Source organism: Corynebacterium sp. MSK006, assembly GCF_030232385.1.
Taxonomy (GTDB): Bacteria; Actinomycetota; Actinomycetes; order Mycobacteriales; family Mycobacteriaceae; genus Corynebacterium; species Corynebacterium frankenforstense_A.
Genome location: NZ_JASPJZ010000001.1, coordinates 168,643 through 226,313 on the forward strand (window position 1 = coordinate 168,643; position 57,671 = coordinate 226,313).

48 protein-coding genes (1 of these 48 running past the window's edge) are annotated in these 57,671 nt (G+C 69.2%); 35 read left to right on the forward strand and 13 right to left on the reverse strand.

The window, feature by feature from the left end:
- Nucleotides 1–104 precede the first annotated feature (104 nt).
- The 10 genes from QQA02_RS00795 (at nucleotide 105) to QQA02_RS00840 (ending at nucleotide 9,323) form a co-directional block, all read left to right on the forward strand.
- The gene (locus QQA02_RS00795) at nucleotides 105–308 is read left to right on the forward strand and encodes a hypothetical protein (RefSeq protein ID WP_284774098.1); all 204 of its coding nucleotides are present in this window, start codon (nucleotides 105–107) and stop codon (nucleotides 306–308) included.
- 74 nt (nucleotides 309–382) lie between these two features.
- Nucleotides 383–1,186, forward strand: a complete 804-nt coding sequence (locus QQA02_RS00800) for an HTTM domain-containing protein (protein WP_284774100.1) — start codon at nucleotides 383–385, stop codon at nucleotides 1,184–1,186.
- Nucleotides 1,187–1,235: 49 nt separating this feature from the next.
- Complete coding sequence (locus QQA02_RS00805; protein ID WP_284774103.1) at nucleotides 1,236–2,213, forward strand: alpha/beta hydrolase; 978 nt, start codon at nucleotides 1,236–1,238, stop codon at nucleotides 2,211–2,213.
- Nucleotides 2,210–2,806, forward strand: coding sequence for a hypothetical protein (locus QQA02_RS00810; protein WP_284774105.1), 597 nt, complete (start codon nucleotides 2,210–2,212; stop codon nucleotides 2,804–2,806). The genes QQA02_RS00805 and QQA02_RS00810 overlap by 4 nt, the downstream gene beginning before the upstream one ends.
- A gap of 5 nt (nucleotides 2,807–2,811) precedes the next feature.
- Nucleotides 2,812–3,531 carry a class I SAM-dependent methyltransferase gene (locus tag QQA02_RS00815; RefSeq protein ID WP_284774107.1) on the forward strand — a complete coding sequence of 240 codons (720 nt, stop codon included), beginning with the start codon at nucleotides 2,812–2,814 and terminating at the stop codon, nucleotides 3,529–3,531.
- A gap of 120 nt (nucleotides 3,532–3,651) precedes the next feature.
- Nucleotides 3,652–5,247: an ATP-binding cassette domain-containing protein gene (locus tag QQA02_RS00820; RefSeq protein WP_284862981.1), complete on the forward strand. Its 1,596-nt coding sequence runs from the start codon at nucleotides 3,652–3,654 to the stop codon at nucleotides 5,245–5,247.
- Nucleotides 5,248–5,280: 33 nt separating this feature from the next.
- Nucleotides 5,281–6,210, forward strand: a complete 930-nt coding sequence (locus QQA02_RS00825; RefSeq protein ID WP_284774110.1) for an ABC transporter ATP-binding protein — start codon at nucleotides 5,281–5,283, stop codon at nucleotides 6,208–6,210.
- 74 nt (nucleotides 6,211–6,284) lie between these two features.
- A complete protein-coding gene (locus QQA02_RS00830; RefSeq protein WP_284774207.1) occupies nucleotides 6,285–7,094 on the forward strand; it encodes an ABC transporter permease in 810 nt (269 codons plus the stop codon).
- Between the two features lie 294 nt (nucleotides 7,095–7,388).
- Nucleotides 7,389–7,547, forward strand: a complete 159-nt coding sequence (locus QQA02_RS00835; protein ID WP_284774112.1) for a hypothetical protein — start codon at nucleotides 7,389–7,391, stop codon at nucleotides 7,545–7,547.
- Nucleotides 7,548–7,868: 321 nt separating this feature from the next.
- Nucleotides 7,869–9,323, forward strand: coding sequence for a phytoene desaturase family protein (locus QQA02_RS00840; protein WP_284862982.1), 1,455 nt, complete (start codon nucleotides 7,869–7,871; stop codon nucleotides 9,321–9,323).
- A gap of 150 nt (nucleotides 9,324–9,473) precedes the next feature.
- Here QQA02_RS00840 and QQA02_RS00845 read toward each other — a convergent pair whose 3' ends face one another.
- Together QQA02_RS00845 and QQA02_RS00850 are read right to left on the reverse strand one after the other, a co-directional pair.
- Entirely contained in the window at nucleotides 9,474–9,683 is a 210-nt protein-coding gene (locus tag QQA02_RS00845) for a heavy-metal-associated domain-containing protein (protein WP_284774114.1), read from the reverse strand.
- 127 nt (nucleotides 9,684–9,810) lie between these two features.
- On the reverse strand, nucleotides 9,811–10,482 hold the full coding sequence (locus tag QQA02_RS00850; protein WP_284862983.1) for a 3'-5' exonuclease: 672 nt from the start codon (nucleotides 10,480–10,482) through the stop codon (nucleotides 9,811–9,813).
- Here QQA02_RS00850 and ligA point away from each other — a divergent pair.
- Nucleotides 10,457–12,676, forward strand: a complete 2,220-nt coding sequence (ligA, locus tag QQA02_RS00855; RefSeq protein ID WP_423777760.1) for an NAD-dependent DNA ligase LigA — start codon at nucleotides 10,457–10,459, stop codon at nucleotides 12,674–12,676. The two genes, QQA02_RS00850 and ligA, sit on opposite strands and share 26 nt — an antisense overlap.
- Nucleotides 12,677–12,685: 9 nt before the next feature.
- Here ligA and QQA02_RS00860 read toward each other — a convergent pair whose 3' ends face one another.
- Nucleotides 12,686–13,357, reverse strand: coding sequence for an ACT domain-containing protein (locus tag QQA02_RS00860; protein ID WP_284774120.1), 672 nt, complete (start codon nucleotides 13,355–13,357; stop codon nucleotides 12,686–12,688).
- 211 nt (nucleotides 13,358–13,568) lie between these two features.
- Here QQA02_RS00860 and gatC point away from each other — a divergent pair, with 211 nt between their 5' ends.
- The 6 genes from gatC (at nucleotide 13,569) to QQA02_RS00890 (ending at nucleotide 19,961) form a co-directional block, all read left to right on the forward strand.
- Entirely contained in the window at nucleotides 13,569–13,865 is a 297-nt protein-coding gene (gatC, locus tag QQA02_RS00865) for an Asp-tRNA(Asn)/Glu-tRNA(Gln) amidotransferase subunit GatC (RefSeq protein ID WP_075663982.1), read from the forward strand.
- A gap of 4 nt (nucleotides 13,866–13,869) precedes the next feature.
- Nucleotides 13,870–15,345, forward strand: a complete 1,476-nt coding sequence (gene gatA, locus QQA02_RS00870) for an Asp-tRNA(Asn)/Glu-tRNA(Gln) amidotransferase subunit GatA (protein ID WP_284774122.1) — start codon at nucleotides 13,870–13,872, stop codon at nucleotides 15,343–15,345.
- Nucleotides 15,346–15,470: 125 nt separating this feature from the next.
- Nucleotides 15,471–16,250, forward strand: a complete 780-nt coding sequence (locus tag QQA02_RS00875) for a siderophore-interacting protein (RefSeq protein WP_336620413.1) — start codon at nucleotides 15,471–15,473, stop codon at nucleotides 16,248–16,250.
- Nucleotides 16,251–16,260: 10 nt separating this feature from the next.
- Nucleotides 16,261–17,292 (forward strand): 6-phosphofructokinase, encoded by a 1,032-nt coding sequence (locus tag QQA02_RS00880; RefSeq protein WP_284774124.1) that lies wholly within the window; start codon nucleotides 16,261–16,263, stop codon nucleotides 17,290–17,292.
- Between the two features lie 346 nt (nucleotides 17,293–17,638).
- Complete coding sequence (locus tag QQA02_RS00885) at nucleotides 17,639–18,763, forward strand: hypothetical protein (protein ID WP_284862984.1); 1,125 nt, start codon at nucleotides 17,639–17,641, stop codon at nucleotides 18,761–18,763.
- Between the two features lie 196 nt (nucleotides 18,764–18,959).
- Complete coding sequence (locus tag QQA02_RS00890) at nucleotides 18,960–19,961, forward strand: bile acid:sodium symporter family protein (protein ID WP_284862985.1); 1,002 nt, start codon at nucleotides 18,960–18,962, stop codon at nucleotides 19,959–19,961.
- Nucleotides 19,962–20,062: 101 nt separating this feature from the next.
- Here the strand turns inward: QQA02_RS00890 and QQA02_RS00895 are convergent, their stop codons facing one another.
- Nucleotides 20,063–21,022 (reverse strand): SLAC1 family transporter, encoded by a 960-nt coding sequence (locus QQA02_RS00895; protein WP_284862986.1) that lies wholly within the window; start codon nucleotides 21,020–21,022, stop codon nucleotides 20,063–20,065.
- An 88-nt stretch (nucleotides 21,023–21,110) separates the two neighbouring features.
- Between QQA02_RS00895 and QQA02_RS00900 the strand changes: the two genes are divergently transcribed.
- The 4 genes from QQA02_RS00900 (at nucleotide 21,111) to QQA02_RS00915 (ending at nucleotide 26,490) form a co-directional block, all read left to right on the forward strand.
- Entirely contained in the window at nucleotides 21,111–21,998 is an 888-nt protein-coding gene (locus QQA02_RS00900) for a LysR family transcriptional regulator (protein WP_284862987.1), read from the forward strand.
- A 22-nt stretch (nucleotides 21,999–22,020) separates the two neighbouring features.
- On the forward strand, nucleotides 22,021–23,526 hold the full coding sequence (gene gatB, locus QQA02_RS00905; protein ID WP_284862988.1) for an Asp-tRNA(Asn)/Glu-tRNA(Gln) amidotransferase subunit GatB: 1,506 nt from the start codon (nucleotides 22,021–22,023) through the stop codon (nucleotides 23,524–23,526).
- 329 nt (nucleotides 23,527–23,855) lie between these two features.
- Complete coding sequence (locus QQA02_RS00910; RefSeq protein WP_284862989.1) at nucleotides 23,856–25,277, forward strand: YkvI family membrane protein; 1,422 nt, start codon at nucleotides 23,856–23,858, stop codon at nucleotides 25,275–25,277.
- A 139-nt stretch (nucleotides 25,278–25,416) separates the two neighbouring features.
- Nucleotides 25,417–26,490 (forward strand): aldo/keto reductase, encoded by a 1,074-nt coding sequence (locus QQA02_RS00915; RefSeq protein WP_284862990.1) that lies wholly within the window; start codon nucleotides 25,417–25,419, stop codon nucleotides 26,488–26,490.
- Nucleotides 26,491–26,506: 16 nt separating this feature from the next.
- Here the strand turns inward: QQA02_RS00915 and QQA02_RS00920 are convergent, their stop codons facing one another.
- Nucleotides 26,507–27,346 (reverse strand): LysE/ArgO family amino acid transporter, encoded by an 840-nt coding sequence (locus QQA02_RS00920; RefSeq protein ID WP_284862991.1) that lies wholly within the window; start codon nucleotides 27,344–27,346, stop codon nucleotides 26,507–26,509.
- 181 nt (nucleotides 27,347–27,527) lie between these two features.
- On the opposite strand from QQA02_RS00920, the gene QQA02_RS00925 reads away from it, so the two are divergent.
- The gene (locus tag QQA02_RS00925) at nucleotides 27,528–28,397 is read left to right on the forward strand and encodes a LysR family transcriptional regulator ArgP (RefSeq protein ID WP_284774143.1); all 870 of its coding nucleotides are present in this window, start codon (nucleotides 27,528–27,530) and stop codon (nucleotides 28,395–28,397) included.
- Between the two features lie 7 nt (nucleotides 28,398–28,404).
- Here QQA02_RS00925 and QQA02_RS00930 read toward each other — a convergent pair whose 3' ends face one another.
- Complete coding sequence (locus QQA02_RS00930) at nucleotides 28,405–29,478, reverse strand: glutathione S-transferase family protein (protein ID WP_284774145.1); 1,074 nt, start codon at nucleotides 29,476–29,478, stop codon at nucleotides 28,405–28,407.
- 139 nt (nucleotides 29,479–29,617) lie between these two features.
- On the opposite strand from QQA02_RS00930, the gene QQA02_RS00935 reads away from it, so the two are divergent.
- Nucleotides 29,618–30,442, forward strand: a complete 825-nt coding sequence (locus tag QQA02_RS00935; protein WP_284774147.1) for an HNH endonuclease family protein — start codon at nucleotides 29,618–29,620, stop codon at nucleotides 30,440–30,442.
- A gap of 29 nt (nucleotides 30,443–30,471) precedes the next feature.
- The gene (locus QQA02_RS00940) at nucleotides 30,472–31,674 is read left to right on the forward strand and encodes a DoxX family membrane protein (RefSeq protein WP_284862992.1); all 1,203 of its coding nucleotides are present in this window, start codon (nucleotides 30,472–30,474) and stop codon (nucleotides 31,672–31,674) included.
- Nucleotides 31,675–31,824: 150 nt separating this feature from the next.
- Here the strand turns inward: QQA02_RS00940 and QQA02_RS00945 are convergent, their stop codons facing one another.
- The 4 genes from QQA02_RS00945 to QQA02_RS00960 all read right to left on the reverse strand — a co-directional run bounded on the left by QQA02_RS00945 (nucleotide 31,825) and on the right by QQA02_RS00960 (nucleotide 37,597).
- Nucleotides 31,825–33,150 (reverse strand): glycosyltransferase 87 family protein, encoded by a 1,326-nt coding sequence (locus QQA02_RS00945; protein ID WP_284774151.1) that lies wholly within the window; start codon nucleotides 33,148–33,150, stop codon nucleotides 31,825–31,827.
- Nucleotides 33,151–33,258: 108 nt separating this feature from the next.
- Nucleotides 33,259–35,109: a dihydroxy-acid dehydratase gene (gene ilvD, locus QQA02_RS00950; protein ID WP_284862993.1), complete on the reverse strand. Its 1,851-nt coding sequence runs from the start codon at nucleotides 35,107–35,109 to the stop codon at nucleotides 33,259–33,261.
- A gap of 159 nt (nucleotides 35,110–35,268) precedes the next feature.
- Entirely contained in the window at nucleotides 35,269–35,946 is a 678-nt protein-coding gene (locus QQA02_RS00955) for a PH domain-containing protein (RefSeq protein ID WP_284862994.1), read from the reverse strand.
- 10 nt (nucleotides 35,947–35,956) lie between these two features.
- Nucleotides 35,957–37,597 (reverse strand): mechanosensitive ion channel family protein, encoded by a 1,641-nt coding sequence (locus QQA02_RS00960; RefSeq protein WP_284862995.1) that lies wholly within the window; start codon nucleotides 37,595–37,597, stop codon nucleotides 35,957–35,959.
- A gap of 442 nt (nucleotides 37,598–38,039) precedes the next feature.
- On the opposite strand from QQA02_RS00960, the gene QQA02_RS00965 reads away from it, so the two are divergent.
- From QQA02_RS00965 to QQA02_RS01000, 8 genes are all read left to right on the forward strand, one after another.
- The gene (locus tag QQA02_RS00965) at nucleotides 38,040–39,950 is read left to right on the forward strand and encodes an acetolactate synthase large subunit (RefSeq protein WP_284862996.1); all 1,911 of its coding nucleotides are present in this window, start codon (nucleotides 38,040–38,042) and stop codon (nucleotides 39,948–39,950) included.
- 5 nt (nucleotides 39,951–39,955) lie between these two features.
- Nucleotides 39,956–40,501 carry an acetolactate synthase small subunit gene (gene ilvN / locus QQA02_RS00970; protein ID WP_284862997.1) on the forward strand — a complete coding sequence of 182 codons (546 nt, stop codon included), beginning with the start codon at nucleotides 39,956–39,958 and terminating at the stop codon, nucleotides 40,499–40,501.
- Between the two features lie 181 nt (nucleotides 40,502–40,682).
- Nucleotides 40,683–41,696 (forward strand): ketol-acid reductoisomerase, encoded by a 1,014-nt coding sequence (ilvC, locus tag QQA02_RS00975; protein WP_284862998.1) that lies wholly within the window; start codon nucleotides 40,683–40,685, stop codon nucleotides 41,694–41,696.
- Between the two features lie 219 nt (nucleotides 41,697–41,915).
- Complete coding sequence (locus tag QQA02_RS00980; RefSeq protein ID WP_284862999.1) at nucleotides 41,916–42,869, forward strand: cation diffusion facilitator family transporter; 954 nt, start codon at nucleotides 41,916–41,918, stop codon at nucleotides 42,867–42,869.
- A 31-nt stretch (nucleotides 42,870–42,900) separates the two neighbouring features.
- Nucleotides 42,901–44,802: a GmrSD restriction endonuclease domain-containing protein gene (locus QQA02_RS00985; protein ID WP_284863000.1), complete on the forward strand. Its 1,902-nt coding sequence runs from the start codon at nucleotides 42,901–42,903 to the stop codon at nucleotides 44,800–44,802.
- 113 nt (nucleotides 44,803–44,915) lie between these two features.
- Nucleotides 44,916–46,766, forward strand: coding sequence for an MBL fold metallo-hydrolase (locus tag QQA02_RS00990; RefSeq protein ID WP_284863001.1), 1,851 nt, complete (start codon nucleotides 44,916–44,918; stop codon nucleotides 46,764–46,766).
- Between the two features lie 283 nt (nucleotides 46,767–47,049).
- The gene (gene serA, locus QQA02_RS00995; protein WP_284774168.1) at nucleotides 47,050–48,636 is read left to right on the forward strand and encodes a phosphoglycerate dehydrogenase; all 1,587 of its coding nucleotides are present in this window, start codon (nucleotides 47,050–47,052) and stop codon (nucleotides 48,634–48,636) included.
- 174 nt (nucleotides 48,637–48,810) lie between these two features.
- Entirely contained in the window at nucleotides 48,811–49,833 is a 1,023-nt protein-coding gene (locus tag QQA02_RS01000) for a 3-isopropylmalate dehydrogenase (RefSeq protein WP_284774170.1), read from the forward strand.
- A gap of 94 nt (nucleotides 49,834–49,927) precedes the next feature.
- On the opposite strand, the gene QQA02_RS01005 is transcribed toward QQA02_RS01000, so the two are convergent.
- Nucleotides 49,928–51,994: an oxidoreductase gene (locus tag QQA02_RS01005; RefSeq protein ID WP_284863002.1), complete on the reverse strand. Its 2,067-nt coding sequence runs from the start codon at nucleotides 51,992–51,994 to the stop codon at nucleotides 49,928–49,930.
- A 30-nt stretch (nucleotides 51,995–52,024) separates the two neighbouring features.
- On the opposite strand from QQA02_RS01005, the gene QQA02_RS01010 reads away from it, so the two are divergent.
- Nucleotides 52,025–53,863: a DUF294 nucleotidyltransferase-like domain-containing protein gene (locus tag QQA02_RS01010; RefSeq protein ID WP_284774173.1), complete on the forward strand. Its 1,839-nt coding sequence runs from the start codon at nucleotides 52,025–52,027 to the stop codon at nucleotides 53,861–53,863.
- A complete protein-coding gene (locus QQA02_RS01015; protein WP_284774174.1) occupies nucleotides 53,860–54,477 on the forward strand; it encodes a 3'-5' exonuclease in 618 nt (205 codons plus the stop codon). The genes QQA02_RS01010 and QQA02_RS01015 overlap by 4 nt, the downstream gene beginning before the upstream one ends.
- Nucleotides 54,478–54,494: 17 nt before the next feature.
- Here QQA02_RS01015 and QQA02_RS01020 read toward each other — a convergent pair whose 3' ends face one another.
- Entirely contained in the window at nucleotides 54,495–56,030 is a 1,536-nt protein-coding gene (locus QQA02_RS01020) for a cation:proton antiporter (RefSeq protein ID WP_284774176.1), read from the reverse strand.
- Nucleotides 56,031–56,133: 103 nt separating this feature from the next.
- Here QQA02_RS01020 and QQA02_RS01025 point away from each other — a divergent pair, with 103 nt between their 5' ends.
- On the forward strand, nucleotides 56,134–56,931 hold the full coding sequence (locus tag QQA02_RS01025) for a fumarylacetoacetate hydrolase family protein (RefSeq protein ID WP_284774178.1): 798 nt from the start codon (nucleotides 56,134–56,136) through the stop codon (nucleotides 56,929–56,931).
- 51 nt (nucleotides 56,932–56,982) lie between these two features.
- On the opposite strand, the gene QQA02_RS01030 is transcribed toward QQA02_RS01025, so the two are convergent.
- A protein-coding gene (locus QQA02_RS01030) for a hypothetical protein (RefSeq protein WP_284863003.1) crosses the window boundary here: on the reverse strand, nucleotides 56,983–57,671 show its 3' portion. 358 nt of this gene lie beyond the right edge of the window; only the last 689 of its 1,047 coding nucleotides appear in the window; its start codon lies off the right edge, out of view — the gene reads right to left on this strand; its stop codon occupies nucleotides 56,983–56,985.

The window sequence follows — 57,671 nt, forward strand, 5'->3', positions numbered from 1 at the left end:
GGAGCAAAAGAAGCTCCAGTATCACAAAGCTTCTCCAGAATATTCCGTTTCAAAAGTTTCGTGGAGAATCTTAACTGTTCATCGAGACGGAGGAAGTAGAAAACATGTCCAAGCAGTTCAACACCAACATGACCCGCCTCGAAGAGCTGGTCAACGATAGTCTGATCGATCGCAACGAGCTCCACACGCCGATTCTCGCGACCCCCGCCGCCTTCGCCGCTGCTGCTGTCGCGGGCGCCAAGGGTGCCGGCGCCCTCGTGGCGGCCGCCGGTGTCGGTGCCGCGGTCGCTAAGGCGGCCGGGAACTAACAGCAACTAAGGGGAATAAGCGCTCGAGCGGAATTGCGACGATAATGGTAAACATCCTTTCTAAAGCTTCAAACGTGTACGACCGATACCTAAACGCCGACCCGCTAGTTTCGGTGGAGCGTGCGTGCGCGATCACTGAAACTGTGGCATCGGTCGAGTATCTGAGCACCACCGCCAGCAGGAAACACGGAGGCCTAAACGATTGGAAATACCTCAAGTCGCAATTCCCGCCTGGGGTGGCCACCATCTGGAATAAACTTTCAGAAGAACAGGCCGAAACGATCTTCAAGACAATTCAATGCCTGAGGATCGGTCATAACTTGATTCTAGCATCGCCGATCAAGAACAATAAGATCAGAGCTTGGTGCAATGTCTTTGAAGCAGGTACACACCTGTTCCTTCAGCCCAAACTTCTATATGGAACTGACGGCTCGGACCAGCTGTCGTTCCTAGGCAACGCGGCAGCCGCACTAGGACGAGTCGGAGGAAGTGAGACCACCCGAAAAGCCGCGAGCGACTTCTTGGCTCTACAGGTGATCCTGAGCTACATCGTCGCAGGACTCGCAAAGATGCCTGGAAGCAGATGGGCGAACGGCGATGCGCTCGAAAAAATCATGGGTACCCAGACGTACGGCGACAACAAGCTGTACGGCCTGCTCAGGAAATATCCCAAGCTAGGAAAATCCATCACCAGATCAACGGTGATCATCGAAAGCGCAATGCCTCTGGGGCTGGCGACGAAGGGGAGCACGAAGTTGACGTTGCTTCTATTCGGAATGTTCCACTTGGCTAACGCGAAGTTCATGGGATTGGGCCGCTTCGTGCTGCCGTTCATCTCGACGTATCCTGCAATCTGGTCTCTGCGGACACGACGATGAATTCGCGTAAAACATTGGCCATTGAAGAAAAATACGAAGGCGGACGTTTATGAGAAGTGTCACGGAACCAAAGGTCCTTAAAGCTGCAACAACACTCCTTCTTGGGTGCACGGCATTGGGCACGGGATACGCGGCATTCCAAAACAGCCGCCATGCTCGACCGTATAACGGTTACGAGGTCATCGAAACCAGATCGTCGACCGGAAATATCATCCACGACGCGTACCATCCCGCCAAGAGCGCCGGAAGTCCGCTATTTGTCATCATTCCCGGCCTTTCTTCGTCCGTATCGTCGGTAGCTGGCCTGGGAGACGCCTTGGCGAGTCTAGGCGGCGCGGTGCTGCTGCATAACCGGGCGGGCTACGGAGGATCTCAGGTCTTCAACGAAAAGCCGTTCCACATGGGAGAATGTGTCGAGGACCTCAACGCAGTCATCCGTGACATTCGCGAAAGCCACGATACTTCCTGGAGCGGAATTTGTCTCGTGGGGCATTCATACGGAGGCTTCGTCGCCCATGAATTCGCGAGGCAGAACGAGAGCCTAGTCCACAGCGTCGGCTACATCGATCCTCTGCATCCGAAGGAACTCGTGGACTCTGAAGCGCAAAAGCAGGGCAGTGACGCGGTAGCCCTTGCGCTACGCACTATCCCCCCGTTCATCCGGTTCGGTGTAGCTGCTCTCTACCGTAAGCAGGCAATTGAGTATGCCAGGGAATACAAATATTTCTCCCGGATCAGGGCTGATCTGTTCAGCTCCGACGTGTGGACCGCTTCAAAGCGTGAATGGTCCAGCATCCACCCGTTCCTTCTCGAAGGTCATGCCTTGGAGCCCCTACGCGACGGAATCCGTACCAAGCTGTTTGCCGCGCAGGAAACGGTGGACGCCGAATCGTCGCAGGACAATCTCTACCATGAATACAGCAACGATGTCGTCGTGGTGAAAGAAAGTAACCATCAAACGATCCTCACCGGCCGTAAGGCCGCAAAAGAAATCTCTGAAGGACTTTGGGAGCTGGCAACACGATGAAATCCTATTGGAGACGAGCTTTCGATCATCTCGTCGTAGGGACGTTCGGTGCGTGGCTGGTTGCGACGGTACTGAGCCAGCACCCGGATTCGGCGCTCGATCGCGTCCGTCGATGGGACGACGGCGTGGGGAATACGGTCATCCCGAACTGGAGATTCTTCGCGCCGAATCCGGCTGTCGAGGACGTACGCATTATGTATCGATTCGCTAACAAGGAGCGAACAGAGCATAGTGCTTGGAAAGAATTGCAAACGATATCTCCGCGTTCGATTGCGCAAGTACTTTGGTTTCCGGGGCGCCGTGAAGAAAAGGCCGTGTTCGACGCTCACCAGACGATCATGGTCGGTATGGGTACACTAGCGAGCGGAAAAGATGTCGGTGGCCGACTCGAAAAAGCGGTGAACGATTCGATCACTCTTCTCAACGAGTTCGTCTTGCGGAAAGCCGAAGTCCCGACGACGGCTGACTGCCTTCAGGTTATGCTTGTTCGTTTCGCAGGCAACGACCCTGAGGCAAGGCCAATCTGCGATGCCGTGCTCGATTACTTCGAGATTGAAGATGAGGCCGAATACATTTTAAAGGTTAAGGCGTGAGTAGATTGAACAAGCTAAACCAGGATCCATTTTACTGTAATACGACGATGGTCAAGTTGTATGACGAACTAATGGAGACCGTCGACCCCGATGTGGATCATGTGGGATGGCTGCGCGGAGCCGTCGGCTCCGACTGGCCGCGAGAGATATTGGATTACGGTGCTGGCTCCGGCCGGGTTTTGAAGAAGCTGAGGCGGTCCGGCTGTACATCCACTTTCCACGCGGTCGAGCCTGATGAGAGCTTTGCGAAGCTATTATCCGACGACTCTGAAATCGCCCCGGTCCACGTGGAAAACAATCTTTCGGCGATTGACGCTACAAACATCGGCCTCGTGTTTTGTACCTATGGGTCGCTGCAATACGTATCGGGAATCGAGGCGATTGTCGAAGAGTTGACTGATATACACCGAATCGTCGAGTCCGGTAGCGGCGTTTGCGCGCTCGAGTTGTTTTCGAGCGAGGCTTACGACGAAATCGAAGAGCCCATGACCGTGCCGATCTATCTGGCTGACAAGATGTGGCAAATGACGCTAAACGTCGAACACTTCGACGATGGCCTCATGACTTCAACGACGGAACTGCGGGACGGCGAGGAATTCGCGGTGATGAGGGAGACGGTTCTTCCGGTCTCTGTTGAAACGACTCGCGATTTGTTCGCCGAGGCGAATTTCCAAAATATCTCAGTCAAGCGTCATGGTGCATACAATCGGTGCGTTGCATCATAAGCGATCAGGCTTTCTAGGCCCGTCCACGGCTAGCCGTCGCGTCGGGCGGTGGATACGTGATCCACGCTTTGACAGTCAGGTTAAGGTAAAAGGGGTAATATTTTGAAACAAGTTTGGAATTTGGGCATCGAGGGCCGAAGGGGCCTTTTCGCAATACTGCTGCTGTTCGCTGCCGTCGCTGGCGTAGTCACTGCAACGCAGCCGTTCCTCACCGGCAAGGTGCTGGATGTAGTCGCGAGCAACGACCCCTCTCGAACGCGGACGGTGATCGTTCTACTTGTATGCGTCTTTTTGGCTGACGTGTTTCTTCAAGTCGTTTGTACCTTCCTGAAGGCGCAGCTGGGGGGATCGTTCGCGCAGAATCTGAGGCGCGAAAGTTTGAAAAAATTCGGTTCGAGCCAGATTCTGGGCAAAGGTGCGCTGGAGGGTGCGGACGTTCAGAACCGTACGCTCGCGGATACGGCCTTGGTTGCGGCGCCTTCCATCAACATCCTGCCTGACGCTATTCGGAGCCTGGTGCTGGTCCTCGGTTGTGTGGTCGGTATGGTGGTGCTCTTGCCGGGTACCTTCTTCATTTTGCTTGGAGCCATCGCCGTTTGCGCGGCGTGCGCGTTCCTCGTGGGCAAATGGATCAAGGCTACGACCTACGATGTGCGCAAGACGTCGTCAGCCTACGCAGAGACGATCCTCAACTTCATCACCGGCATCAAGGTCCTGAAATCCCGGAACCTGGTGGGCTGGGCGCTCGGTCGGTGTGAATCCGATTCGGAGAAATTGCGCAAGTCGGGCATTAAGGCGGATATCGCCAACGGGATGCTGATGCCAACCTTGAACATCGGTACTCAGTTGGCTTTGGTGCTGTCGATTGCCCTCGTGACTACCGCGATGTTTACCGGTAAGGCTAGTGCCGGTGAAGGCACTGCATTTCTGATGTTCCTGCTCTACGCCATTTCTCCCTTGGTGGAACTGGGGCTGGCCATCGCTAGTTGGAACGCTGCCCAGGCCTCGAGCGGGCGCCTGCAGGAGCTGTGGTCTGTGCAGCAGGAAACTTCCGGGAACGTAGTTCTTGAAGCCGAGGGAGAAGCAAGCCTGGAACTCCGTGATCTGAATTATCGGTTCCCTGAGGCGGAGGGCTACCTTTTTGAAGACTTCAACCTGAAACTTGATCACCCCGGCCTGTATCTGCTGCGCGGCCCGAATGGATCGGGTAAATCGACCCTTCTGGAGATCGCCAACGGTCTGCTTCCCTCCTCGGAGATGGTCTTCGTCGACGGAACGGACAGCGAGGAAATCGACAAGAGCTCCTTGCGCACGAACGTCCTCCTTGTCGACCAATACCGCGAACCTATTAAGGGCACCCTGCGGGACAACATCGGGGCCGGACTTCGAATCTCGGATGAGGAGCGCCTGGAGGCTTTGCGCAAGTCCGGCTTCGCGAATCACTTTTCCGACCTCGATATGCGTGTCGGCGGGGCCGGCGTCCAACTGTCCGGTGGACAGAGATCGCTGTTGGCCTTGGCCGACGCGTTCGCACGGAATCCGAAAATCCTTTTACTCGACGAGGTGATGGCGGGCGTCGACCGGTCTACCGCTGAGGACGTGCGAGACGCGATCGAGGATTTTGCCGCGGACCACATCGTCGTGGCCGTCGCGCACGACGATTCGTTGGATAGGGTGGCTGCGCGATCGATCAGCATGGAAGAATGCAGCCGATAACCGCATGAATCTAAAGGTGTAGGAGGAATCGAAGTGATCGAATTCCAGTCTGTTTGCAAGAATTTCGGCGAGCGCAGGGTGCTGAACGACCTGAGTTTCCGGGTCGATGCCGGTGAAATCGTCTGCCTACTGGCAGCTAACGGCGGCGGGAAAACTACTGCGATGCGGATAGCTATGGGTTTGATAAGTTCAGTCAACGGGAGAGTGATCCTCGGGGAGAAGACCTCTACTCTCGGTCGAGTGCGTGGCATCGGCTACATGCCCGAGGAGCGTGGTCTCTTCGACGAGGAGAAGGTGCGCCCTCAACTCGAGTATTTGGCGGAATTGCACAAGGTTCCGCGCGGGGATATCAGCGAAAGAGTCTCGGCTACGCTGGAGCTTTTAGGCGCCACCGAGTACGCGGAGACGAAAGTCAAAAACCTGTCGCTCGGGAACAAGCAGCGCGTCCAGCTGGCCGCAGCAATCGTCCACGACCCCGACATCCTGATTCTGGACGAGCCGTTTTCCGGTCTCGACCCGATAGGCGTCGACGGGCTGTTGAAGATTTTTGCCATGTTCGCGCAGCGAAAGAAGACGGTGCTCTTTAGCTCACATCAGCTTGACGTGGTTGATCGCGTAGCGGACAAAATCGTTCTGATGCAGCTAGGCGCGATAACTTTCGAGGGCAACGCGGATGAACTTCGAGGCCTTTCTAATTCCAATCGGATTAAGTTGATCGTTGAATTTGAGAACGGTCGAAGCTTTTCGGATGTTGATTTCTCTCGCTGTGCCGGCGTAACCGACGTCGAGATCGTCGGAAACCAGGTGGAGATGAAAACGTCGGTTGCGAGCCTTCCTCTGAAGACCATCCTGGAGTCCGGGCTTCTCGCGTCTGAGATTGTTGATATCGCCAGGGAGAAGGGCTCCCTGTCGAGTTCAGTGGCCGAGATATTCAGCTCGTCCGACAGACGGACAGGCGATTAGATCCTGGAGAAGCATGCAGCGGCTCCGCCCAGAATATTAGATTGAGTTTCGCTGTCGAGAAGGAGTAGTTGACGGTGGGTTTAAATATAGATGGTCAGTCGATCCGTACGGTCGCGTTACGAGAAGCTCGTCTCGCGTTGGCCAGTCCCGCGGTACTGTCGGTACTGGCGTTGATCATTGTCGGCATGATCGGGTTGGTAATTTTCACTGAACGGAAGGTGGGATCGGTCGATAGTGGTGACGCTGCTGATTTGTTTTTGAGTTGTTTTATTTTGGTCGCGACTTCGATCGTGATCATGATGAACACGACCCTCGTCGGTGCCTCGATTTGTGACGAGAAGGATAAGCGGGTAACCGAGATTCTTCTCTCGGCCGTGAATCCGGCAGAACTGTTCCTGGGTAAAGTTCTTGGTGCGGGCTTTGTCGGTATTATTCAAGTCGCCGTCGCGTGGTTGGCGGTGGTGGTTTCACTGGGCGCTTCAGGCCTGGTTGATTTTGCGGACATGAACTGGTCGATAGCGGCTATCCTTCTGCTGTCGATGGGCGTCGCATATTTCGCTTTCACGGGACTTTTCGCCTTCGTAGGCGCGATGGTGTCTAAGAACGACCAGTACACCGCGGCCCAGCTTCCTGTGTTGATTGTCCTCTTCGGGGCTATGGCGGTTCCGTTTGCTCCGATGCTGGGATGGGGATCCTTTGGCGAAGGGTGGGTTCAGAATATTTCCTGGATTCCTCCCCTTTCGATGGCTGGCGGGCCTATGGAGTACTTTTTCGGTGATGGCCGGGTCTGGCTGTTGGTGGTGTCACTCTTGGGGCTGTTCGCGTTCGCCTGTGTGACGCTTAAGGTGGCCGAGGTTCAATATCGGCGGCGGGTGTTGACCTAGTAGCGTCTTTTTGGGGGATTTTTCGCCGGAAACGGGCTTGGTCTCCGAGGGGTACGCCGCCGTCGTCCTCGCAACGGGCCGGGGTCGGATGACTGTGTTCCCCCCCGTGCCGTTCCCCTGAAGAGGCACGATCGCTGCAGGGCAAGCTTTTGTGTCGGCGATTTGTGTACCCCCGTGTGGGGGTGTTCTCTAAATTGCCGTGAAGGTCGGTAAGCCCGATGTTATTCTTCAGTGGCCCTCAATCATCACTTCTGCCGTAGCGATCGGTTTCATCTTTTAGAAAGGATCTTTATCTTGTCTCCTTACTTCAACGCGTGTCTTACTTTCATGGTGGTCCTCATGATCGCCGGTGTGGGTCTCGATGCATTCGATTCGACGAAGGGTATCGTTGGCGTCGTGATCGGCTCTCTCGGTGCCGCGGTTCTGGTTTATTTTCTTTCGAAGAAGGCTTAGGCGAGCACCGCTGGCTTCTCGCGGAGTGCTTTAATTTCTATCCGTAGGCGCGCTCCTCGTTTTGGCGCACGCCGATGGGGCTTTACTTATCGGCGGCCTAGGGCTACCTCGTTCCCGCGTATTTGGGCGGTTCCGGTTAGCTCCTTTGTCTTGTGGAGGGGTAACGGTGTTCGACTCCGGCGGGCCCGCATGATTTTGAGACGCGTCGTGCGGACGGGAAACAGGCCCTCGAGGTTTTGTCAGGTTTGTCGAGAGGTGAGGGTCGTCGAGCCGCGTCACAATTGATTGGTCGGTCTATATCTGCGAGTGGGTGTGTTTTAAGTGACGAGCTCTGCGGTCGTGGTCGGTTCGGGTCCCAACGGGCTCGCTGCCGCGGTGGCCCTCGCCGATGCGGGTGTGCGGGTAACCCTGTTGGAGTCTGCCGAGTCGGTCGGTGGCGGTCTCCGGAGCGGGGACTTCCTCGTCGACGGGGTGACTCACGATATCTGCTCCGCCGCTCATCCGATGTTGCAGGCGAGCCCTTTTTTCCACCGTTATCGCGACCGGCTATCGGGCCTGGGGCTCAGCTTCGCTTCTCCCGACTACGACATGGTCCATGTTCTCGACGACGCAAGATCGGCGACGCTCTTTTCGGATCTCGATCAGATGCACCGGGGGATTCCTGACAGGGGAGACGCAGAGAGATGGCGTAGCGGCTGCGAGCGACTTGCGGCGAACGCGGACGCTGTCGCCGGGGATTTTCTGCGGCCCGTTTTCGGCGTGCCGTCTTCTCCCCGTTCATTCGCGGAATTCGGCCTAAAGGCGGCCCTGCCAGCGTCGTGGACCTGGCGTAGGTACAGCTCCGACGAAGCTCGCGCGTTGTTCGCCGGCATTGCGGCCCACGCGTTCACGCCGCTGTCCTGGCCCGGTTCCTCGGCTCCGGGCTTTCTGATCGCGGTGGTCGGACATCGGTACGGTTGGCCCGTTGCGGTCGGCGGCTCACAATCGATCGCCGATGCCATGCTGCGGTTGTTCTTGAGTTTGGGCGGGGAGTTTGTCCCAGGAACTCTCGTTGAGTCTTACGAGGAGATCCAGGACGCGGACGTCGTCATGCTGGACACCTCGGTGGAAGCCGCGAGGAAGATTCTGGGCCCGCGCCTCCCTTCGCGCGTCGAGCGGGCGTGGTCGCGTTTCAGGCGAGGTCCTGGTGTCGCGAAGGTCGACTACGTGATCGACGGTGATGTGCCGTGGATCAGTGAACCTGCGCGATCCGCCGGTACCGTTCACCTGGGGGGTAGAGCTGAAGAGGTTGCGGCAGCTGAATCGGAGTGTTGGAAGGGGAGGCTGCCGGACAGCCCCTTCACCCTCGTGGGCCAGCAGTATTTGGCGGACCCGTCTCGGTCGTACGTGGGGGGCGGACGGCGTCTGAACCCGTTGTGGTCGTATTCCCATGTGCCGGCAGGCTGGGGCGGCGATGAGAAGGCTTGTTTTGAGCTGGTGACAAGCCAAATCGAGCGGTATGCCCCGGGTTTCAGGGATACCATCGTGGAGTTTAAAGCGAGCCCTCCTTCGAGGGTCGAGGAGTACAACCCGAATAATATCGGCGGGGACATATCCGGCGGTGCCAACGACCTGGTTCAGTTGATAAAGCGCCCCAGGGTTTCCTCGGATCCCTATTTCACCGGGGTACCGGGCGTGTTCTTGTGCTCTTCTTCTACGGCCCCGGGGGCCGGCGTGCACTTCATGTGTGGCGCAAATGCCGCCCGCGGTGCGTTGAAGCATCTGCATCTGGCCTGACAGGAGCGTTCCGTTCGTGATCCGGGCGGTCTAGGGCAGCGACGTCTCTTGGTCGTGTCGCCGACGCGCGGGTGTGAGGTCGTGTCGCAGCGTCGAGGTGCGGTGTCGCGGAGGTGGGTTTGCGCCTCGAGCTCCGAACGCGTCGGTATTTCAGGCCCGCTCGGCGGTGTAGCCGGCCTCCTCGACGGCGGCGAGTACGTCGGCGTCGGCGACCTCGGTGTCGGCGGTAACGGTCAGGTGGCCGTCGGTGCGCGAGACGTCCACGGCGGTCACGCCGGTGAGCTCGCCGACCTCCTCGCGCACGGCGTTCTCGCAGTGCTCGCAGGTCATGCCGGTGACGGTGTAGTTCTGGGTGGCCATGGGGGTCCTTTCCGGGTGAGGGGCCGATTACTTTCTCCACCTGTGGACTATACCCCCTGGGGGTATGTCTCGCCACGGGGAGGGGCGCACCGAGGGGCGCGGCGCGACGTCGGCAATTGAAAGGGCGTCAGCCCTGCATGGGCCAGGAGGTGGTCACCCCGGAGGCGTCGCGCCCGCGGGACTCGAGGTAGGTGCGGAACTCGGTCTGGATCTCGTGGTAGCCCACGGCCTGGAACTCCATGAGCTCCTCGGCGTCCATCTCGACCAGGTCGGGCCAGATACGCACCTGCTTCCAGGCGATGCGCGCGGCGGCCAGCGCGTCCGAGGTCGCCTCGTGGGCGTTGTCGATGCGCACCCCGTAGTGCTCGCACAGGTCGGAGAGCCGACGGCGGCCCTTGCGGTAGCGGTCCTTGATCTTGTCGATGACGAACGGGTCAAAGACCGTGCCGGTGACCGTGAAGTCCCCGGTCAGGTGGCGCAGCACCGTCAGGTCGTAGGTGGCGTTGTAGACGATGAGGTTCAGCCCGTCGCGCCAGCCGTCCTGGATCGTCTCGACGGTCTCGGCGAGCACCTCGTCGTGGGGACGGCCGTGCTCGCGGGCGTACTCGGTGGTGATGCCGTGGACCTTCTGCGCGCCCTCGGGGATCTCGACGCCGGGGTCGGCGAGGATCTCGCTGGGGTGGGCGCCGGAGGAGTCGATGCGCACCATGGCGGAGGTGACGATGCGCGCCTCGTGGGGGTTCGCCGAGGTGGTCTCCAGGTCGAAGGAGAGCATGGCCGCCGGGTCGAAGTTCGTCATGTCGCCCACCCTAGCGGGCGGGTGCGACAGAGCCCGCGGCGCGGCGCAGGGCACGCGTCGGGCGGCGCGGCCCGGTGTGCCCGCGCGGCTAGACTCGGTGCCCGTGACTGAGACAGACACCGACATCCGCGCGACCTGGCAGCGGCTCGCCGACGAGGTGCGCCGGCACCGCGAGCTCTACTACAACGAGCAACCGGAGATCCCGGACGCCGACTTCGACGCGCTGTTCCGCCGCCTGCAGGAGCTCGAGGCCGACCACCCCGAGCTCGCCGTGCCGGACAGTCCGACCATGCAGGTCGGCGCGCCGACGCCCACCGACGGCACCTTCGCCGACGTCGAGCACCCCGAGCAGATGTACTCGCTGGACAACGTCTTCTCCGCCGAGGAGCTCGACGACTGGCTCACCCGCACCCCGGCGGAGACCTACCTGACCGAGTTGAAGATCGACGGGCTGTCGATCGACGTGATCTACCGCGACGGCGTGCTCGAGCGCGCCGCCACCCGCGGCGACGGCCGCGTCGGCGAGGAGATCACCGCCAACGCCCGCGTGATCGAGGACATCCCGCACGAGCTGGCCGCCACCGGGGAGTTCCCGGTGCCGGCGATGGTGGAGATCCGCGGCGAGGTCTTCATCGCCGTCGAGGACTTCGCCGAGATCAACGCCGAGCGTGTCGCCCGGGAGAAGAAGCCCTTCGCCAACCCGCGTAACGCGGCGGCCGGCTCGCTGCGCCAGAAGAACCCGGAGGAGGTGCGCAAGCGCCGCTTGCGCATGATCTGCCACGGCATCGGCGCGCGCGAGGGCTTCGCGCCTGAGTCCCAGCACGAGGCCTACCGGGCGCTCGAGGCCTGGGGGCTGCCCGTCTCGCCGTACACGCGCCCCGTGCACTCGCACGAGGAGGTCCAGGAGCGGGTGGCCTACTGGGCCGACCACCGCCACGACGCCCTGCACGAGATGGACGGCCTGGTGGTCAAGGTCGACTCCTTGGCTGAGCAGCGCTCCTACGGGGCGACCAGCCGCGCGCCGCGATGGGCGATCGCCTACAAGTACCCGCCCGAGGAGGTCACCACCGAGCTGCTCGACGTCCGCGTCGGCGTGGGCCGCACCGGGCGGGTGACCCCCTTCGCCGTGATGAAACCGGTCAAGGTCGCCGGCTCCACGGTCGCGATGGCCACCCTGCACAACCAGACCGAGGTGCGCCGCAAGGGCGTGCTCATCGGCGACACCGTGGTCATCCGCAAGGCCGGCGAGGTCATCCCCGAGGTCCTCGGGCCCGTCGCCGACCGCCGCGACGGCACCGAGCGCGCCTTCGTCTTCCCCACGCTGTGCCCGGCCTGCGGCACGCGCCTGGCCCCGCAGAAGGAGGACGACGCCGACTGGCGCTGCCCGAACACCAGGCACTGCCCGGCGCAGCTCTCCGCGCGCCTGGAGTACCTGGCTGGACGCGGCGCCTTCGACATCGAGGCGCTCGGCGAGCGCGGCGCCCAGGACCTGATCCGCAACGCCGTGATCGCCGACGAGTCCGAGCTCTTCGACCTCGACGAGGAGGCCCTGAAGCGCTCGCAGGTCTACACGAAGAACGACGGCTCGGTGAACGCGCAGGGCGAGAAGCTGCTGAGGAACCTCGCGACCGCGCGCGGGACCGACCTGTGGCGCGTCATCGTCGCGCTGTCCATCCGCCACGTCGGCCCCACCGCCGCGCGCGCCCTGGCTTCGCGCCTGCACTCGCTGACGGCGATTGACGACGCCGCGGTGGAGGCGTTGGCGCAGATCGACGGCGTGGGCGGGGTGATCGCCCAGAGCGTGAAGGACTGGTTCGCCGTCGACTGGCACCGCCGCATCGTCGAGGCGTGGGCCGCGGCCGGGGTCACCGTCGAGGAGGAGCCAGCCGAGACCGCCGAGCAGACCCTCGAGGGCCTGACCGTGGTGGTCACCGGCACCCTGGAGAACTACTCCCGCGACTCCGCCAAGGAGGCCATCATCTCCCGCGGCGGCAAGGCGGCGGGCTCGGTGTCGAAGAAGACCGACTTCGTCGTCGCCGGGCCCGGTGCGGGCTCGAAGGAGACCAAGGCGCGCGAACTGGGCGTGCCGGTCCTCGACGAGGCCGGCTTCGAGAGGCTGCTCGCCGGCGGCGCCGAGGCCGTGGCCGGGGCCGGGGAGGCCGTGGCGGAGGACGCCGAGGCCGGGAGCGAGTAGCCGGGCCGCCTAGTCGGCGGCCGAGAGGATCGCGCCGCAGACCTTGGCCAGGTGGCCGAGCTGGCTGACCTCGCCGGCCAGGTAGTCGGGGCCTGCGGTGCGCGCGACCACGACCACGAAGTCGGTGCCCGGCAGGGGAGCTGCCGCCAGCACGGAGTCGAGCAGTGACCAGGTCTCCGGGATCCAGTCCTCGGTGTCGGGGTTGAGGATGCGCGGCGCGCTGACCGGGATCGACTCGTGTGCCCGCCCGTCGTCGGCGGGCGCCGCCTGCGAGGCGGCCACCCGGGTCACCGGCGCGCTCGCGCGCAGCACCAGCGCCCAGGTCGAGCTCATCGAGCGCGGCAGCACGCCCACGAGCACCTCGAGGGCGCGCCGCGGATTGTCGGCGTGCTCGGCGACCTCGGAAAGCATCACGATCTGCCCGCGGCGGTCCACCCGGCCCGCGAACGGACGGATCGAGTCGACCAGCACCCCCTCGGCGTCCTGCGCGGCGGAGACGATGACGTCGGCCATCACGTCCTTGGGGACCGTCACCACGATGTCGTCCATGACGGTGCCGTCGGGAAGCGTCTCGACGACGTCCACCGAGTTGATGTTGGCGCCGGAGCGGCCGAGCGAGCGGGCGAGCTCGCCGAGGCTGCCGGGCTCGTCGGGGAGGAGCACGCGGATCAGGTAGGACATGGGGTCGACCTTTCGGTCTGTCCCGGGCGCGGGCGCGCCGGGACGCACAGATAAGAGGAATCGTTCGGCCCCCGATCATAACGGAGCGCCCGGCGCCCCGGCGGGATTTGTCCACGGCCTGTCCCGGCACCGGCGGCGGGGTGCATTAGGATGGCCAGGGTCAGAAAGGGACCGGCGCGGCCGGTCAGTCGAGCGAAGGATGGGATTGCACGTGCCTGACATTTCCCGCGAGGAGGTCGCCCACCTGGCGAAGCTCTCGCAGCTGGCGCTGAGTGACGAGGAGATCGAGCACTTCGCCACCCAGATCGACCAGATCGTCGAGACCGTCTCCAAGGTGCGCCAGGTCGACACCGAGGGCGTGGAGCCGATGAGCCACCCCCAGTCGATCACCACCGCGATGCGCCCCGACGAGGTCAAGCCCTCGTTGACGGCCGAGCAGGCCGTCGACCAGGCGCCCAACGCCGAGGACGAGCAGTTCGTCGTCCCGCAGATCCTGGGGGAGGAGTAGTCAGATGAGCGAAGCGACCAACCTGACCGCCATGACCGCCGCCGAGCTGGCGGAGAAGATCCACAACCGCGAGGTCTCCTCGCGTGAGGTCACCCAGGCCCACCTCGACCGCATCGCCGAGGTCGACGGGGACATCCACGCCTTCCTGCACGTCGGCTCCGAGGCCGCCCTGGCCGCCGCCGACGCGGTGGACAAGGCCCTGGACGCCGGCCAGAAGCCGGCCTCCCCGCTGGCCGGTGTGCCGCTGGCCCTCAAGGACAACCTGGTGACCACGGACGCGCCGACCACGGCCGGCTCGAAGATGCTCGACGGCTACCTGAGCCCCTACGACGCCACCGTGACCGCGCGCCTGCGCGCCGCGGGCATCCCGATCCTGGGCAAGACCAACATGGACGAGTTCGCCATGGGCTCGTCGACGGAGAACTCGGCCTACGGCCCGACGAAGAACCCGCAGGACACCACCCGTACCCCGGGCGGCTCCGGCGGCGGCACCGCGGCGGCCCTGGCCGCCAACGAGGCTCCGATCGGCATCGGCTCGGACACCGGCGGCTCGGTGCGCCAGCCGGCGGCCCTGACCGAGACCGTGGGCGTCAAGCCCACCTACGGCCAGGTCTCCCGCTACGGCCTGATCGCCTGCGCCTCCTCGCTGGACCAGGTCGGCCCGGCCGCGCGCTCGGTGCTCGACGCCGCGCTGCTGCACGAGGTCATCGCCGGCCACGACCCGATGGACGCCACCAGCGTCGACCGTGCGGTCCCGGACGTCGTCGCCGCGGCCCACCAGGGCGCGAACGGCGACCTGAAGGGCGTCAAGGTCGGTGTGGTCGCCCAGCTCAACGGCGGCGAGGGCTTCCAGCCCGGCGTGGTGGAGAGCTACCGCGCCGCGCTCAAGCAGCTCGAGGGCCAGGGCGCCGAGCTCATCGAGGTCGACTGCCCGCGCTTCGCGGACGCGCTCAACGCCTACTACCTGATCATGCCGTGCGAGGTCTCCTCGAACCTGGCGCGCTTCGACGGCATGCGCTACGGCCACCGCGGCGGCGACGACGGGCGCCACTCGGCGGCCGAGGTCATGGCCATCTCGCGTGCCGAGGGCTTCGGCCCCGAGGTCAAGCGCCGCATCATGCTGGGCACCTACGCGCTGTCGGTGGGCTACTACGACGCCTACTACCTGCAGGCCCAGCGCGTGCGCACCCTGGTCGCCCGGGACTTCGCCCGCGCCTACGGGCAGGTCGACGTCCTGGCCACCCCGACCACCCCGACCACCGCCTTCAAGCTGGGCGAGAAGGTCGAGGACCCGCTGGAGATGTACGCCTTCGACCTGTGCACCCTGCCGCTGAACCTCGCCGGCCAGGCGGGCATGTCGCTGCCGGGCGACCGTGCCTCCGACACCGGCCTGCCGGTCGGCCTGCAGCTGATGACCCCGGCCTTCGCCGACGACCGCCTCTACCGCGTCGGCGCCGCCTTCGAGGCCGGCCGCAAGTAAGAGATTGCCGACGTCGCGCGTGACCCCGGGGAGCACACCCCGGGGTCGTCGCGTACCCGGCGTGTGTGCGGCGCGTCCGGCGGCCGGCCGGGCCCCACGGGCGCTTTCTAATTTGTGAGGGTAGGGTGGCCTTCCAATCGAAAGGAGGCTCCCGTGAGCGAGACCCAGTCCCAGGCGAGGGCCCAGGCGCCGCGGCCGGGCGGTGCCGGCCGGAGAAGGAAGAGCAGGCGCGCGACACCGGCGACGGTGACCGGGCGCGAGCGCCTCTCGCCGGAGATGATCCGGCTGAGCTGCGCACCTACACGCTGCGCAAGATCGACACCGACAACGGTGCCTTCGACATCGACTTCGTCGTCCACGGCGCGGACGGGGTGGCCGGGCCCTGGGCCGAGCGCGCCGAGATCGGTGAGGTCATCCCCTTCGCAGGCCCCGGAGGGACCTGGGCGCCGCGCCCCGGCGCGGCGCGTCATGTCTTCGTCGGGGACGAATCCGCACTGCCGGCGGTGGCGGCGGGCGTCGGAAATCTCTCCGACGAAGACGTGGCGGATGTCTTCCTGGAGGTCTCCGGTGAAGACACCCACGTTGCCCTGCCGGTGAGAGAATCTGTGCGCGTGCACTGGGTGCACCGCGGCGACGCCACGCCCGGCACCCGCCTGGTCGAGGCCGTGCGCGCCGCCGGCGCCGACGCGGGCGAGGACTGCGAGTGGTTCGTGCACGGGGTCGCCGAAATGGTGCGTGAAATGCGCAGATTCCTCTTCGTCGACGCCGGCGTGCCGCGCGGGCGGGTGAGCATTTCCGGCTACTGGCGCCTCGGCATGGTCGAGGACGAGTGGCAGGCCTCCAAGCGCGAGTTCACCGCCGCGGCCGAGGCCGCCGAGGCGGCGGGCGTGCCGGGCAACCGTTAGACTGTGAGCCATGCGTATTGCCACTCTCACCTCCGGCGGTGACTGCCCCGGACTCAACGCCGTCATCCGCGGAATCGTGCGTACGGCCAACTCCGAGTTCGGGTCCACGGTCGTCGGCTACGAGGACGGCTGGGTCGGCCTGCTCGAGGACCGGCGCGTCCAGCTCTACGACGACGAGTTCATCGACCGCCTCCTGCTGCGTGGGGGCACCATCCTGGGCACCGGCCGTCTGCACCCGGACAAGTTCAAGGCCGGCATCGACCAGATCAAGGCGAACCTCGCGGACGCCGGCATCGACGCGCTGATCCCGATCGGCGGCGAGGGCACGCTCAAGGGCGCGCAGTGGCTCGCCCAGAACGGTATCCCCGTCGTCGGCGTGCCGAAGACGATCGACAACGACGTCAACGGCACCGACTTCACCTTCGGCTTCGACACCGCCGTGGCCGTGGCCACCGACGCCGTCGACCGCCTGCACACCACGGCCGAGTCGCACAACCGCGTGATGATCGTCGAGGTCATGGGCCGTCACGTCGGCTGGATCGCGCTGCACGCCGGCATGGCCGGCGGCGCGCACTACACGATCATCCCCGAGGTGCCCTTCGACATCGCGGACGTGTGCAAGGCCATGGAGCGTCGCTTCCAGCTCGGCGAGAAGTACGGCATCATCGTCGTGGCCGAGGGCGCGCTGCCCGCCGAGGGCACCATGGAGCTGCGCGAGGGCGAGATCGACCAGTTCGGCCACAAGACCTTCACAGGCATCGGCCAGCAGGTCGCCGACGAGATCCACAAGCGCCTCGGCCACGACGTGCGCACCACCGTGCTGGGCCACATCCAGCGCGGCGGCACCCCGACCGCCTTCGACCGCGTGCTGGCGACCCGCTACGGCGTCGGCGCGGTTCGTGCGGTCGAGGCCGGGCAGTTCGGCAAAACCGTCGCTCTGCACGGCGAGAACATCGAGCTGGTCGACCTCGAGGAGGCCGTCGGCCACCTGAAGAAGGTGCCCGAGGAGCGCTACCGCACCGCCCAGGCGATGTTCGGCTGAGTGGCTGAGCTGATTGGCTGATCCGGATCAGCGGCCGGCGGAGCAGGACCCGAAGACGCCGGAAGAAGGGGCCTCGGGTAGAGGTGACTCAGGGCGTGCCCGCTCGCGCAGGCGTGGCCGCGGCCGCCGGGGGAGACGCGGTCGTGGGCGCGGCCGGGCTTCGGTGACTCCGGAGAACGGGGGTCGCGGGTGGCCCGGGGCGCGGAAGTCGGATTCGCGCACGTCTGATCCGCAGCGCTCCGGGCGTCGGAAGCCCGAGCGGGCCCGGGGATCCGGGGATAAGCCCCAGGCCGGCGAGCTGCACGGCGGCTCGCGCGGGCGCGGGGGAGTCAAGAGACGCACCCCCGTGCCGGAGGCCACCAGCGGCGTGCCCGAGGAGGCCCTGCCCGTCGCGCTCACCGGAGGGCCCGCCGAGGGCCCGGAGGGCACCGTCTACTCCGTCTCCGCCGGCTTTGCGGTGGGCCGTAACCGCCGCGGCAAGGTCGAGATGCGCTTTAGCGCCGTCACGCTGATCGACGGCGACGAGTGGTGGTGGTCCACCCGGCGCGTGTGCGACCCCTCGCCCTACCGCTTCCGGCGCGGGCGCCGGCTCAACGTGCTGCGCATCGACGAGTGGCGCAGTTCGCGCAAGCGCCGCCGCGACGGCGAGCCGATCTGGGCGAGCCTGACGTCGATCCTGGCCGAGTGGACCCGGGCGTGCCACCAGCTGCGCGCCATGGGGCTGCGCGTCCACCAGATCGTGGGCAACCTGCTCTACGGCTACACCATCGCCACCCCGGGCGCACTCGAGCGCGGCCGGGCCGCCGCACCGGCCCTCGCGCTGGCGGTTGCCCGCATGCCCGAGCAGGACCGGAGCCTGAGCGCCCTGAGCGGAGGGCGACGCCCGCGCGGGGCGGCCGGCAAGGTCACCTACGACGAGTGGGGCTACCCCGTGGGCGTGACCGGCCTGGAGGAGCGCTACGAGGGCCGCGTGGTCGCCGCCGTGGACGCATCGCTGCTCGACGAGGGCAGCCCGCAGGCCATCTTCGGCGCGGTGGTCAACTCCGAGGGCTGGTGCCGGGTCAAGCAGTTCCCGCACGCGCGCACCAGCAACCGCGCCGAGAAGGAGGCGCTCAGCTGGGCGCTGACCGTCATGCGGCGCCGCTCCGGCACACCCGCCCCGCTGCTGCTGGCCGACAGCGCGGACACGGTGGCCACCACCGCCCCGCCCAAGGGCACCCGCGGCAAGGCCGTCGTTCGCTGGGTGCCCGGGCACCTGGGCCACCCGCTCAACGAGGGCGCCCACCACCTCGCCTTCGGGGCCAACCGGGCGTTCCTGCTCGGCCGCCTCGACGAGTTCCACCGCGAGATCCGCCCCCTGATCGCCGCCGAGGCCAAGCGCCAGTGGCGCCGCTACCGTCAGGGCCAGCCGGTCTCGGTGACGCCCTACCGGAAAATCCTGGAGCGCGCGGGCCTGGTCGAGAAGAACTGAGACCCGCGGGCGCCGGACAGCGGCCTGCCCGACCGGGCATCGCCCGCACCGCAGCGGGGGCGGCCCACCCCCGCTGTACCTTGGGCCGGCAAAATTGTTTTAGACCAGGGGAAACGGCCGCGTGTTGAACAATGACCGCCCAGGTCACCGGGGTCGAAAATTCCGGAAACGCACAGCGCGGAATTAACATCGGCACATGGCTACTCGGAACAGACCAAGCGAGGATCGCGCGGCCTACGTCGCCGCGCTCGGCTTTCCCGTCCTCGTCATTATCGGGGGTCTGGTCGGCTTCGCCTTCCCCGAGGCCGCCCGCACCCTGGCTCCGGCGACGAACTACCTGCTCGGCATGATCATGTTCGGCATGGGGCTGACCATGCGCGGCGTGGACTTCATCCTCGTCGCCCGCCGCCCCCTCCCGGTGCTCATCGGCGTGGTGGCGCAGTTCGTCATCATGCCCGCCGTCGCCGTGATCGTCGTCCACCTGCTTGGTCTGCCCGCTGAGATCGCCGCCGGCGTCATCCTCGTCGGATGCGCCCCCGGCGGCACCTCCTCCAACGTCGTCAGCTACCTCTCCCGCGGCGACGTCGCCCTCTCGGTGACCATGACCAGTGTGTCTACGCTGCTCGCCCCGGTCTTCACCCCGCTTCTGACCCTGTGGCTGGCCGGTCAGTACATGCCGGTCGACGCCGGCAAGATGGCCTGGTCCATCGTCCAGGTCGTCCTCGTGCCCGTCGTGCTCGGCCTGGTCGTGCGCAAGCTCGCCGGCGGACTCGTCGAGCGCGTCCTGCCCGCGATGCCGTGGGTCTCCGTCGCCGCGATCTCGACCATCGTCGCCATCGTGGTGGCCGGTTCGCGCGACGCGATCACCACCGCCGGGCTGACCGTGCTCCTCGCCGTCGTGCTGCACAACGGCCTGGGCTACCTGCTCGGCTGGGCCACCGGCCGTCTCACCGGCCAGCCCGAGCGCGCCCGGAGAACCATGGCCATCGAGGTCGGCATGCAGAACTCCGGTCTGGCCGCCGGCCTGGCCGCGCAGTACATGAGCCCGCTCTCCGCACTGCCCGCCGCCGTCTTCTCCGTCTGGCACAACCTGTCCGGCGCGCTCGTGGCCGCACTGTGCCGCCGCGTCGACCACGACCACGCCGCGCACACCCCGGCGGAGACCGAGGCGCAGCCCGCGCCCGTCGTCGCCGACTGACCCGTTGAATTTCCGACGCCGCGCCTGCCTCGGGCGCGGCGTTTTCCTTGCGCGCCTGCCCTGCCTGCGGCGGGCGCGGGGTGCGGGGGCGGGGTACCGCCTCAGCCCAGGTTACGCAGGGCCCGGCCGGTGGCCCCGGCCGCGAAGAGCCAGTTGGCCGCCAGCAGCACCAGGGCGATCACGGAGTAGATCTCCCAGCCGGCCGCGCCGGTGACCTGGGTCAGTTGGTGGCTGCCCATCACGCAGGTGCCCACCGGGAAGGTCAGCCCCCACCAGTTGGGGTGGAAGCCGATCCTGTGGCGCAGCCCCCGGGCCACGGTCACGTACGCGTAAGTCCCCAGGACGACGGCGAGGGTGAGCATCACGGTGCCCCAGACCAGCGCCGGGCCGTGCCAGGCGTCGTGGACGGCCGAGATGTGCTGGGCGGCGAAGGTGGACTGCCCGCAGACACCCAGGGGTATGAACGCGGTGCACGAGGCGCCCACCGGCGGAAAGCCCGGCAGCGTGCGCGCGTAGACCACCGCGAACAGCGGTAGGGCCACGCCCGCGGCCACGATGAAGCAGATCACCGCGACCACGCCCATGAAGGCGGGGAAGACGGTGTGCTCGGCCAGCCCCGCCGCCGCGGCCGCGGAGACCATCGGGGTCACCGGCACCAGGCCGTGGGCGAAGACCGGCGGCTGCATTCTCCGGAAGTTGATCGCGATGAGCGCCAGGAAGCCGAAGCCGACCGCCGTGCCCCCGACCCAGCAGGCGAAGTCGACCCACCAAGCCCAGCGGTGGTCGATGATCAGCCCGGTGGCCTGGCCGAGCGCCATGACGCCCATGCCGAGCATCCCCCAGGAGGACAGCGCGGCCGGGGCGAGGTCCTCGGCCAGCTCGTGCGGGCGGCGGGCCAGCCGCCAGCCGAACCCGCCGAGGAGCACCACGGCCACGACCCAGGCGAGCACGAGCACCGGCCAGGCCACGGCCGGAAGCCCGTGGGCGTAGGTGGCGGAGGCGAGGATCGAGGTGCCCATGAGCATGCCGAACCATGCGGGGCCTACGGCGGGAAGGTGCATGCCGACCAGTATCTGCACGTGGCGCAGGAATTGGAACGAATGAAATTTTGGGCACCCACAAGCACCCCTTGTGGCTAGACTGCCTGGCATGCTTGACGCCATCCCGGACCTGCGCTCGCTGGCCGTGCTCGTCGCCGTGGCCGACGAGGGTTCCTTCGGCGCCGCCGCGCGCCGGCTGGACACCAGCCAGCAGGCCGTCTCCGAGCGGGTGCGCCGCGCCGAGGCGGCCTGCCGGCTCACCCTCTTCCACCGCACGCCCACCGGCGCGTACCCCACCCCGGCGGGCGCGGACATCATCCGCCAGGCCCGCCGGGTCCTCGAGTCCGCCCGTGAGCTCGCCGAGGTCACCGAGGCCCAGCGCGACCCCGACCACGCCATCGCGCACGTCGCCGCCTCGCAGACCGTGCTCGACCACTACATCCCACGCTGGCTCGCCGCCGCGGGGTCCGGCCACCCCGGGCTGCGCTTCCGGGTCGACGGCGGTAACTCGCGCGCGGTGGCCGAGGCCGTCGCCCGCGGCGAGACCACGCTCGGCTTCATCGAGTCGCTCAGCGTGCCGGCCTCGGCCGCCGGCGAGCTGACCGTCGCCGTGGTCACCGTCGACGAGCTGGTGCTCGCCGTGCCCGCCGGGCACCCCTGGGCCGGGGGAGAGGTGGACCGCGAGACGGTGCGGGCCACCCCGCTGATCGTGCGCGAGACCGGCTCCGGCAGCCGCGAGGTCGCCGAGACCCGCCTGGGGCCCCTGGTGCCGCCGCGCGCGGAGCTGGCCGAGCAGGCCGCGCTGCCCGCGGCCGTGCGCGCGTTGGGTAGCCCGGGCATCGTGCCGGCCGCCGCGCTGTCCGGGGCGGCTGACCTGCGGGCCGTGCGCGTCGACGGGGTGGCCATGACCCGTCCGATCCGTGCGGTGTGGCGCCGGGGCGGGCGCCCGCGCGGCGCGGTGGCGCTGCTTCTCGACGCCGCGCGCACCGTGCGGTGAGCGGGCGCTAGACTGTGTGACCATGACTGCCGCGATGTATGACCTGATGGACTTCGACGAGGTCCTGGAGACCTTCGATCCCGTGATGGGCCTGGAGGTCCACGTCGAGCTGGCCACCGAGACCAAGATGTTCTCGGCCTCGTCCGCCCACTTCGGCGCCGCGCCGAACACCCACGTCGACCCGACCTCCCTGGGCCTGCCCGGCGCCCTGCCGGTGGTCAACGCCACGGGCGTGGAATGGGCCATCAAGATCGGTCTCGCGCTCAACTGCGAGATCGCCGAGTCCTCGCGCTTCGCCCGGAAGAACTACTACTACCCGGACCAGCCGAAGAACTACCAGATCTCCCAGTACGACGAGCCGATCGCCCACGACGGCTACCTCGACGTCGTCCTCGACGACGGCACCGAGTGGCGCGTGGAGATCGAGCGCGCCCACATGGAGGAGGACACCGGCAAGCTGACCCACATCGGCGGCGAGGGCGGCCGTATCCGCGGCGCCACGAAGTCGCTGGTGGACTGCAACCGTGCCGGCGTGCCGCTCATCGAGATCGTCACCAAGCCCATCGAGGGCGCCGGCGAGCGCGCCCCCGAGGTCGCCCGCTGCTACGTCGCCGCCCTGCGCGACCTGGTCAAGGCCCTCGGCGTCTCCGACGCCCGCATGGACCAGGGCTCGATGCGCTGCGACGCCAACCTCTCCCTGCGCCCGATCGGCCAGGAGGAGTTCGGCACCCGCACCGAGACCAAGAACATCAACTCGCTGAAGTCCGTCGAGCAGGCCATCCGCTTCGAGATGCAGCGCCAGGCCGCCGCTATCCAGAACGGCGAGGAGATCGTCCAGGAGACCCGCCACTACCAGGAGGCCGACGGCTCGACCGCCAAGGGCCGCCCGAAGGAGACCAGCGAGGACTACCGCTACTTCAACGACCCGGACCTGCCGCCGGTCATCGCCCCGCGCGAGTGGGTCGAGGAGATCCGCGCCGGCCTGCCGGAGCTGCCCTGGGTGCGCCGCGCGCGCATCCAGGAGGAGTGGAAGCTCTCCGACGAGGAGATGCGCGACCTGGTCAACACCGGCGCGCTCGACCTCGTCGTCGAGACCGTCGAGGCCGGCGCCAGCGCCGATGAGGCCCGCTCCTGGTGGGGCTCCTACCTGACCGGCAAGGCCAACGAGGCCGGCGTCGAGCTGGCCGCCGTCGGCATGGAGCCGAAGCAGGTCGCGCGCGTGGCCGAGCTGGTCCGCGAGGGCAAGCTGACCACCAAGCTGGCCCGCCAGGCCGTCGACGGCGTCATCGCCGGCGAGGGTGACGTCGACGAGGTCGTCGCCGCCCGCGGCCTCGAGGTCGTCCGCGACGACGGCGCGATCGAGAAGGCCGTCGACGACGCCCTTGCCGCCAACCCGGACATCGTGGAGAAGTACCGCGCCGGCAACAAGAAGGTCACCGGCGCCATCGTCGGCGCCGTCATGAAGGCCACCCGCGGCAAGGCCGACCCGAAGCATGTCAACCAGCTCATCGCCAAGAAGCTGAGCTAGGCCCGAATAGCCGCCCGCCCGGCGGCCCCGGCACCGCGCGGGGGCGCCGGATTCCCGCGTATCAGGGCGCTTTTATATGGTCTCCGCGCGCCCGCCCGGGAGCGGCGCGTTATCAAATTGTTACAAAATTCAATATGAGTGTCGGTGTCACTGGTCACAACGGTGGATAGGCCTACCAAACCTACTCAAATCCGTGGTGTTAACTGGGTGTTTCATGGGGGCCTCGCTATGGTTAGCCAGGTTGCGCGGGAGCCCGCCGCGCCGACGACGCCTGTTTCTGTTCCCTATAGCGACCCGCGGGCGGGGTCGTACGAGGACTCTTCACCCCAGTGAACGTCAGACGCACAATCTCCATCGCACTCGCCTTCGTCGGCCTGCTGGTCGGCGCCGGCTTCGCCACCGGGGCGGAGGTGATCCAGTACTTCCTCTCGCACGGCTCCGCCGGGCTCTGGGGCGCGCTGATGGCCGGTGTTATCATGTCCGTCGCCGGTGCCGTCATCCTGCAGCTGGGCAGCTACTTCCTGGCCGACCAGCACAACCGCGTCTTCCGTAACGTCGCCCACCCGGTCGTGTCGAAGTTCCTCGACATCTCCGTGATGGTCACCCTCTTCGCCTTCGGCTTCGTCATGCTCGCCGGCGCCGGCTCCAACGTGGAGCAGCAGTTCGGCATCCCGGCCTGGCTCGGCTCGGGCATCATGACCGCCCTGGTGATCTTCGTCGGCATGTTCGACGTCGACAAGGTCAGCGAGGTCATCTCCGCGATCACCCCGGCGATCATCGTCGCCGTGGTCGTCGTCTTCGTCTACACCATGTTCAACCTGCCCGGTGACTTCTCCCTCCTCAACGAGGTCGCCCTGCAGCAGGACTCGCCGATCTCGCCCTGGTGGCTCTCGGCCCTGAACTACTGCGGCCTCGCCCTGATCCTGGGCGTGTCGATGTGCCTGGTCATCGGCGGCAACTACGCCTCCCCGAAGGAGGCCGGCGTCGGCGGGCTGTCCGGCGGCATCCTCTACATGGTCCTGATGCTCATGGCCGCGTCCTCGCTGTACCTGAACATGGCCGCCGTCGGCGACTCCGACGTGCCCATGCTCGCGATGTTCGAGAACATGCACCCGATCGCCGGCTTCCTGATGTCGCTGGTCATCTTCGCGATGATCTTCAACACCTGCATCGGCATGTTCTACGCGCTGGGCAAGCGCATCACCGTCGGCCAGGAGAACCGCTACCGGCCGTACTACATCGTGCTCTGCCTGATCGGCTACGTGGTCAGCTTCGTCGGCTTCGACTCTCTGATGAGCTCCGTCTACCCGATCATCGGCTGGCTGGGCATGGCGCTCGTCGTCGTCCTGGTCGCCTGGTGGATCAAGAACCGCAAGCGCATCTACGAGGAGATCACCCGCCGCGAGCGCATCTACGAGCTCGCCTACAACCGCGAGCACCCCGACGAGGAGTTCAGCCGCGCCGACGCCAGGGAGCTCGACGAGGCACTGGACGATTCCTCGGTCACGTCCGACTCCCTGCGCGAGACCATCGTCGTCGAGGTCGCGGACGACCTGCTCAACGACGACGAGGTCGACTACGAGCCGGAGGGCAAGGTCGCCCAACTGCTCGACGAGTCCGAGAAGTCCGACTTCTCGCTCGAGGACTCCGGGAAGGCCGACGCTGAGGCAGACGCTGACACCACGGCAGAGACCACCACCGACGGCGCGGGGACCGGCGATGCCGGCTCGCACGCCGTCGGCAATAAGTAGCGCAACCTCGCGCCGGGCAGTCACCGGCACGCAGACGGTGACGCCGCGGGCGTCGGGAATCGATCGGATTTCCGGCGCCCGTTTCCGCTTTCCGACGCCGCGCGTGGAGACGTCGACAGGAAGTGCGCAGACGGGGACAATGGGTCCCATGACCTATCAACCGAGAAGTGACCGCTACGACGACATGCCCTACCGCCGGGTGGGCCGCTCCGGGCTGAAGCTGCCCGCGGTCTCGCTGGGCTTCTGGCACAACTTCGGCGACGACAAGCCGCTGTACCGCCAGGCCGCCATCATGCACCGCGCCTTCGACCGCGGGGTGACCCACTTCGACCTGGCCAACAACTACGGCCCGCCCAACGGCTCGGCCGAGGAGAACGTCGGGCGCATCCTCGCCCGCGACTTCGCCGGGCACCGCGACGAGCTGATCATCTCCTCGAAGGCCGGCTGGGTGATGAATGACAGCCCCTACGGCTTCGGTGGCTCGCGCAAGTACCTGGTCAGCTCGCTGGACGCCTCGCTCAAGCGCCTCGGGCTCGACTACGTCGACATCTTCTACCACCACCGCCCGGACCCGGAGACCCCGCTGGAGGAGACCATGCGCGCGCTGCGCGACATCGTCGCCCAGGGCAAGGCGCTCTACGTGGGCATCTCCTCCTACGGGCCCGAGCTGACCCGCGAGGCCGTGGAGATCATGGAGCGCGAGGGCTGCCCGCTGACCATCCACCAGCCCAGCTACTCGATCCTGAACCGCTGGGTCGAGCAGCCCGGCGAGGCCGGCGAGAACCTGCTCGACGCGGCGGCCGGCTCCGGGCTCGGGGTCATCGCCTTCTCGCCGCTGGCACAGGGCCTGCTCACCGACCGCTACCTCGACGGGGTGCCCGCCGACTCGCGCGCGGCGGCCGGCAAGTCGCTCAGCTCCGAGATGCTCAGCGAGGACAATCTGGCGATGGTGCGCCGCCTCAACGGGATCGCGGAGAAGCGCGGGCAGACGCTGGCCCAGATGGCGATCGCCTGGATCCTGCGCGACCAGGGCGAGGCCACGGTGACCTCCGCGCTGGTGGGCGCGTCCTCGGTGAAACAGCTCGACGCGAACATCGACGCGCTGGGCAACCTCGAGTTCAGCGAGGAGGAGCTCGCCGAGATCGACGCCGCCGCCCACGACGCCGGCATCAACATCTGGGCCGGTGCGACGGCCTCGCGCACCCACCGCTGAGTCAGCGGCGGGGCCGTCACATGGTGACCAGGCGCCAGACCAGGAAGACGAGGATGACGCCGAAGGCACCGTTGAGCACCCGCCACACCCGCGGGCTGGACAGCGGCCCGGACAGCAGGCCCGCACCGTAGCCGACGCCGACGAACCACACCGCCGAGGCCCCCAGGCAGCCGGTGATGAACCACCACGCGCCCGGGTCGCCGTACTGGTGGGCGATGCCGCCGATCATGACCAGGCTGTCCAGGTAGGCCCCCGGGTTGAGCCAGGTCAGCGCGATCGCGGCGAGCATCGGCTTGAGCCAGACCGGCCGGTGGCCGGCCCCGTGCCCGGCGTCGTCGCCCGCGTCGCGCGGCCCCTGCGGGGCGGGGCCCCGCTCGCGGGTGCCCACCGCGGTCGAGCCGGTGCAGTTGCCGTCGACCGTGTCGCCGCTTTCCGACGCCGCGCCGCTCACCGTCGTGCGTGAACTCACGGTGGTGCCTGTGGTCGCCGCGTACCCCTCGGCGGCGACCGCCTCCGGCTCGGCCTCCTCGACCACGGAGAGCGGCTGCTCGCGCTCCTTCTTCGGGCGCAGGCAGTCGCGGAAGGAGGTGAAGGCGAACCAGGAGAGGTAGGCCGCGCCCACCCAGCGCAGCACGTCGAGCGCGGCGGGGAAGGCCTCGGTGAGCTTGCCCACCCCCAGCACGCCGGCGACGAAGAGGATCGCGTCCGAGAAGAAGCAGACGAGGACGACGGCCGTGATGCCCTCGCGTCGGATGCCCTGCTTGATCAGCAGGATGTTCTGCGGGCCCATCGCGACGATCAGCGAGATGCCCAGCAGGAAACCGGCGAGGACGATGGAGGTCGCGGACGTGGTCATGGGCCTGAGTGTGCCGCCGGGGCACATTGAAGTCCAGGTAAGCATCTTGAACCTGGTGAAGAACTGCTTAACTGCGCAGTCCGGGCGCACCCTTTCGCGCTGGCCGGGCGGTCGCGGCGCCGCCGCCTCGGCGCCGATCTATGTCAGAGATCACATCCGCGGATGCACTACGCTGGCTCGGGTGAACCCGACGCACCTGGAGACCCTCCTCGCACTGGTCGAGGAGGGCAGCTTCGAGGCCGCCGCCGCGGCCCTCGGCGTGACACCGTCCGCGGTCAGCCAGCGGATCAAGGCCATGGAGCGCGACGCGGGCCGCGTGCTCGTGCGCCGCACCAGCCCGGTCGGGGTGACCGACGCCGGTGAGGTCCTCGTGCAGGCCGCCCGCCGCATGGCCCTGCTGCAGGCGGAGGCCGAGTCGCAGCTCAGCGGTCGGCTCGCGCGCGTGCCGCTGTCGATGGCCGTCAACGCCGACTCGCTGGCCACCTGGTTCCGCCCCGTCTTCGCCGCCGCGGCCGCCTGGGGCGACGTCGCGCTGCGCCTTCGCGTCGAGGACGAGGCGCACACGCTCGCGCTGCTGCGCCGCGGCGACGTCATCGGGGCCGTCACCCGCGAGCCGCGGGCCGTGTCCGGCTGCGAGGTCGTCGCCCTCGGGGTGATGCGCTACCGGGCGGTGGCCACCCCGGAGCTGCGGGCGCGCTATTCCACGCACGAGGGAATGGACTGGGCGCACATGCCGGCGCTGCGCTTCGGGCCGACCGACGCGCTCCAGGACGACGACCTGACCGGTAGGCTCGGCCGGCGCGTGCCGCGGCGGCGCCGGATCAGTCACGTACCCAGCTCCGAGGCCTTCGTCGAGGCAGCCCGGGCCGGGCTCGGCTGGGCGCTTCTGCCCGAGCCGCAGGCCCGCCCGCTGCTGCTCGAGCGCGAGCTGGTCGCCCTCGACGAGCAGGTGCTCGAGGTGCCGCTGTACTGGCAGTGCTGGCGCCTCGAGTCCCGGGTGCTCGGTCAGCTGACCGACGCGGTCGTCGCCGCGGCCGCCGAGATGGACTGAGCTTGCCCTAGGCGGACAAGTCCGGGTTCTTGACTTCCTCGCCCGCGGGTACCGGCCCGGGCAGGGTCACGCCCTCGTCGAAGGGGGTGCCGGGCAGCTCCTCGCGCCCGTGCGGGGTGTTTAGCCCGGTCATGTCCGGGCCCAGCGGCACGACGCCAGTGGGGTTGACGTCGGTGTGCACCGCGTAATAGTGCTGCTTGATCTCGAGGATGTCGGTGGTGTCGCCGAAACCGGGGGTCTGCCACAGGTCGCGCAAGTAGCCCCACAGTGCGGGCATCTCGGTGATCTTGTTGCGCGAGGCCTTGAAGTGGCCGTGGTAGACGGGGTCGAAGCGCACCAGGGTGGGGTAGAGGTAGATGTCCGCGAGCGTGATGTGCTCGCCGACCAGGTAACGGCGCCCGCTCAGTCGCTCCTCGAGCCAGTCCAGTGCCGTCCACAGCCGGTGGTAGGCGGACTTGTAGGCCTCCTGGGAGCCGGCGAAGCCGCAGCGGTAGACGCCGTTGTTGACCTCGGTGTAGACCCGCTTGGCCACCGCGTCGATCTCTTCGCGCAGCTCGGCGGGGTAGAGGTCCGGCGCGCCCTCGCGCGCCAGCCCGCGCCACTGGTCGTTGAAGTCGACGGGGATGGTGGGGAAGTCGTTGGTGACCACCTTGCCGCTGGCGACCTCGACGAGCGCCGGCACGGTGATCCCGCGCGGGTACTCGGGGAAGCGGGCGAGGTAGGCGTCCTGCAGGCGCGGGACGCCGAGCGCCGGGTCCACGCCCTCGGGGTCCAGGTCGAAGCGCCACGAGCGCTTGTCGTGGGTGGGTCCGGCCAGCCCCAGCGAGATCGCGTCCTCGAGTCCGAGCAGGCGCCGGGCGATGATGGTGCGGTGCGCCCACGGGCAGGCCCTGGCGCCGATCAGGCGGTAGCGGCCGGCCTCGACCGGCCAGTCGAAGGCGCCGTCCTCGCGGGCGCGCGGCGCGGAGCCCGGCGCCAGGTCGGCGGTCAGGCGGTCGGTGATGTAGGTCGTGTCGCGGACGAACTCGCCGTCCGGGGAGGCGTTCTTCGCGTCGCCGGCCCAGTCCTCGTCGTGTGCCATGGTGCAGACTCTCTTCTAGGTGATATGTCAACAAAGATAGCTTGACGACGTCGCGCCTGCAAGGGATGTGCGCGTGATCGGACGGTCGTGCGGGCGGTGGTGCCGCGCGTCGCGCGGCGTTGTTAACGTTCTATTCATCATGAAGAAGTTCCTCACCGCGCTCTCCGCGGTCTTCGTCCTCTCCCTGGTCATCGCGGCCAAGGACGCCCCGCCCCCGGGCGCCGAGCGCGAGGTGCAGACCACCGCCGCGCAGGCGACGGCCACGCAGCCCACGGTGACGGTGACGGAGACGCCGGCCGACGCGACGTCGGAAAGCGGGCCCGCGCCGAGCGTGACGGCGACCCCGAGGCCGTCGACGTCGGAAAGCGAGGAGGCGGACGGTGTCTCTGCGCTGCTCGCGGGCCTGGAGGTCAAGGGCAAGGCGCCGCGCACGGGCTACGAGCGCGAGGAGTTCGGGCAGCGGTGGAGCGACGACGTCACCGTCGAGTTCGGGCACAACGGCTGCGACACGCGCAACGACATCCTGCGCCGCGACCTGCGCGAGCTCGAGGTGCGCCCGGGCACGCACGGGTGCGTGGCGCAGTCAGGGCTGCTCGACGAGCCCTACACCGGCGAGGTGCGCCGCTTCGACCGCGGCACCGACGAGGCCTCGCGCATCCACATCGACCACGTGGTCGCCCTGGCCAACGCGTGGGAGACCGGCGCCCAGTTCTGGGACGCCGAGACCCGGCGCAACTTCGCCAACGACCCGCGCAACCTCCTGGCCGTCGACGGCTCGGCAAACCAGTCCAAGGGCGCGGGGGACGCGGCGACTTGGCAGCCACCGAACAAGGCCTTCCGCTGCGACTACGCCACCCGCCAGGTCGAGGTGAAGGCGGCCTACGGGCTGTGGGTGACCCCGGCGGAGAAGGACGCGCTCGAGCGTGAACTCGGGCGCTGCCCCTCCCGCGCGGCAGCCCCGTGAGAAGGTGTTCACCGCCTAATCTGTGGGACATGAGCGAGAAAAACGACCGGGCCGGATCCCAGCCGCTCGACGACGACTTCGACGACCTGGACCTGCCCACCTACGACCCCGACAAAGACGCCAAGACCTCCCGCCCCGCCCGCGGCTCGGGCGCCGGCTCGACGCGGCTCTCCCGGCGCGACGCCGACAAGGCCGACAAGGCGGACAAGGATGGCAAGGACGGCGAGGCCGACAAGGAGGAGGCCGCGCACCCGCGGCGCCGTCCGCGCCGGACGGACCCTTACGCACGCACCGGCCGGGCCGCGCCCCAGTCGATCCCGCCGCGCTCGCCGGAGCCGGAGAAGCGCCCGGCCGCCGGCACTGACGCCGACTCCGCCGAGACGGAGTTCCTCGACCGGCCGGCCGCCGGTGCCACGGCGCGCCCGGACCGCTCCGAACCGCTGGCCTCCGACGCCCCGACGAGCACCCGCGACGAGGGCCGCGGCCTGCGCAGCCTGCGTAGGCGCCGCGGTGAGGAGGAGGCCCCGGAGACGACGGTCATGCCGGCCGGCGACTCCACCGAGACCCTCGACATCGGACCGACCGCCGTCGGCGCCGCGGGTGCCGGGGCCGGTGCCGGCGGCGCCGCGACCGTCGCTGATGAGCGCGCCCTGGACGACGAGGAGGTCATCGCCCCCGGTGACCTCGGCAGGCTCGAGGAGGAGCCGTTGGACGCCACGCGCCGCGGCACCACCGACTTCGGCCTGTTCCTGCTGCGCCTGTTCGTCTCGGCGTTCCTCATCCTGCACTCGCTGACGGTCTTCTTCCGCCTCGACGGCGGCGAGGGTCTGGCGGGCCTGGAGGCCGACTACGCCAACTACGCCTGGTCGGGCATTCTGTCGGTGGCCGTGCCGGCCGCCGAGCTCGCCGCCGGCGTCTTCCTGCTGCTCGGCCTGATCACTCCGCTGTTCGCCGCCGTGGGCATCGTGGCCGTCGGCTTCTCCGCGCTGCACGCGATCTTCAACGCCGGTGCCGGCCTCGACGTGTTCAACTGGCCGGCCGACGTCTGGCTGCCGCTGGTGCTCGGCGGGGCGCTGATCGCCCTGCAGTTCACCGGTCCGGGCACCTGGGCGGTCGACTACCCGCGCGGCTGGGCCCGCCGCCCGCTGGCCAGTTCGTGGATCTTCATCGTCGTCGCAGTCGTGGCGCTCGGCGCCCTGTGGTGGTTCGGCGCGGGGGTCAACCCGTTCTGATCCGGCGCCTCGTCTGATCCGGTACGTCGAGACGTTCCCGCCGCCGGGCCCCGCGCCCGGGGCAGCGTGAGAAACGCCGGCCCGTTGCGGGCCGGCGTTTTCGTGTGTCCGGGGCGGCCTTCAGCGGCCGCCGGGGAGGGGCAAGGCGGGTCAGCGGGCGGCCGTGGCGCCCGCGGCCTCTGTGGTCTCCGGGGTGCCGGTCGCGGTGTCCGGGCTGCGGACCAGGTGGACGGTGAGCACGGCCAGGAAGGCGAGGGCCAGCCAGACCGAGTCGCTGACGAGGACGCGGGCGAGAAAGCTCAGCTCGGTGAAGTCGATGCCGTCGCCGTAGGCCCACTTCAGCGGCCTGGTCAGAAGCAGCAGTGCCCACAGGCCCACCACGGCGGCCACGCCGCGGGCGGGCCGGGTCGACGAGAGCACCCGGTAGGCGGCCACGGGGAAGAACAGGCCCAGCCAGACCCAGTGGTGCGACCAGCTGATCGGGGAGATCAGCAGCATCACCAGCGCGTTAACCAGCCAGGCGTCGGTGTCCCAGCCGCGTGTGATCAGTCGGTGCATCAGCCAGGCGCCCCAGGCGATCACGGCCAGCGAGAGCACCAGCCAGAGGACGTTGACCAGCGTGTCATTGGCGGTGAGCCACTCGTGCGTCGGCGCGAAGCGCATGATCATCGCCTTGATCGAGCTGTTGGAGGTGTAGGTCGGGTCCACCCCGATCTCGCCGCCGCCGCCCATGCCGAGCAGGATGTCGCCGAAGAACTCCTTGGTCTGGTCCCAGCGGATCACCGCACCGAGCGCGGTGGCGGCAAGCGCGGAGACCGCGGCGGAGAGGATCGGCCGGATCTGACGCTTGACCAGGAAGTACAGCAGCATCGCCGCCGGCGAGAGCTTGATGGCCACCGCCAGGCCGATCAGCCAACCCTGCGGCAGGTACCGCTTGCGCGGCACCAGGTCGAGCACGACGAGCGCCATGATCACGACGTTGATCTGGGCGAACTCGCCGTTGAGCACCAGCGGCTCGAGCGCCATGGACGCGGGCCAGGAGACGGCCGTCAGCGGCAGCACCCAGTCGCGCTCGCGCACCACGGCGCGCAGCACGAGGTGGAGGCACAGCAGGACCAGCAGTCCGGAGAGGACGACCATCAGGTCGCCGGCGGCGCGGTGGCTGAGCCACGTCGGGGCGAAGGGGGAGAGGGCCAGCGCCCCGAAGGGCGGGTAGATGAACGGCAGCTTGATGCCGTCGACGTCCATCATCTGCGAGTAGAGCTCGCCGCCGGAGAGGAACGCGCGCACGCCCTCCCGGTAGACGGCCATGTCCAGCGCGTAGTCGAGGACACGGGTGTCCTCCGGGTAGCCGAAGGCCCGGACGCGTTGGGCGGTGACCGCCAGCCCGGTCGCCATCCCGATGAGGATGATGAGGCGGCGCAGGGCGGCCAGGGGTGCCGTGCGGGAATCCGTGGTGTTCGAGTGAACCGGCATGGGTAGACAGATTACCGCCCGCGGGCGCGTGTCCGCCCACCGGCGCGCGCCCGGGGCAGCGCCCGGGTGGCGGCCGTCGTCGGCCGTCACCCGGCCGTCGCCGGGCGACTAGCGCTCGTCGGGCAGCTGGCGCACGGCGCCCTTGTCGGCCGAGGTGGCCATCGCGGCGTAGGCGCGCAGTGCGCGGGAGACCTTTCGCGGGCGGTCGACCGGGGTCCACGGCTTCTCGCGGGCCTCCATGGCGGCGCGGCGCCTGGCGATCTCGGTCTCGTCGAGGTCCAGGTTGATCTCGCGGCCGTGGACGTCGATGGAGATCGGGTCGCCGTTCTCGATCAGGCCGATCAGGCCGCCGTGGGCGGCCTCCGGGGACATGTGGCCGACCGACAGGCCCGAGGAGCCGCCGGAGAAGCGGCCGTCGGTGATCAGCGCGCACTTCTTGGCCAGGCCCGAGCCCTTCAGGAAGGACGTCGGGTGCAGCATCTCCTGCATGCCCGGTCCGCCCGAGGGGCCCTCGTAGCGGATGGCCAGGACCTCGCCGGGGACGATGTCGCGGTTGAGGATGGCGGAGACCGCCTCCTCCTGGGACTCGAAGACGTGGGCGGGGCCGGTGAACTTCCACAGCGACTGGTCGACACCGGCGGACTTGATCACCGCGCCGTCGGGGGCGAGGTTGCCGCGCAGGATGACCAGGCCGCCGTCGGCGGTGTAGGCGTGCTCGACGTCGTGGATGCAGCCGTCGACTGGGTCCAGGTCCAGCTCGTCCCAGCGGTTGTCCTGGGAGAACGGCTCGGTGGTGCGCACCCCGCCCGGGGCGGCGTGGTAGAGCTCGAAGGCCTCGTCGGTGGCCTTGCCGCCGCGGATGTCCCAGTCGTCCAGCCACTCGTCCAGGCTCGGGTAGGCCACGGTGTGGACGTCCTCGTGGAGCTTGCCGGCGCGGCGCAGCTCGCCGAGGAGGGCGGGGATGCCGCCGGCGCGGTGGACGTCCTCCATGTGGTAGTTCGAGTTCGGCGCGACCTTGGACAGGCACGGGATGTCGTAGGACAGCGCGTCGATGTCGGCCAGGTCGAAGTCGACCCCGCCCTCCTGGGCGGCGGCCAGGATGTGCAGGACCGTGTTGGTCGAGCCGCCCATGGCCATGTCCAGCGACATGGCGTTCTGGAAGGCGTGCTTGGTGGCGATCGAGCGCGGCAGGACGGACTCGTCCTCCTGGCCGTAGTAGCGGTCGCACAGCTCGACCACACGGCGGCCGGCCTCCTCGAAGAGGCGGCGGCGCGCGGCGTGGGTGGCCAGCGTGGAGCCGTTGCCCGGCAGCGACAGGCCCAGGGCCTCGGTCAGGCAGTTCATGGAGTTGGCGGTGAACATCCCGGAGCAGGACCCGCAGGTCGGGCAGGCGAAGTTCTCCACCTGGGCCAGGCCCTCGTCGGAGACCTGGTCGCTGGCGGAGGCGGACATCGCGGTGATCAGGTCGGTCGGGGCGTGGGCCACGCCGTCGACGACGACGGCCTTGCCGGCCTCCATCGGGCCGCCGGAGACGAAGACGGCGGGGATGTTCAGCCGCATGGCGGCGTTGAGCATGCCCGGGGTGATCTTGTCGCAGTTGGAGATGCACACCATCGCGTCGGCGGTGTGGGCGTTGACCATGTACTCGACGGAGTCGGCGATGATCTCGCGGCTGGGCAGCGAGTAGAGCATGCCGCCGTGGCCCATGGCGATGCCGTCGTCGACGGCGATCGTGTTGAACTCCTTGGGCACGCCGCCGGCGGCGCGCACGGCGTCGGCGACGATCTCGCCGACGTTCTTCAGGTGGACGTGGCCGGGCACGAACTGGGTGTAGGAGTTGACGATCGCGACGATCGGCTTGCCGAACTCGTGCTCGCCGGTGCCGGTGGCGCGCCACAGGGCGCGGGCGCCGGCCGCGGAACGGCCGACCGTGGTGACTTTGGAACGCAGGGGAAACACTTCAGGGCTCCTGACTGGGGCGGGAGAGGATACGGGTGGGTGTCGGGCGGGCGTGGCGTGCGTCACGCGCGGGGTGCGCGGGCGACGTGTCGCGTCGGGAGGGGGTGCGCGGTGTGCGGGCACACCGCCCGTCCGGGGTCGGTGACGGGCCGTCGGGGGCTAGTCGCGGGGCTCGGGCCGGTCGGCCTCGGCGGGGGTGCGGCGGCCCTCACCGGAGCAGCCGGCCCGGCCTAGGTCCCCGGCCGCCCGGGAGGACCCGGCTACTCGGGTGCTCCCGGAGCCGCGGGATACCTCGGTGCCCTCGGACTCCTGGGCGTCGCCGGCGGCGGCCGAAGCCATGGGGCGTACCCGGCCGGCGTCGACGAGCTCGGCGAACTCCTCGCGGGTGACCAGGCGCTGGGTGCCGTCGGCGCGGGTGATGGTGACCATGTCGTCCACGGCCTCGCGCGCGGCGCTCAGCGCGTCGGTAATTCGTCCGCCCGACGCCTCGGCGAGGGCGGGGATCGAGTTGAAGGTGACCGCGGGCAGGACGAACTCGGAGCCGTCCCCGAGGCGGGCCACGGCACGCGGGCCGGTGAAGCCGACGCCGGCCAGCTCGTCCCAGGAAACCGAGCGGGCGGCGCGGAAGGCGTAGCGGGCGGTGATCCCGCCGACGCCGACGCGGGTGCGGGCGCGCAGGATCCACCACAGGTACGCGGCGGGGAAGATGAGGGTCCAGCCGAGCGCCAGCGGCGCCGACCCGATCGGGATAAGCATGATCACGGTCATGATCGCTCCGACGAGCAGGTGCGTGCGCTCGGGACGGAAGTCGACGGGGCGCTCGGCTGCGGAAGTCATGACGGCAATACTAGTCAGCCGTCGCGCCGCCTCCGACTCCGGACCCCGACCGCGCGTCGGAGTCCGCCTGGTCGCCGGTCGGCTCGGTCGGCGCGACGCTGGTCCGGTTGTTCTGGTTCGGGGAGCGGTCCTGCTGGTCGGGCCGCTGCGGCTCGGTCTGCCCGGCGCCCTCGCCCTGGGTGGGGGTGGCCTGGTCCTGCGGGGTCTCCTCGGCGGTGCCGGCGGTGGTGGTCGGCTGCGTGGTCTCCGGGTAGGACTCCTCGACGGTCCGCTCCTGCGTGGTCTCCGGGGTGGAGCTGACCGTCTCGTCGGTGCGGGGGGCCAGCCAGCCGTCGGAGCCCTCCCAGCCCTCGCCGGTCTGCACGGTCGAGGCCCACAGGAAGAGCAGCACCGCCATCGCCACGCCGAGCAGCGTGGTCGAGGGCCGCACCCGCCCGCCGAGGCTGAGCAGCCCGGTGTGGCGCTCGGCGTCGGCCTCCTCGTCGAGGGCGTCCTCGCCGGCCTGCTTCTGCGCGGCCGGGTCGTCCTCGGCGGAGACCGGTGAGACGGGCTTGGCCGGGCCCGAGTGGGCGGGCATGGAGCGCGTCTGCGCGTCGATTTCCGACGTCGCGTCCGCGCCGCCGGAGGCGGCGACGGCACCGTCGGCAACCACCGCACCGTCTCCGGCCACGGTGCCGGGCGCGGCGTCGTCAATAACGGGGGAGCCGCCGGCGGCGTTGTGGCGCTCGGCGGCGGTGAACAGCGCGGTCGGGGGAGCGGCGTCGCGGTTGTGGGCCAGGTCGTGGTCGATCGGGGCGCCGGTGACACTCGGGGCGGCGCCGTACTCGTCCCAGAACTCGTCGAGGATGGCGGTGCGCATCGCGCGCTCGACGGCCCACTGCGCGCCGGCCGAGGAGGTGACCATCAGGCGGACCGACATCGTCCACGGGGTGCCCACGGTGCTCGGCGGGGTGACGTCGACGGCGGGCTGGACGACGAGCTCGTCGAGGACGTCGTCGCGGATCTCCTCGCGGTGCAGCGCGCGGGTGGCGGCGGCCTCGGCTCGGTCGATCGCCTCCTCGGTCGAGTGGGAGCTGCGCAGCGGGATCGGCATGGTCACCACAGCGCGCGACCAGTACTGCGAGGAGTTCACGCAGACCTTCGGCGTCGAGTTCGGGATGGTGATCGTCTCCTGGGCCAGCGTGCGGATCCTGGTGGCGCGCAGGGTGATGGAGATGACCGTGCCCTCGACCTCCACGCCGGAGCCCTCGAAGCGCACCCAGTCGTTGATGCCATACTGCTTCTCGGTGAGGATGAAGAACCCGGCGAGGAAGTCGGCGATGATGCTCTGGGCGCCGAGGCCGAGGGCTGCGGAAACGACGGTGGCGGGGATGGCCGCGCCGGCCAGCGAGAAGCCGAGGGTGTTGAGGAAGAACACCATCAGCAGGAAGTAGGCGACCAGCTGGCCGATGTAGACCGCCGCGGTGGTCAGCGCCAGCGAGGTCTTGCCCTCCTGCTGCTCCTGGGAGCTCTCGATGCGCGTGTTGATCTCGCGGATGAGGAAGCGCCCCAGGCGGGGCACCATCAGGGCGGCGACGGTGATCAGGGCGAGCGTGATGCCCTTCTCGGCGATCCACGCCCACATCACCGTCAGGATGTATCCGATCGGCATGTCGCCCACCCTAGCCGCGGGATCCCGGTCCGAGGCCCCGTCCAGGCGACTCCCCGGAAACCGGCACGCGGCTCCCGGCGGGCGGGGTGCGGGGGTGCCCCCGTTCCCGAGGGGTGACCGGATCGTCTCACCCCGCGGACCTGCGGTTCCATTCGTCGGGAGTGATTGCTGTCATGTCGCCCGGGGGTGGGTGAGGTGTCTGATTTTGGGCGGCTCACCGCAATGTGTAGGATGCCTCACATGGACATTATTTGGCTTGTACTCGGAACCGCACGGCGCGTGCCGTAACGGACGTACAAGTCGACCTCGGCTAGCGCCCCCGGAACGCACCGCCACACGGCGGAGACGATCCGGCCGGGCGCTTTTTCGTTTTTTGTCCTGTCCCACCCGCGGCCCGCGGGGCGGGAAGAAGAGATGTGAAGTGGTGAGGAGCCAACAAGACGTGAACGTGGAAGCAGACACCAGGCCCACGGCACCCGCCCCCGGGGCGGGAGGGGCCATCACGGGCGCCCAGGCGATCGTGCGCTCCCTCGAGGAGCTCGGCGTGGACGTCGTCTTCGGCATTCCCGGCGGCGCCGTGCTGCCGCTCTACGACCCCCTGTACTCCTCCGAGAAGGTCCGTCACGTGCTCGTGCGTCACGAGCAGGGGGCCGGGCACGCGGCGGAGGGGTACGCGGTGGCCAGCGGAAAGGTCGGCGTGTGCATCGCGACCTCCGGCCCGGGCGCGACCAACCTGGTCACCGCCCTGGCCGACGCGATGCTCGACTCGGTGCCGATCGTCGCGATCACCGGCCAGGTCGGCCGCGGCATGCTCGGCACCGACGCCTTCCAGGAGGCCGATATCCGCGGCGTGACCATGCCCGTGACCAAGCACAACCTCATGGTCACCGACGTCCGCGACGTCCCCAAGGCGCTGGCCGAGGCCTTCCACCTCGCCGCCACCGGTCGGCCGGGACCCGTCCTCGTCGACGTGCCCAAGGACGTCCAGATCACCACGGCCGAGTTCGTCTGGCCGCCCGAGCTGGACCTGCCCGGCTACAAGCCGGTCACCTCCCCGCACTCGCGGCAGGTGCGCCAGGCTGTGGAGATGATCGAGCAGGCGAAGAAGCCCGTGCTCTACGTCGGCGGCGGCGTGATCAAGGCCGACGCCGCGGCCGAGCTGCGCGAGTTCGCCGAGCTGACCGACATCCCCGTGGTGACCACCCTGATGGCGCTGGGTGCGATGCCCACCGACCACGAGCTCTACATGGGCATGCCCGGCATGCACGGCTCGGTGCCGGCGGTCGCGGCCCTGCAGCGCTCCGACCTCCTGATCGCCATCGGCGCCCGTTTCGACGACCGCGTCACCGGCGACGTGGACACTTTCGCGCCCGAGGCCAAGGTCATCCACGCCGACGTCGACCCGGCCGAGATCGGCAAGATCCGCGCCGTCGACGTGCCCATCGTCGGCGACGCGCGCAAGACCCTGGTCAAGCTCGCCGAGACCTTCCGTCACCGCGAGGCGACCACGGACACCGAGGAGTGGCGCGACTACCTCGACGGGCTGCGCGAGCGCTTCCCCCGCGGCTACGACGAGCCGGCCGACGGCTCGCTCTCGCCGCAGTACGTCATCGAGACCCTGGCCAAGACCGTCGGCCCGGAGGCCGTCTACGTCTCCGGCGTGGGCCAGCACCAGATGTGGGCGGCGCAGTTCCTCGACTTCGCCCACCCGCGCACCTGGCTGAACTCCGGCGGTCTGGGCACCATGGGCTACGCCGTGCCGGCGGCCCTCGGCGCGAAGGCCGGCCGGCCCGACGCCGAGGTCTGGGCCATCGACGGCGACGGCTGCTTCCAGATGACCAACCAGGAGCTGACCACCGCCGCGGTGGAGGGCATGCCCGTCAAGGTCGCCCTGATCAACAACGGCAACCTGGGCATGGTCCGCCAGTGGCAGACCCTCTTCTACGAGGGCCGCTACTCCAATACCCGCCTGCGCAACCAGGGCGAGTACGTGCCCGACTTCGTCGGCCTGGCCGAGGCGCTCGGCTGCGTGGCGATCCGGGTCACGGACAAGGACGAGGTCGCCCCGGCCATCGAGAAGGCCCGGCAGATCAGCGACCGCCCCGTCGTCATCGACTTCATCGTCGGCGAGGACGCGCAGGTCTGGCCGATGATCTCGGCGGGCGCCTCGAACTCCGAGATCCAGTACGCCAAGGGCCTGCGCCCGCTCTTCGACGAGGAGCACTCGGCGGCGGAGGCCCCGGAGACCATCGACGAGACGATCGGCGAGCACCTCGACACCCGCGCGGAGGAGTCGGCCCAGGCCGGCGCCGCCGGCGCGGCGGGTGCGGCCGGCAAGAAGAAGGAGGACTGAGCCCCGTGGCATCCACCGCCAACGTCGCGCCGCAGAAGAAGCGCAACATCCTGAGCGTCCTGGTCCAGGACGTCGACGGCATCATCACCCGGGTCTCCGCGATGTTCACCCGGCGCTCCTACAACCTGGTCTCGCTCGTCTCGGCGAAGACCGCGACCGAGGGCATCAACCGCCTGACGATCGTCGTCGACGCCGACGAGAAGAGCATCGAGCAGATCACCAAGCAGCTCAACAAGATCATCCAGGTGCTCAAGGTCCGCCTCCTGGAGGAGGACTCGACGATCGCCCGTGCGATCCTGATGGTCAAGGTCGACGCCAACAACGAGAACCGGCCCAAGGTCGTCGACGCGGCGAACATCTTCCGCGCCCGCGTCGTCGACGTGGCCCCCGAGTCGGTGGTCATCGAGGCGACCGGCACGCCGGGCAAGCTGCGTGCGCTCCTCGACGTCCTCGAGCCCTTCGGGGTCCGCGAGATGATCCAGTCCGGGCAGATCGCGCTCAACCGTGGCCGCAAGGTGTTGGCGCCCGCGGAATCAAGTGGAAAAAAGTAATCCCACCTGGCGATACATCTCAACTGGTGTTTTGTCGCATTATCCCAACCAATGAAATCTCTGGTAGGGTGTATTGTAATTCACGTGGTGTCCGATCGGAACCTCGAAAAAGTCCGATCGGGCGGCACTGAATGCAGACGATCCCTGCCACACACCGTCATCAGAAAGGTGAGTAACTCCAATGGCCATTGACGTTCTCTACGACGCGGACGCTGACCTGTCCATCATCCAGGGCCGCAAGGTCGCCGTCATCGGCTACGGCTCCCAGGGCCACGCCCACGCGCTGAACCTGCGCGACTCCGGCGTCGAGGTCTGCATCGGTCTCCGCGAGGGCTCCAAGTCCGCCGAGAAGGCCCGTGAGGCCGGCCTCGAGGTCAAGTCCAACGCCGAGGCCGCTAAGTGGGCCGACGTCATCATGATCCTGGCGCCCGACACGGCCCAGGCGAAGCTGTTCACCGACGACATCGAGCCGAACCTGGAGCCGGGCAACGCCCTGTTCTTCAGCCACGGCCTGAACATCCACTTCGACCTGATCAAGCCCGCCGACTCCATCACCGTCGGCATGGTCGCCCCGAAAGGCCCGGGCCACCTGGTCCGCCGCACCTTCGTCGACGGCAAGGGTGTCCCGATGCTCATCGCCGTCGAGCAGGACCCGGACGGCAACGGCCGCGACCTGGCCCTGTCCTACGCCGCCGCCATCGGCGGTGGCCGCGCCGGCGTCATCCCGACCACCTTTAAGGCCGAGACCGAGACCGACCTCTTCGGTGAGCAGGCCGTCCTGTGCGGTGGCCTGGAGTACCTGATCATGACGGGCTTCGAGGTGCTGACCGAGGCCGGCTACGAGCCGGAGATGGCCTACTTCGAGTGCTGCCACGAGATGAAGCTGATCGTCGACCTGATCTACGAGGGCGGCATCGGCAACATGAACTACTCCTGCTCGGACACCGCCGAGTACGGCGGCTACCTCTCCGGCCCGCGCATCGTCGACGAGGGCGCGAAGGACCGCATGAAGGAGGTCCTCAAGGAGATCCAGGACGGCACCTTTGTCAAGCAGCTGCTCAAGAACATCGAGGGCGGCAACAAGGACCTCGAGGCCCGCCGCGCCGAGGTCGCCGCGCACCCGATCGAGAAGACCGGCGCCAAGCTGCGCGACCTGATGAGCTGGGTCAAGAACCCGCTCGACGCGACCGCCTAAGGTCCACCGGACCGGCCGCGCCGGCGCCTGTGGCACCGGCGGACGCGCACGTGCCGCACCGCAGGGGCACGCGCGACGTCGTCAATCTCCGACGCCGCGGGGAGTTCACGCTCCCCGCGGCGTCGCCGTATGTGCGGGGTTTGGCGCACGGCGGCGGGGGAGCAACACGCGTTTTCAATACATTTCCAATAAGGCGAAAACTGGGCTATCCTCAGGGGTATGGACGCCACCGCACACGGCCACGGGGCAGACCACCGCCACGGGCGCGCACACGACCACTCGCACGACCACTCGCACGGCCACTCGCACGCCCCGAAGTCGCTGCGGGCCCTGCTCGGCGTGATCACGCTGACCACCGTGATCTTCCTGGCCGAGCTGATCGCCGGCTTCGTCTCCGGCTCGCTGGCGCTGCTCTCCGACGCGATGCACATGCTCTCGGACTCCACCGGGTTGATCCTGGCGCTGGTGGCGATGCTCATCGGCCGGCGCGCCCCCTCGAAGCGCGCGACCTACGGCCACCGCCGCGTGGAGGTGCTCGCCGCGCTGGTCAACGCGCTGGCCGTCTCCGGGATCTCCGTCTACATCGTCTGGGAGGCCGTGCGCCGCCTGGGCTCGGCCGAGGAGATCGACGTGCCCGTTATGCTGGCCGTGGCCACCATCGGCCTGGTGGCCAACGGCGTCTCCGCGACGATCCTGGTGCGCCGCCAGCACGACAGCCTCAACATGCGCGGTGCCTACCTGCACGTCCTCTCGGACCTGCTGGGCTCGGTGGCCGTCATCGTCGCGGGCCTGGTCATCTGGGTGACCGGATTCACCCCGGCGGACACGATCGCCTCGTTCATCATCGCCGCGCTGGTGCTGCCGCGCTCCCTGCGGCTGCTGGCCGCCTCCGTCAGCGTGCTGCTCGAGCGCGCGCCGGCCGACGTCAACGTCGAGGAGATCGCCGGGGCGCTCGAGGCCGTCGACGGCGTGGTCGCCGTCCATGACCTGCACCTGTGGTCCACCGACGGCACCGACGTGCTGGCGACCTGCCACCTCGTCGTCGACGACGAGGACATGTACGGCTGCGGCGTGCTCGACGAGGCGCAGGATCTGCTCGCCGGGCTCGGGGTGACGCACTCGACCATCCAGCTGGAGCGGCCGGGCCACCAGCGCCACGAACACGTCTGTTGACCGATGTCCGGGCCGGGCTACGATTGGCGCCATGGGATTTTCGACCCCGAGCTACGGACTCTCCGACCTCTTCGCCCGCATCGACCGCGGCGACCTCCAGCTGCCCGACTTCCAGCGTGACTACTCCTGGGACGTCGACATGATCCGCTCGCTGCTGGTCACCGTCCTGCGCGGATTCCCCGTGGGCTGCTTCATGGCCCTCGACACGCGCAACATGCCGCTGCGCTTCCGCCCGCGCCCCATCGAGGGCGCCCCGGACACCGGCAACGCGCCGGGTATGCTGCTGCTGGACGGCCAGCAGCGCCTGACCACCCTGTACCACTGCCTCGGCGGCGACGGCTTCGTCGACACCACCGACTTCCGCGGCCGCCCGGTGCGCCGCAAGTTCTACGTGGACGTGCGCCGCGCCGTCGAAGGCGACCTGGTGCCCGACTCCGCGGTCTTCGCCGTGGGTGAGGACGGCCAGGTCCGCTCGCATTTCGCCCCTGAGATCCCCGGCGGCCTGCCGGACCAGGAGACCGCCCTGCAGCAGGGCTGCATCCCGGTCTCCGCGCTGCTCGGCGACGACGCGATGAACCTGCTCTTCGACCTGGTCGGCCAGGTCAGCGACGACAACCGCGGCCCGGCCAAGGAGTTCTTCAACTCCGTGGTCTACCCGCTGGCGCGCTACTCCATCCCGATGATTCGCCTCGAGCGCGGCACCGAGTCCACCGGCATCGGCTCGATCTTCGCCCAGGCGAACTCGGCCGGCCTGCAGATGGACGTCTTCGAGCTGCTCACCGCGGTCTTCTCCGCCGAGGACCCGGACTTCTCCTTCGCCGAGGACTGGGCGAAGACCGAGAAGACCCTGCGCGAGTACCCGGCCCTCGACGGCATCGGCCGCAACGAGTTCCTCACCGCCGTGGCGCTGCTGGTCAGCGCCCGCAAGGGCCGGGCCGGCGGCCACCGCGAGGACGTGCTGGCCATGTCGCTGGCCGAGTACCGCGAGGCCGCCAAGGTGGTGCGCGTGACCCTGCGCGAGAGCGCCGAGTTCCTGCTGCAGCGCTGCATCCTCTCGCTGTCCCAGGTGCCCTACACCGAGCAGATCATCCCGCTGGCCGTCATCCTGGCGCTGCTGGCCGACCGCGAGGGTCGCGCGCTGTCCAACACCAAGGCCTGGGACCGCATCAACCGCTGGTTCTGGTCCGGTGTCTTCGGCGAGCTCTACGGCTCGGCGGCCGTGCGCAACCGCATGGCGCGCGACGTCAACGAGGTCACCGCGTGGGTCGCCGGCGAGACCGACGAGGAGCCCAAGACCGTGCGCGACGCGACCTTCCACGAGGACCGCCTGCTCTCGGCCCAGCCGGGCAGCCCGCTGCACCACGGCATCTACGCGCTGTTCATGGGCCGCGGCGCCCGCGACTGGCGCACCGGCGCGACCTTCGACCGCTGGTCGTATGACCAGATGCGCCCGCACTTCACCCGCATCTTCCCGGAGGGGGAGGGCGTCGACGAGCTGCGCGGCGAGAGCGTGGTCAACCGCACCCCGATGTCGCGGCGCACCCAGGTCGTCATCGAGAACCAGACCCCGCCGCGCTACCTGCCGCGCGTGCAGTCGAAGTCCCTGATGGACGACGACGAGTTCGACGAGGTCCTGGCCACCCACGAGATCACCCCGATCTACGTGCTGCGCGGCGACTTCGACGCCTTCTTCGAGGACCGCCGCGAGCGCATCATCGGCATCATCGAGTACGCCATGGGCAAGGAGATCATCCGCGACGGCGAGCTGCTCGGCCGCCACGCCGCCGCCGAGGGTGCGGCCCGGCGCGGGGGCGCCCACGCCAAGGCCGAGGGCGACCTCGACGACGCCGAGGACTCCGCGGTGGCCGACGCCGAGGCCGAGGACGGGTCCGCCGGGGCGGAGGACACCGAGGCCGGCTCCTCCGAGGAGTAACCGGGAGATCGGGGGAGAGGCGCGCCGCCGGGGTCGGGCGGCGCGCCATGGGGATGATGCGCCGCACGGGGCGGGCGGCGGGGGCCGGGTGCTTGCCGTTAGACTCACGAGACATGTCGACGAACAAGCGCCGCCTTCTCTTCCGCGCCACCTCCGCCACGGCCGCCGCCGCCATCGCGGCGACGATGATGACCGCCTGCTCGGACAGTGGGGAGGGCAACGGGTCGGACTCTTCGGCCGCGACCTCGGCCGCCTCCGTCGAGGAGGCCGCGGAGCAGAACCGCGACCGCCAGGTCGACGAGCGCTTCGGCGACCGCCCGCAGGTCCTCGCCGACGCCTCCGGCACCGGCGTGGAGTCCAGCGCCCTCTTCTTCGACTCCGCCGAGTCCGTCGTGCTCGCCGGGCCGGGCGTGGCCGACCAGCTGCGCGCGGCCTCCGCCGCGGTCGCCGCCCACGCCCCGCTGCTCCAGGTCACCCCCGAGACCGCCGGCGAGGTCGCCGCCGAGATCGACCGCCTGGGCGCGAGCATCGCCGTGACCTTCGGCGACGTCAAGGCCCCCGATGTCGAGGGTCTGACCGTCGTGCGCGCCCCGGCCGGCGAGGACGGCCTGGAGCAGCTGACCAGCCTGAGCTTCGAGCGCACCGAGGTGCCCGCCGACAAGGGCGCGGTGCGCGCGCTGGCCGAGTTCGACCCGGAGAACCCGCAGGAGCTCCAGCCCGGCGCGGGGATGGAGAACCCCGCGCGGGCCGAGGGTGCCCCGGAGGGCGCCCCCGAGGGTGGGGCCCCGGCCGAGGGTGCCCCCGAGGGTGAGGCTCTCGCCGCGGACGGCGCGCAGGACGCACAGCCGGAAGAGGATAAGGAGAGGGCCGACGAGGCGAAGGCCTCCGAGGAGCCGGGCGACGCCGAGGGCTCGCTCCCGGTGTCCACCCCGCGCGAGAACCCGCCGGTGGTGCTCGCCACCCCGGAGTCCCCGGTCGTCGACGTCGCCAACGCCCGCGCCTACGGCGCTGACGTCACCGTCCTGGACTACCCGGACCCGCGCGTGAGCGAGGACGCCTCGAAGGCGGTCGCCGGCCTGGCCGACCGCCCGCTGGTCGCCCTCGGCGCCCAGTTCGGCTCCGCCGAGCGCCTCACCGGTGCGATCGAGGCCTCCGCGCGCGAGACCGCGGAGCTGCCCGGCGGCGGCCACCTGGTCTTCCCCGGCCGGCGCATGGTCGCCCTCTACGGCCACCCGTCCGGCGGCGCCCTCGGCGTGATGGGCGAGCGCCCGCCGCAGGAGTCGGTCGACTACGTGCGCGGCATCGCCGAGCAGTACCAGGCCATCGACGGCGACGAGCCGGTCATCCCGACCTTCGAGATCATCGCCACCGTCGCTAGCGAGTTCCCCGGCGAGGACGGCGACTACTCCAACGAGGCCACCCTCGAGGAGCTGACCCCCTGGGTCGACGCGATCACGGACGCCGGCGGCTACGCCGTGCTTGACCTGCAGCCGGGTCGCGGCAACTTCCTGGACCAGGCCAAGCGCTACGAGGAGCTGCTCAAGCGGCCCAACGTCGGCCTGGCCCTCGACCCCGAGTGGCACATGGGCCCGGACGAGCTGCCCGCCCAGCGCGTCGGCTCGGTGGAGGCCCACGAGGTCGACGAGGTCTCCGAGTGGCTCGCCCAGCTGGTCCGCGACAACAACCTGCCGCAGAAGGCCTTCGTGGTCCACCAGTTCCAGGTGCAGATGCTGCGCGACCGCGAGCAGATCAACACCGACCACGCCGAGCTGTCCTACGTGCTCCACGCCGACGGCCACGGTGTCCCGGAGCAGAAGTTCGACACCTGGAACGTGCTGCGCCAGGGCCTCGACCCGGTCTGGAACATGGCCTGGAAGAACTTCTTCGACGAGGACCAGCCGATGTTCAACCCGGAGCAGACCTTCGCCGTCGACCCGCGGCCCTGGTTCATCTCCTACCAGTAGGCGCACGGGCCGGAAGGCCGACCGGACGCAGGGGCGCTGCCCGCGCGCCGCGGGGGTGGGGCGCCCGGTCGCGCCCCGACGCACGGGGGTGCGCCCAACCAGTGGGACGGCGTGTCCCACTTTCTTTCGCAAAGCCGTGCGTGACTTGAGGGGGAACGTACGGCTGACCCCGGGGGTGGTGGGGGGTGAGGTTAACAAGGGGTGGTGCCTGTGATCTGCGATACCGCGCGTAGAGTGAGCGGCGGTCCGTATCGCAGAAACACACCATAGGAGACGAGAAGACGTGAGCCGTCCAGTCGTTCTGATCGCCGACAAGCTGGCCCCTTCCACCGTGGAGGCGCTGGGGGATTCCGTTGAGGTGCGCTGGGTGGACGGTCCGAACCGTCCGGAGCTCCTGGCCGCCGTTCCCGAGGCCGACGCGCTGCTGGTGCGCTCGGCGACGACCGTGGACCGCGAGGTCCTCGAGGCCGCCGAGAACCTGAAGATCGTCGGCCGCGCCGGCGTGGGCCTCGACAACGTCGACATCGACGCCGCCACCGAGCGTGGCGTGATGGTCGCCAACGCCCCGACCTCCAACATCCACTCCGCCTGCGAGCACGCCATCGCGCTGCTGCTGTCGACCGCCCGCCAGATCCCGGCCGCGGACAAGACCCTGCGCGAGGCCGAGTGGAAGCGCTCCTCCTTCAAGGGCGTCGAGATCTTCGGCAAGACGGTCGGCATCGTCGGCTTCGGCCACATCGGCCAGCTCTTCGCGCAGCGCCTGCGCGCCTTCGACGTCGACGAGATCGTCGCCTACGACCCCTACGCCAACCCGGCGCGTGCCGCCCAGCTCGGCGTCGACCTCGTCGAGCTCGACGAGCTGATGCAGCGCAGCGACTTCGTCACCATCCACCTGCCCAAGACCTCCGAGACCGCCGGCATGTTCGACGCCGAGCTGCTGGGCAAGGCCAAGGAGGGCCAGATCATCATCAACGCCGCCCGCGGCGGCCTGGTCGACGAGCAGGCCCTGGCCGAAGCCATCAAGGCCGGCAAGATCCGCGGCGCCGGCTTCGACGTCTACTCCACCGAGCCGTGCACCGACTCCCCGCTGTTCGCCCTCGACGAGGTCGTCGTCACCCCGCACCTGGGTGCCTCCACCGTCGAGGCCCAGGACCGCGCCGGCACCGACGTCGCCGCCTCCGTGCTCAAGTGCCTGGCCGGCGAGTTCGTCCCGGACGCCGTCAACGTCTCCGGCGGCGCCGTCGGCGAGGAGGTCGCCGCCTGGATGGACCTGGCCCGCAAGCTCGGCCGGCTGGCCGGCCGCCTGCTCGGCGAGGCCCCCGACAGCGTGGCCGTCCAGGCCCGCGGGGAGCTGTCCACCGAGAAGGTCGACGGCCTGGGGCTGTCCGCCCTGCGTGGCCTCTTCTCCGCGATCACCCAGGTGCCGGTGACCTTCGTCAACGCCCCGCGCATCGCCGAGGAGCGCGGCGTGGACCTGAAGGTCTCCACCGCCACCGAGTCGGCCACCCACCGCTCCGTGCTCGAGGTCACTGTCATCGGTGCCGACGGCGCGCGCGCCACCGTCATCGGTGCGCTGACCGGCCTGGAGCGCGTCGAGAAGATCGTGCGCATCAACGGCCGCGGCGTCGACATGCGCGCCGAGGGTCACAACCTCTTCCTGCGCTACACCGACGTGCCCGGCGCCCTGGGCAAGGCCGGCGCCCGCCTCGGCGAGGCCGACATCAACATCGAGGCCGCGGCGCTCACCCAGGCCGCCAAGGGCGACGGCGCCACCCTGATCCTGCGCGTCGAGCGCGAGGTGCCCGAGGAGATCGTCGAGGACATCTGCTCGGCCCTAGGTGCCACCGCCGTCCAGCTCAACCTGGGCTAGCACCCGGCCACCCACGGCCACCCGCGCGGCCCCCGCGGCGTCCGCTCCCGGACACCCCGGGGGCCGTGGCGTATCCGCTGACGCCACCCCCGAAAATGAGGGTGTGCACGTGCGGCGGCGGCGCACGTTGTAGGGTGAACGAAAGTCCACTAGGTGAGAAAGGAATATCGCAAAATGAAACTGGCAGTGATCGGCGGAGACGGCATCGGCCCGGAGGTCACCGCGGAGGCCCTCAAGGTCCTCCAGGCGGTCCGCGACGACGTCGAGGTCACCGAGTTCGACCTCGGCGCCCGGCGCTACCTGCGCACCGGCGAGCTGCTGCCGGAAGAGGACCTGACCCGCCTGCGCGAGCACGACGCGATCCTGTTGGGCGCCATCGGCTCGCCCGGCGAGGTGCCCCCGGGTGTGCTGGAGCGCGGCCTGCTGCTGGCCATGCGCTTCAAGCTGGACCACCATGTCAACCTGCGCCCCGCCAAGCTCTACCGTCCCGAGGCCTCCCCGCTGGCCGAGCCCGGCGAGATCGACTTCGTCGTCGTGCGCGAGGGCACCGAGGGCCTCTACTGCGGCAACGGCGGCACCCTGCGCGAGGGCACGCCCCACGAGGTCGCCAGCGAGGTCTCCCAGAACACCCGCTACGGCGTCGAGCGCGTCGTGCGCGACGCCTTCGAGCGCGCGAACAACCGCCGCCGCCACCTGACCCTGGTGCACAAGACCAACGTCCTGGTCAACGCCGGCGACCTGTGGGAGCGCACCGTCGCCGAGGTCGGCGAGGAGTACTCGGACGTCACCGTGGACTACTGCCACATCGACGCCGCGACGATCTACATGGTCACCGACCCCACCCGCTTCGACGTGATCGTCACCGACAACCTCTTCGGCGACATCCTGACCGACCTGGCGGGCGCGGTCACCGGCGGCATCGGCCTGGCCGCCTCCGGCAACATCGACTCCACGCGCACCAACCCCTCGATGTTCGAGCCCGTCCACGGCTCCGCCCCGGACATCGCCGGCACCGGCGTGGCCGACCCCTCGGCCGCGATCCTCTCGGCCGCCCTGCTGCTGCGCCACCTCGGCGACGAGACCAACGCCCGCCGCATCGAGGAGGCCGTCGCCGCCGACGCGCTGTCCCGCGAGCCCGGCGCCCCGGTGCGCACCACCGAGGTCGGCGACCGCATCGCCGCCGTCGTGCGGGCCTGAGGCACCCCCGAAATTGCCGACGTCGCGCCCCGCGACGTCGGCTTTTTTGTGCCACGTGGCGTGGCACGCGGCGTCGTCAATCGTGGGTGCGGCGTCAGTGCACGGGCACGCGCACGCGGTCGTCGATGGCGGCGGCCGCCTCGGTGCCCTGGCGGATCGCGCGCTTGGCGTCGAGCTCGGCGGCCACGTCCGCGCCCCCGATGACGGTGACGGCGACCCCGAGGCGCTCGAGGGGCTCGACGAGTCCGCGCTCGGAGACCTGGCCCGTGCACAGCACGACGGTGTCGGCGGCGACGGTGTGCGCGCTGCCGTCGGGAAGGGTGACGTGCACGCCGGCGTCGTCGATGAAGCGGTAGGTCACCCCGGAGATCTGCGCGACGCCCTTGGCGCGCACGGCCGCGCGGTGCACCCAGCCGGTGGTCTTGCCCAGTTTCTTGCCCATCTTGCCCTCGGTGCGCTGCAGCATGGTCACCCGGCGCGCGGGCGCCTCGGGCGCGGGCTCTGTGACGGAGCCGGGGTTGTCCGGGTCGCGGCTGACGCCCCACTCGCGCTCCCAGGCGGCCAGGTCGAGCGTCGGGGAGGCCGTGGTGGTCAGCCACTCGGTGACGTCGAAGCCGATGCCGCCGGCGCCCAGCACGGCGACGGTGCCGCCCGGCTCGACGCGCCCGGAGAGCACGTCGGCGTAGGTGCACACGCTGGGGTGGTCCACGCCCTCGATGTCCGGCACGCGCGGGCGCACGCCGGTGCCCAGCAGGACGTGGTCGAAGTCGTGGAGGTCTTCGGCCTCGACGCGGCGGTTGAGGTTGACGTTCACACCGGTCTCTTCCAGGCGCACGGTGAAATAGCGCAGGGTCTCGGCGAACTCCTCCTTGCCGGGGATCTCGGCGGCCAGCGCGAACTGCCCGCCCAGGTGGTCGGAAGCCTCGAAGAGGTCGACGCGGTGGCCGCACTCGGCGGCCGAGACCGCGGCTGCCATGCCGGCCGGGCCGGCGCCGACCACGGCGACGCGCACGGGGCGGCGGGCCCGGGTGAGCCGCAGCGTGGTCTCGCGCCCGGCCTGCGGGTTGACCAGGCAGGAGACGGGCTTGGCGGCAAAGGCGTGGTCGAGGCAGGCCTGGTTGCAGCCGATGCAGGTGTTGATCCGCTCCGGGGTGCCGGCGGCGGCCTTGGCCACGAAGTGGGGGTCGGCGAGCAGCGGGCGGGCCAGGGCGACGGCGTCGACGCGGCCGCGGGCGAGGATCTCCTCGGCGACCTCGGGGGTGTTGATGCGGTTGGCGGCGATCAGCGGCAGGTCGACGACGTCGCGCAGGTTCTCGGTGAAGTCGACGAACGCGGCGCGCGGCACCGAGGTGACGATGGTGGGCACCCGCGACTCGTGCCAGCCGATGTCGGTGTTGATCGCGTCGACGCCCAGGTCCGCGCAGGCCCGGGCGGTCTCGGCGATCTCCTCGAAGGTCTGCCCGTCCTCGACGAGGTCGGCGACGGACTGGCGCAGGATGACCGGGAAGTCGGCCGGCACGCGCTCGCGGACGGCGGAGACGACCTCGAGCAGGAAGCGGCGCCGGTTGGCGGAGCTGCCGCCCCAGTCGTCGGTGCGGTCGTTGGTGCGCGGGCAGAGGAACTGGTTGATCAGGTAGCCCTCGCCGCCCATGATCTCCACCGCGTCGTAGCCGGCGGCCACCGCGCGGGCGGCGGCCCGGCCGAAGGCGGCGATCTCGTGGCGGATCAGAGGCGCGTTGAGCCGGATGTGGCGGAAGGGGTGGATCGGGGAGGGCTCCGTGCCCGGCGCGGTCTTCAGCGGGGTGACCCCGTAGCGCCCGGAGTGTAAGAGCTGGACGGCGATGAGGCCGCCGGCGGCGTGCACGGCGTCGCTGACCCGGCGGTGCGCGGCGACGTCCCCGCGCGAGGTCAGCGTGCCGGCCAGCGGCTGCAGCTTGCCGGTGGCCGAGGGTGCGATGCCGCCGGTGACGATGAGTCCGACCCCGCCGCGGGCACGCTCGGCGTAGAAGGCGCCGAGCCTGCCGGCGTCGCGGTGGCGGTCCTCCAGCCCGGTGTGCATGGAGCCCATCACGGTGCGGTTGGGCAGCTCGATCCCGCCGATGCGCAGCGGGCGCATCAGGTGCGGGATGGGGGTGACGGTCTCGTCCCGGGAATCAGACATGTGACACAGGTTACTTGCTAGGGTTGTCGCATGTCCGCCGAATTGCGCGAGGTCCGCGACTTCCTCGCCGCCCACGAGCCGTTTTCCCGGCTGCCCGCCGAGGAGCTCGACCGCCTGCCGGGGCAACTGACCATGCGCTACGTGCGCCGCGGGACGCAGCTGCTCACCGAGGGCGAGGTGGGCGACGCGATGTACATCCTGCGCTCCGGGGCCGTGGACGTGCTGGCCGGGGAGGTGCTGCTCGACCGCCGCGGCGAGGGCGACTACTTCGGCTACTCCACACTCGTCGGCGAGCCCGAGTCGCTCTACCAGATGGTCACCGTCGAGGACAGCCTGGTGCTGGTCATGGACCGTGAGGTCTTCGCCCGGCTGCACGCCGCACACCCGGTGCTGCGCCGCTACTTCGACTCGGCGACCCGGCGCATGCGCGCCGCCGTCGACGAGCTCAACGACACCCGCTTCCAGGCGCTGTCCACCCCCGTGGCTGAGCTGATGCACCACGGGGCGCACACCGTGGGACCGGGGGAGTCCATCGCGGCGGCCGCCCGGGCGATGGAGGCGGCGCGCTCCTCGAGCCTGATGGTCACCGACTCCGGCAGGCTCGCCGGTATCCTGACCGACCGCGACCTGCGCGGCCGCGTGCTCGCCGTCGGGGTGGACCCCGGCAGCCCCGTGGCCGAGGTGATGACCCCGGAACCGGTGACCGTCACCCCCGACGAGCCTGCGCTGGCGGCCCTGCTGACCCTGGCGCGCCTGGGCGTCAACCACCTGCCCGTCGTCGACGGCGCGGAACTGGTCGGCGTGATCACCACCGGCGACGTCATGGCCCTCATGCGCCAGGACCCCGTCTACCTCGCCGCCGACCTGGCGCGTGCCGCCGGTCCCGGGGACCTCACCGGCGCCTTCAACCACGCCGCCGAGGTCACCGCCCGCTTCGTAGAGCGCGGCACCGGGGGAGCCGAGGCCGGCACAATCATGACCGCCCTGGCCGACGCCGTGGCCGTGCGCCTGTGCGAGCTCGCCGAGGCCGAACTCGGCACCCCGCCGGTCGACTACGCTTTCGTCGTGCTCGGCTCCCAGGGCCGCGGCGAGATGATGCTCGCCAGCGACCAGGACAACGCGCTGATACTGGCCGACGACTTCGACGAGGCCGCCCACAGCGCCTACTTCGCCCGCCTGGCCGAGTACGTCTGCCACGGCCTGCACGCCGCCGGCCAGGTGCTCTGCCCCGGCGAGGTGATGGCGCTCAACCCCGAGTGGCGGATGACCGCACGCGCCTGGGAGGAGACCTTCACCGCCTGGGCCACCGCCCCGGGCCCGGACGCCCTGCTGCACGCCCAGGCCTTCTTCGACCTGCGCGCCGTCCACGGCGACGAGCGCCTGTCCGCCCGGGTACGCGCGAGCGCGGTGAGCGCGGCGAAGGGCTCGCGGCGCCTGCACGTCCACCTGGCCACCCTGGCCGCCCGGCGCCAGCCGCCGCTGAGCTTCTTTCGCGGGCTGGTCGTCGAGCGCGGCGGCGACTACGCCAGCACCCTGGACGTCAAGAAGGGCGGGCTGCACGCGGTGGTGCAGATCGCCCGGCTCAGCGCGCTGGCAGCCGGCTCCACGGCCACCGCCACGCGCAGGCGGCTTTCCGAGGGCGACCTCTCCGAGGCCGGTGCCCGCGATCTCACGGCCGCCTTCGACTGCCTGCAGGCCATCGCCCTGCGCCACCAGGCCGACCAGCTGCGCGCCGGGGAAAAGCCCGACTACCACATCGACCCCGCCCGGCTGGCGCGCACCGACCGCGACGTGCTGCGCGACTCCTTCCAGGTCATCCGCTCCGCGCAGAACGGGCTGGCCACCCGTTACCCGGTGCACGCAGCATGACGGGGCGGGACACCGGGAGCGGGGCGTGGGCGCGCCTCGGCGAGCTCTTCTCCCCGGCGCGCGCCCGCCTGCCGCGCTGCCGCATCGGAGAGCTGCGCTTGCTCGCCGTCGACGTGGAGACCACCGGCCTCGACGCCCGCCGCGACCGCCTCGTCGAGGTCGCCTGGGTGCCCGTCGAGGACCGCGAGATCCGCCTCGGGGAGGCCGGCCGCCTCATCGTGCGCGGCGGCGAGGTGGGCCAGTCCGCCACCGTGCACGGGATTGGCGACGACGCGGTGGCCAGCGGGGTCGAGCCCGCCGCGGCGCGCCGGGCGGTCACCGAGGCACTGCGCGGCCGCGTGCTGCTGGCGCACTTCGCGGCTATGGAGCTGCGTTTCCTGCGCCTGCGCGGGGTGGCCGTGGTCGACACGATGGACCTCGAGCGCACGGGAATGGAGCGGCGCGGCACCTACCCGAGAGGCGAGGACCTGCGCCTGCCGAAGGCCCGGGCGCGCCACGGGCTGCCGGCCTACCGCAACCACGGGGCGCTGACCGACGCCCTGGCCTGCGCCGAGCTCTTCCTCGCCCAGACCGCAGGACGGGAGGACCGCCCGGCGCGCACGCTGGTGCGGTGAGCGGGAAAGCGGCGGGGTCAGCCGCGGGCGGCCAGGATCATCCGGTCGATCTCCTGGAGCACCTCGTCGACCGCCCCCGGGTCCACCCCACGCTCGCGGCGGGCGGACAGCAGCTCCTGCTGGGCGGCACGCAGCGAGGCCAGCCGCATCTTGTGGGCCGCCCCACGCCAGCGCTCGATCTCCTCGTGGTCGGGACCGTGGTCGGACTCGTGCTCGTCGAAGCGCACCCGCACCCAGCGCCCGACCGCCTCGACGGCCTCCACGGGAAGGTCGGCCGTGTGCTCGGCCAGGTAGTCGCGCGCGGCGCGCCGGGCCCGGTCGTGCAGGTGGTCGACCTGCTCGGGGCTTTCCACCAGGTCGAGTGTGCGCATCAGCGCCGGCAGCGTCAGGCCGGGCAGCACCATGGTGAGAAGGAGCACGACGAGGGCGATGACGGCGGCCTCGTGGTGCAGGGTGTCCGAGGCGGTCGCCGGGATGGACAACACGAGTGCCAGGGTGACCAGCCCGCGCATGCCGGACCACGTCATCAGCAGCACCTCCTGGAGGCGCAGCGGGGCGGTGGCGCGCCGGCCGCGGCGGATGTTGATCCGGTAGAGCAGCCACAGCCAGACCGCGCGGATCGCGACGGCGACCACGGCGAGCACCGCTCCGACCCACACGGCGTGCCACAGCTCGGCGCCGACCTCGTCGACGGCGTCGCGCACCGAGAGCCCGATCAGGCCGAAGGCGACACCGGTGAAGAGCATCTCGACGGTGCCCCAGAACGCGCCGCCGGACAGGCGGTCCTCCGCGCCGAGGGAGGCGCGGCTGGTCAGCTCGACGGCGGCGATGACCACGGCGATGACCCCGCTGGCGTGGACCTCCTCGGCGAGCAGGTAGACGGCGAAGGGCACGACCCAGCTCAGGGCGTTTCTCGCGGTGGTGTCGCCGACGTGGTCGGTGAACCAGGCGGTGGCACGGCCGGCGACGAGGCCGATGACCACCGAGGCGATGACGGCCCAGATGAAGTCGAGGGCGCCGGCGGTAAAGGAGACGTCCTCGCCGGCGAGCAGGGCGGCCAGGCCCAGGTGGAAGGTTACGATGGAGGCGGCGTCGTTGAACAGGCCCTCCGAGGCCAGCGCGGAGGTGATGCGCCGGGGGATGCCCACCGGCTCGGCGACGGCGTCGACGGCGACGGGGTCCGGCGGGGCGAGCGCCGCGGCCAGCACGATGGCCCCGGCGAGCCCCAGGCCGGGCATCAGCCACATCGCGGTGCCGGCGAGTGCTGCGACGGTGACGAAGACGAGCAGGACGGACAGCGAGACGATGGTGGACAGCTGGGCGCGGATCGAGCCCCAGGAGGTGCGCCGGGCCAGGGCCCACAACAGGGGCGGCAGGAAGATCGGCAGGATCATCTCGGCGGGCACCTCGAGATCCGGCAGGCCGGGCAGGAAGAGGGCGCCGGCGGTGAGCAGCACCAGCAGCACGGGCCAGGGAAGGCCCGCGCGGTCGCCGACGGCGACGACGATGACAGTGGCCAGCATGAGGCCGACCAGGGCGGCGAGGACAGTCAAGCGGGGGCCTTCTTTCGGCGCGGGGGTGGTCAAAGAGAACACCACTTTTCTACCCCGGCGCCGCCTGCTGTCCCGGACGAGGGCGGCGGGTAGGCTGCCCTGCATGCGTTTCGCCAGAATTGCCACCCCGGAGGGTATGACCTTCGCCGTCATGGACGGTGAAGGCGAGGACCTGACCGCCAAGGCCATTGCGGCCACCCCGTTCACCGCCCCGCAGTACACGGGCAAGGAGTACCGGGAGGGGGAGTACCGGCTGCTCGCGCCGATGCTGCCCGGCAAGGTGGTGGCCATCGGCCGCAACTACGCCGACCACGTCGCCGAGGTGTTCAAGCAGTCCGCCGAGCAGCTGCCGCCGACGCTGTTCATCAAGCCGCCGACGGCCGTCGTCGGCCCGGGCGCGCCGATCCGCATCCCGGACTTCGCCACCCGCGTCGAGTTCGAGGGCGAGCTGGCGCTGATCATCGGCAAGCCGTGCAAGAACGTCAAGGCCGAGAACTGGCGTGACGTCGTCCTCGGCTACACCGTGGTCAACGACGTCTCCTCGCGCGACCTGCAGTTCTCCGACGGCCAGTGGGCCCGGGCCAAGGGCATCGACACCTTCTGCCCGCTGGGCCCGTGGATCCAGACCGACCTGGACGCCATCGAGACCGACAACCTGCCGATTAAGGCCCGCCTGACCCACGGCGGGGTCACCGAGGTCAAGCAGGACTCGAACTCGAACCAGATGATCATGAACCTCGGCGAGATCCTCGAGTACATCACCGCCTCGATGACGCTGCTGCCCGGCGACGTGATCTGCACCGGCTCGCCGGCCGGCACCGCGCCGATGGAGCCCGGCGACTACATCGAGATCGAGGTGCCCGGCGTCGGCGTGCTGGGCAACCCGGTCGAGCGCGCCTGACGCGCTCAACGGGGCACCCGGGCCGGGCGGGCCTGAGCCGCGTCCGGCCCGTCAGGCCTGGACCGGCACCGCCCAAAAGTCGGGGGCGGCGGTGGCGGACTCGTCGACGCGTGAGGTGTCGGCGTCCTCCGCGAAGGTGAAGGGGATGACCAGCAGCTCGAAGTCACCGGTGATGGTGCTCAGGCCCTCGCCGCAGTAGGTGATCTCGCGGGCCTCGCCCACGCCGAGCGACAGGCCGTCCTCCACCGGGGAGAGGAAAGACGTCTCGCCGTTCGGGGTGACGGCCACCAGGGTCGGCACGCGCACGGTGGTCGAGCCGGAAGCGTCCTCGCCGAGCACGAAGGTGTTCTCCGCGCAGACCTCGTGGGCGTCCGCCCGCGCCGAGTCGAGCCGGATGGTCGAACCGGGGAAGTCGGCGTTGCCGGCGTCGAGGGTCTCGCCTTCCGCGGAGGCCGAGCCGAGGCGCTCGTCGTAGCGGGCCCAGGCGAGCTCGCCCTCGGGCTCGCCGACGTCGAGGTAGTCCGGCCCGGAGACGGTCAGCAGCCCGTGGGGGGAGTGCTCCTGGTCGACCTGGACGCCGAAGTTCTGCAGCTGGCGTGCCAGCGGGGCGGCCAGCGAACAGGGCCCGTTGACGGAGACGGCCACGCTGGCAAGTGCGCCCGGCCCGGTCATCCGGCAGTTGGGGCGCCCGGCCAGGCTGCCCTCGAAGGCGTCGCCGCCCGGATCCCCCGACGTTGTCC

Excerpts from the sequence above, each read along its gene's own strand:
- QQA02_RS00805 (WP_284774103.1), top strand. The coding sequence starts at position 1,236 with ATGAGAAGTGTCACGGAACCAAAGGTCCTTAAAGCTGCAACAACACTC.
- gatB (WP_284862988.1), top strand. The coding sequence starts at position 22,021 with ATGACTGCCGCGATGTATGACCTGATGGACTTCGACGAGGTCCTGGAG.
- QQA02_RS01025 (WP_284774178.1), top strand. The coding sequence starts at position 56,134 with ATGCGTTTCGCCAGAATTGCCACCCCGGAGGGTATGACCTTCGCCGTC.
- QQA02_RS00810 (WP_284774105.1), top strand. The coding sequence starts at position 2,210 with ATGAAATCCTATTGGAGACGAGCTTTCGATCATCTCGTCGTAGGGACG.
- QQA02_RS00985 (WP_284863000.1), top strand. The coding sequence starts at position 42,901 with ATGGGATTTTCGACCCCGAGCTACGGACTCTCCGACCTCTTCGCCCGC.
- QQA02_RS00900 (WP_284862987.1), top strand. The coding sequence starts at position 21,111 with ATGCTTGACGCCATCCCGGACCTGCGCTCGCTGGCCGTGCTCGTCGCC.
- QQA02_RS00960 (WP_284862995.1), bottom strand. The coding sequence starts at position 37,597 with ATGCCGATCGGATACATCCTGACGGTGATGTGGGCGTGGATCGCCGAG.
- QQA02_RS00955 (WP_284862994.1), bottom strand. The coding sequence starts at position 35,946 with ATGACTTCCGCAGCCGAGCGCCCCGTCGACTTCCGTCCCGAGCGCACG.
- QQA02_RS01010 (WP_284774173.1), top strand. The coding sequence starts at position 52,025 with ATGTCCGCCGAATTGCGCGAGGTCCGCGACTTCCTCGCCGCCCACGAG.
- QQA02_RS00915 (WP_284862990.1), top strand. The coding sequence starts at position 25,417 with ATGGGTCCCATGACCTATCAACCGAGAAGTGACCGCTACGACGACATG.
- QQA02_RS01000 (WP_284774170.1), top strand. The coding sequence starts at position 48,811 with ATGAAACTGGCAGTGATCGGCGGAGACGGCATCGGCCCGGAGGTCACC.
- QQA02_RS00850 (WP_284862983.1), bottom strand. The coding sequence starts at position 10,482 with ATGACGAACTTCGACCCGGCGGCCATGCTCTCCTTCGACCTGGAGACC.
- QQA02_RS00920 (WP_284862991.1), bottom strand. The coding sequence starts at position 27,346 with ATGACCACGTCCGCGACCTCCATCGTCCTCGCCGGTTTCCTGCTGGGC.
- QQA02_RS01005 (WP_284863002.1), bottom strand. The coding sequence starts at position 51,994 with ATGTCTGATTCCCGGGACGAGACCGTCACCCCCATCCCGCACCTGATG.
- QQA02_RS00990 (WP_284863001.1), top strand. The coding sequence starts at position 44,916 with ATGTCGACGAACAAGCGCCGCCTTCTCTTCCGCGCCACCTCCGCCACG.
- QQA02_RS00860 (WP_284774120.1), bottom strand. The coding sequence starts at position 13,357 with ATGTCCTACCTGATCCGCGTGCTCCTCCCCGACGAGCCCGGCAGCCTC.
- QQA02_RS00795 (WP_284774098.1), top strand. The coding sequence starts at position 105 with ATGTCCAAGCAGTTCAACACCAACATGACCCGCCTCGAAGAGCTGGTC.
- QQA02_RS00880 (WP_284774124.1), top strand. The coding sequence starts at position 16,261 with ATGCGTATTGCCACTCTCACCTCCGGCGGTGACTGCCCCGGACTCAAC.
- QQA02_RS00945 (WP_284774151.1), bottom strand. The coding sequence starts at position 33,150 with ATGCCGGTTCACTCGAACACCACGGATTCCCGCACGGCACCCCTGGCC.
- QQA02_RS00980 (WP_284862999.1), top strand. The coding sequence starts at position 41,916 with ATGGACGCCACCGCACACGGCCACGGGGCAGACCACCGCCACGGGCGC.
- ligA (WP_423777760.1), top strand. The coding sequence starts at position 10,457 with ATGGCCGCCGGGTCGAAGTTCGTCATGTCGCCCACCCTAGCGGGCGGG.
- gatA (WP_284774122.1), top strand. The coding sequence starts at position 13,870 with ATGAGCGAAGCGACCAACCTGACCGCCATGACCGCCGCCGAGCTGGCG.
- QQA02_RS00895 (WP_284862986.1), bottom strand. The coding sequence starts at position 21,022 with ATGCACCTTCCCGCCGTAGGCCCCGCATGGTTCGGCATGCTCATGGGC.
- QQA02_RS00940 (WP_284862992.1), top strand. The coding sequence starts at position 30,472 with ATGAGCGAGAAAAACGACCGGGCCGGATCCCAGCCGCTCGACGACGAC.
- QQA02_RS00930 (WP_284774145.1), bottom strand. The coding sequence starts at position 29,478 with ATGGCACACGACGAGGACTGGGCCGGCGACGCGAAGAACGCCTCCCCG.
- QQA02_RS01015 (WP_284774174.1), top strand. The coding sequence starts at position 53,860 with ATGACGGGGCGGGACACCGGGAGCGGGGCGTGGGCGCGCCTCGGCGAG.
- QQA02_RS00890 (WP_284862985.1), top strand. The coding sequence starts at position 18,960 with ATGGCTACTCGGAACAGACCAAGCGAGGATCGCGCGGCCTACGTCGCC.
- ilvC (WP_284862998.1), top strand. The coding sequence starts at position 40,683 with ATGGCCATTGACGTTCTCTACGACGCGGACGCTGACCTGTCCATCATC.
- QQA02_RS00845 (WP_284774114.1), bottom strand. The coding sequence starts at position 9,683 with ATGGCCACCCAGAACTACACCGTCACCGGCATGACCTGCGAGCACTGC.
- QQA02_RS00935 (WP_284774147.1), top strand. The coding sequence starts at position 29,618 with ATGAAGAAGTTCCTCACCGCGCTCTCCGCGGTCTTCGTCCTCTCCCTG.